General features: G+C 61.0%; 54 protein-coding genes (2 of these 54 only partly in view). 22 read left to right on the top strand and 32 right to left on the bottom strand.

The features are described from left to right. A protein-coding gene (locus DevBK_RS08655) for an RlmE family RNA methyltransferase (protein WP_061907186.1) crosses the window boundary here: on the top strand, positions 1-677 show its 3' portion. The gene continues 61 nt to the left of window position 1, outside the view; only the last 677 of its 738 coding nucleotides appear in the window; the start codon falls outside the window, past its left edge; it ends in the stop codon at positions 675-677. 140 nt (positions 678-817) lie between these two features. Here the strand turns inward: DevBK_RS08655 and DevBK_RS08650 are convergent, their stop codons facing one another. Further along, positions 818-2,203: an MFS transporter gene (locus DevBK_RS08650; RefSeq protein WP_061907185.1), complete on the bottom strand. Its 1,386-nt coding sequence runs from the start codon at positions 2,201-2,203 to the stop codon at positions 818-820. Between the two features lie 28 nt (positions 2,204-2,231). Then, positions 2,232-3,620, bottom strand: a complete 1,389-nt coding sequence (locus DevBK_RS08645; RefSeq protein ID WP_082511515.1) for an MFS transporter — start codon at positions 3,618-3,620, stop codon at positions 2,232-2,234. Between the two features lie 347 nt (positions 3,621-3,967). On the opposite strand from DevBK_RS08645, the gene guaB reads away from it, so the two are divergent. Beyond that, a complete protein-coding gene (gene guaB, locus DevBK_RS08640) occupies positions 3,968-5,470 on the top strand; it encodes an IMP dehydrogenase (RefSeq protein ID WP_317185135.1) in 1,503 nt (500 codons plus the stop codon). A 17-nt stretch (positions 5,471-5,487) separates the two neighbouring features. On the opposite strand, the gene DevBK_RS08635 is transcribed toward guaB, so the two are convergent. Beyond that, on the bottom strand, positions 5,488-5,826 hold the full coding sequence (locus DevBK_RS08635; RefSeq protein ID WP_061907183.1) for a DUF3140 domain-containing protein: 339 nt from the start codon (positions 5,824-5,826) through the stop codon (positions 5,488-5,490). Positions 5,827-5,939: 113 nt separating this feature from the next. Here DevBK_RS08635 and DevBK_RS08630 point away from each other — a divergent pair, with 113 nt between their 5' ends. The 3 genes from DevBK_RS08630 to DevBK_RS08620 all read left to right on the top strand — a co-directional run bounded on the left by DevBK_RS08630 (position 5,940) and on the right by DevBK_RS08620 (position 8,210). Then, positions 5,940-6,374: an MAPEG family protein gene (locus tag DevBK_RS08630; RefSeq protein ID WP_317185134.1), complete on the top strand. Its 435-nt coding sequence runs from the start codon at positions 5,940-5,942 to the stop codon at positions 6,372-6,374. Positions 6,375-6,377: 3 nt separating this feature from the next. After that, positions 6,378-7,664 (top strand): RsmB/NOP family class I SAM-dependent RNA methyltransferase, encoded by a 1,287-nt coding sequence (locus tag DevBK_RS08625; RefSeq protein WP_317185133.1) that lies wholly within the window; start codon positions 6,378-6,380, stop codon positions 7,662-7,664. Positions 7,665-7,727: 63 nt separating this feature from the next. Next, entirely contained in the window at positions 7,728-8,210 is a 483-nt protein-coding gene (locus tag DevBK_RS08620; RefSeq protein WP_317185132.1) for a TspO/MBR family protein, read from the top strand. Here DevBK_RS08620 and DevBK_RS08615 read toward each other — a convergent pair. Next, a complete protein-coding gene (locus tag DevBK_RS08615; protein WP_317185131.1) occupies positions 8,203-9,426 on the bottom strand; it encodes an acyltransferase in 1,224 nt (407 codons plus the stop codon). The two genes, DevBK_RS08620 and DevBK_RS08615, sit on opposite strands and share 8 nt — an antisense overlap. A 126-nt stretch (positions 9,427-9,552) precedes the next feature. On the opposite strand from DevBK_RS08615, the gene guaA reads away from it, so the two are divergent. After that, the gene (gene guaA, locus DevBK_RS08610) at positions 9,553-11,124 is read left to right on the top strand and encodes a glutamine-hydrolyzing GMP synthase (protein WP_317185130.1); all 1,572 of its coding nucleotides are present in this window, start codon (positions 9,553-9,555) and stop codon (positions 11,122-11,124) included. Between the two features lie 39 nt (positions 11,125-11,163). Here guaA and DevBK_RS08605 read toward each other — a convergent pair whose 3' ends face one another. The 3 genes from DevBK_RS08605 to DevBK_RS08595 all read right to left on the bottom strand — a co-directional run bounded on the left by DevBK_RS08605 (position 11,164) and on the right by DevBK_RS08595 (position 13,238). After that, positions 11,164-11,355: a hypothetical protein gene (locus tag DevBK_RS08605; RefSeq protein ID WP_061907177.1), complete on the bottom strand. Its 192-nt coding sequence runs from the start codon at positions 11,353-11,355 to the stop codon at positions 11,164-11,166. Between the two features lie 82 nt (positions 11,356-11,437). Then, positions 11,438-12,010 (bottom strand): helix-turn-helix domain-containing protein, encoded by a 573-nt coding sequence (locus DevBK_RS08600; protein ID WP_317185129.1) that lies wholly within the window; start codon positions 12,008-12,010, stop codon positions 11,438-11,440. A 274-nt stretch (positions 12,011-12,284) separates the two neighbouring features. Beyond that, positions 12,285-13,238 (bottom strand): helix-turn-helix transcriptional regulator, encoded by a 954-nt coding sequence (locus DevBK_RS08595; RefSeq protein ID WP_317185128.1) that lies wholly within the window; start codon positions 13,236-13,238, stop codon positions 12,285-12,287. Between the two features lie 378 nt (positions 13,239-13,616). Between DevBK_RS08595 and DevBK_RS08590 the strand changes: the two genes are divergently transcribed. Next, a complete protein-coding gene (locus tag DevBK_RS08590) occupies positions 13,617-14,315 on the top strand; it encodes a hypothetical protein (RefSeq protein WP_317185127.1) in 699 nt (232 codons plus the stop codon). Here DevBK_RS08590 and DevBK_RS08585 read toward each other — a convergent pair. Further along, a complete protein-coding gene (locus DevBK_RS08585) occupies positions 14,305-15,567 on the bottom strand; it encodes an MFS transporter (RefSeq protein ID WP_317185126.1) in 1,263 nt (420 codons plus the stop codon). The genes DevBK_RS08590 and DevBK_RS08585 overlap by 11 nt on opposite strands. Positions 15,568-15,729: 162 nt before the next feature. On the opposite strand from DevBK_RS08585, the gene DevBK_RS08580 reads away from it, so the two are divergent. From DevBK_RS08580 to DevBK_RS08570, 3 genes are all read left to right on the top strand, one after another. Continuing rightward, entirely contained in the window at positions 15,730-16,620 is an 891-nt protein-coding gene (locus DevBK_RS08580) for a tetratricopeptide repeat protein (protein WP_317185125.1), read from the top strand. A gap of 23 nt (positions 16,621-16,643) precedes the next feature. After that, complete coding sequence (gene der / locus DevBK_RS08575; protein WP_061907172.1) at positions 16,644-18,089, top strand: ribosome biogenesis GTPase Der; 1,446 nt, start codon at positions 16,644-16,646, stop codon at positions 18,087-18,089. Between the two features lie 172 nt (positions 18,090-18,261). After that, complete coding sequence (locus tag DevBK_RS08570; protein ID WP_082461226.1) at positions 18,262-19,554, top strand: hemolysin family protein; 1,293 nt, start codon at positions 18,262-18,264, stop codon at positions 19,552-19,554. A 55-nt stretch (positions 19,555-19,609) separates the two neighbouring features. Here the strand turns inward: DevBK_RS08570 and DevBK_RS08565 are convergent, their stop codons facing one another. The 3 genes from DevBK_RS08565 to DevBK_RS08555 form a co-directional block, all read right to left on the bottom strand. After that, the gene (locus tag DevBK_RS08565) at positions 19,610-20,344 is read right to left on the bottom strand and encodes an SDR family NAD(P)-dependent oxidoreductase (protein ID WP_317185124.1); all 735 of its coding nucleotides are present in this window, start codon (positions 20,342-20,344) and stop codon (positions 19,610-19,612) included. Next, complete coding sequence (gene purF / locus DevBK_RS08560) at positions 20,344-21,834, bottom strand: amidophosphoribosyltransferase (RefSeq protein WP_317185123.1); 1,491 nt, start codon at positions 21,832-21,834, stop codon at positions 20,344-20,346. Before purF ends, DevBK_RS08565 begins: the two co-directional genes overlap by 1 nt. Positions 21,835-21,981: 147 nt before the next feature. After that, on the bottom strand, positions 21,982-22,614 hold the full coding sequence (locus DevBK_RS08555; protein WP_061907169.1) for a CvpA family protein: 633 nt from the start codon (positions 22,612-22,614) through the stop codon (positions 21,982-21,984). A 637-nt stretch (positions 22,615-23,251) separates the two neighbouring features. Between DevBK_RS08555 and DevBK_RS08550 the strand changes: the two genes are divergently transcribed. Together DevBK_RS08550 and DevBK_RS08545 are read left to right on the top strand one after the other, a co-directional pair. Then, complete coding sequence (locus DevBK_RS08550) at positions 23,252-25,288, top strand: methyl-accepting chemotaxis protein (protein WP_317185122.1); 2,037 nt, start codon at positions 23,252-23,254, stop codon at positions 25,286-25,288. 98 nt (positions 25,289-25,386) lie between these two features. Next, a complete protein-coding gene (locus DevBK_RS08545) occupies positions 25,387-26,265 on the top strand; it encodes a CheR family methyltransferase (RefSeq protein ID WP_317185121.1) in 879 nt (292 codons plus the stop codon). A gap of 10 nt (positions 26,266-26,275) precedes the next feature. Here DevBK_RS08545 and DevBK_RS08540 read toward each other — a convergent pair whose 3' ends face one another. The 11 genes from DevBK_RS08540 to DevBK_RS08490 form a co-directional block, all read right to left on the bottom strand. Then, positions 26,276-26,995 carry a helix-turn-helix transcriptional regulator gene (locus DevBK_RS08540; protein ID WP_317185120.1) on the bottom strand — a complete coding sequence of 240 codons (720 nt, stop codon included), beginning with the start codon at positions 26,993-26,995 and terminating at the stop codon, positions 26,276-26,278. Positions 26,996-27,323: 328 nt separating this feature from the next. Next, positions 27,324-28,724, bottom strand: coding sequence for a DNA repair protein RadA (gene radA, locus DevBK_RS08535; RefSeq protein WP_317185119.1), 1,401 nt, complete (start codon positions 28,722-28,724; stop codon positions 27,324-27,326). Between the two features lie 2 nt (positions 28,725-28,726). Next, positions 28,727-29,257, bottom strand: coding sequence for a DUF1697 domain-containing protein (locus tag DevBK_RS08530; protein WP_317185118.1), 531 nt, complete (start codon positions 29,255-29,257; stop codon positions 28,727-28,729). Between the two features lie 94 nt (positions 29,258-29,351). Then, on the bottom strand, positions 29,352-30,479 hold the full coding sequence (alr, locus tag DevBK_RS08525) for an alanine racemase (RefSeq protein WP_062630980.1): 1,128 nt from the start codon (positions 30,477-30,479) through the stop codon (positions 29,352-29,354). Between the two features lie 2 nt (positions 30,480-30,481). Continuing rightward, positions 30,482-31,966, bottom strand: coding sequence for a replicative DNA helicase (locus DevBK_RS08520; protein ID WP_061907161.1), 1,485 nt, complete (start codon positions 31,964-31,966; stop codon positions 30,482-30,484). A 144-nt stretch (positions 31,967-32,110) separates the two neighbouring features. Then, positions 32,111-32,746: a hypothetical protein gene (locus DevBK_RS08515; protein WP_317185117.1), complete on the bottom strand. Its 636-nt coding sequence runs from the start codon at positions 32,744-32,746 to the stop codon at positions 32,111-32,113. Between the two features lie 102 nt (positions 32,747-32,848). Then, positions 32,849-34,003, bottom strand: a complete 1,155-nt coding sequence (locus tag DevBK_RS08510; protein WP_317185116.1) for a hypothetical protein — start codon at positions 34,001-34,003, stop codon at positions 32,849-32,851. A 137-nt stretch (positions 34,004-34,140) separates the two neighbouring features. Further along, positions 34,141-34,707, bottom strand: a complete 567-nt coding sequence (gene rplI, locus DevBK_RS08505) for a 50S ribosomal protein L9 (RefSeq protein ID WP_061907158.1) — start codon at positions 34,705-34,707, stop codon at positions 34,141-34,143. Between the two features lie 216 nt (positions 34,708-34,923). After that, positions 34,924-35,178 (bottom strand): 30S ribosomal protein S18, encoded by a 255-nt coding sequence (rpsR, locus tag DevBK_RS08500; RefSeq protein ID WP_035083777.1) that lies wholly within the window; start codon positions 35,176-35,178, stop codon positions 34,924-34,926. 18 nt (positions 35,179-35,196) lie between these two features. Beyond that, positions 35,197-35,595 (bottom strand): 30S ribosomal protein S6, encoded by a 399-nt coding sequence (gene rpsF, locus DevBK_RS08495; RefSeq protein WP_061907157.1) that lies wholly within the window; start codon positions 35,593-35,595, stop codon positions 35,197-35,199. A 254-nt stretch (positions 35,596-35,849) separates the two neighbouring features. After that, a complete protein-coding gene (locus DevBK_RS08490) occupies positions 35,850-37,298 on the bottom strand; it encodes a GGDEF domain-containing protein (RefSeq protein ID WP_317185115.1) in 1,449 nt (482 codons plus the stop codon). Between the two features lie 228 nt (positions 37,299-37,526). Here DevBK_RS08490 and fabD point away from each other — a divergent pair, with 228 nt between their 5' ends. From fabD to DevBK_RS08450, 8 genes are all read left to right on the top strand, one after another. Next, positions 37,527-38,477: an ACP S-malonyltransferase gene (gene fabD, locus DevBK_RS08485; RefSeq protein ID WP_317185114.1), complete on the top strand. Its 951-nt coding sequence runs from the start codon at positions 37,527-37,529 to the stop codon at positions 38,475-38,477. A 30-nt stretch (positions 38,478-38,507) separates the two neighbouring features. Then, positions 38,508-39,245, top strand: a complete 738-nt coding sequence (fabG, locus tag DevBK_RS08480; RefSeq protein WP_061907154.1) for a 3-oxoacyl-[acyl-carrier-protein] reductase — start codon at positions 38,508-38,510, stop codon at positions 39,243-39,245. A 227-nt stretch (positions 39,246-39,472) separates the two neighbouring features. Beyond that, a complete protein-coding gene (locus DevBK_RS08475) occupies positions 39,473-39,709 on the top strand; it encodes an acyl carrier protein (protein WP_035083768.1) in 237 nt (78 codons plus the stop codon). A gap of 27 nt (positions 39,710-39,736) precedes the next feature. Further along, positions 39,737-40,999, top strand: a complete 1,263-nt coding sequence (gene fabF, locus DevBK_RS08470) for a beta-ketoacyl-ACP synthase II (RefSeq protein ID WP_061907287.1) — start codon at positions 39,737-39,739, stop codon at positions 40,997-40,999. 146 nt (positions 41,000-41,145) lie between these two features. Further along, positions 41,146-42,264: an endolytic transglycosylase MltG gene (mltG, locus tag DevBK_RS08465; RefSeq protein ID WP_061907153.1), complete on the top strand. Its 1,119-nt coding sequence runs from the start codon at positions 41,146-41,148 to the stop codon at positions 42,262-42,264. Beyond that, entirely contained in the window at positions 42,261-43,145 is an 885-nt protein-coding gene (locus DevBK_RS08460) for a YicC/YloC family endoribonuclease (RefSeq protein ID WP_244487021.1), read from the top strand. The genes mltG and DevBK_RS08460 overlap by 4 nt, the downstream gene beginning before the upstream one ends. A 10-nt stretch (positions 43,146-43,155) precedes the next feature. Then, positions 43,156-43,794, top strand: coding sequence for a guanylate kinase (gene gmk, locus DevBK_RS08455; RefSeq protein WP_061907152.1), 639 nt, complete (start codon positions 43,156-43,158; stop codon positions 43,792-43,794). 2 nt (positions 43,795-43,796) lie between these two features. After that, positions 43,797-45,029 carry an MFS transporter gene (locus DevBK_RS08450; protein WP_061907151.1) on the top strand — a complete coding sequence of 411 codons (1,233 nt, stop codon included), beginning with the start codon at positions 43,797-43,799 and terminating at the stop codon, positions 45,027-45,029. 66 nt (positions 45,030-45,095) lie between these two features. Here DevBK_RS08450 and DevBK_RS08445 read toward each other — a convergent pair whose 3' ends face one another. The 7 genes from DevBK_RS08445 to DevBK_RS08415 all read right to left on the bottom strand — a co-directional run bounded on the left by DevBK_RS08445 (position 45,096) and on the right by DevBK_RS08415 (position 53,165). Continuing rightward, positions 45,096-45,734 carry an outer membrane protein gene (locus DevBK_RS08445; RefSeq protein WP_061907150.1) on the bottom strand — a complete coding sequence of 213 codons (639 nt, stop codon included), beginning with the start codon at positions 45,732-45,734 and terminating at the stop codon, positions 45,096-45,098. 85 nt (positions 45,735-45,819) lie between these two features. After that, complete coding sequence (gene rsmA, locus DevBK_RS08440; protein ID WP_061907149.1) at positions 45,820-46,665, bottom strand: 16S rRNA (adenine(1518)-N(6)/adenine(1519)-N(6))-dimethyltransferase RsmA; 846 nt, start codon at positions 46,663-46,665, stop codon at positions 45,820-45,822. After that, the gene (gene pdxA, locus DevBK_RS08435; RefSeq protein WP_061907285.1) at positions 46,662-47,660 is read right to left on the bottom strand and encodes a 4-hydroxythreonine-4-phosphate dehydrogenase PdxA; all 999 of its coding nucleotides are present in this window, start codon (positions 47,658-47,660) and stop codon (positions 46,662-46,664) included. The genes rsmA and pdxA overlap by 4 nt, the downstream gene beginning before the upstream one ends. A gap of 89 nt (positions 47,661-47,749) precedes the next feature. Further along, entirely contained in the window at positions 47,750-48,646 is an 897-nt protein-coding gene (locus DevBK_RS08430; protein WP_162243203.1) for a SurA N-terminal domain-containing protein, read from the bottom strand. 96 nt (positions 48,647-48,742) lie between these two features. Continuing rightward, the gene (locus DevBK_RS08425; protein ID WP_317185113.1) at positions 48,743-51,001 is read right to left on the bottom strand and encodes an LPS-assembly protein LptD; all 2,259 of its coding nucleotides are present in this window, start codon (positions 50,999-51,001) and stop codon (positions 48,743-48,745) included. 29 nt (positions 51,002-51,030) lie between these two features. Further along, positions 51,031-52,098: an LptF/LptG family permease gene (locus tag DevBK_RS08420; RefSeq protein WP_061907146.1), complete on the bottom strand. Its 1,068-nt coding sequence runs from the start codon at positions 52,096-52,098 to the stop codon at positions 51,031-51,033. Beyond that, the gene (locus DevBK_RS08415; protein WP_061907145.1) at positions 52,095-53,165 is read right to left on the bottom strand and encodes an LptF/LptG family permease; all 1,071 of its coding nucleotides are present in this window, start codon (positions 53,163-53,165) and stop codon (positions 52,095-52,097) included. Before DevBK_RS08415 ends, DevBK_RS08420 begins: the two co-directional genes overlap by 4 nt. 237 nt (positions 53,166-53,402) lie before the next feature. Here DevBK_RS08415 and DevBK_RS08410 point away from each other — a divergent pair, with 237 nt between their 5' ends. Then, positions 53,403-53,852: a DNA polymerase III subunit chi gene (locus DevBK_RS08410; protein WP_061907144.1), complete on the top strand. Its 450-nt coding sequence runs from the start codon at positions 53,403-53,405 to the stop codon at positions 53,850-53,852. Then, complete coding sequence (locus DevBK_RS08405; protein ID WP_061907143.1) at positions 53,849-54,466, top strand: YitT family protein; 618 nt, start codon at positions 53,849-53,851, stop codon at positions 54,464-54,466. The genes DevBK_RS08410 and DevBK_RS08405 overlap by 4 nt, the downstream gene beginning before the upstream one ends. Before the next feature lie 134 nt (positions 54,467-54,600). On the opposite strand, the gene DevBK_RS08400 is transcribed toward DevBK_RS08405, so the two are convergent. The 3 genes from DevBK_RS08400 to DevBK_RS08390 all read right to left on the bottom strand — a co-directional run. Further along, positions 54,601-55,452 (bottom strand): DUF4344 domain-containing metallopeptidase, encoded by an 852-nt coding sequence (locus tag DevBK_RS08400; protein WP_317185112.1) that lies wholly within the window; start codon positions 55,450-55,452, stop codon positions 54,601-54,603. 80 nt (positions 55,453-55,532) lie between these two features. Then, positions 55,533-55,961, bottom strand: a complete 429-nt coding sequence (locus DevBK_RS08395; protein WP_061907141.1) for a cupin domain-containing protein — start codon at positions 55,959-55,961, stop codon at positions 55,533-55,535. Beyond that, a protein-coding gene (locus DevBK_RS08390; protein ID WP_062630996.1) for an ABC-F family ATP-binding cassette domain-containing protein crosses the window boundary here: on the bottom strand, positions 55,958-57,671 show its 3' portion. It continues 158 nt past the right edge of the window; 1,714 of the gene's 1,872 nt are visible here — the last part of the coding sequence; the start codon falls outside the window, past its right edge — the gene reads right to left on this strand; it ends in the stop codon at positions 55,958-55,960. The genes DevBK_RS08395 and DevBK_RS08390 overlap by 4 nt, the downstream gene beginning before the upstream one ends.

The raw sequence follows: 57,671 nt of genomic DNA, 5'->3' as shown, positions 1-57,671 counted from the left end.
TCAAGACGGCCAAGGGACGCACGACCTCGTCCACGAAATGGCTGCAGCGCCAGCTCAATGACCCCTATGTCGCCCGTGCCCGTTCCGAAGGTTTACGCTCGCGCGCGGCCTTCAAGATCAAGGAAATTGACGAAAAGCAGAAGCTCTTCAAGAAGGGGATGCGCGTCGTCGATCTTGGCGCGGCGCCCGGCGGCTGGTCGCAGGTTGCGGCCAAGGCCGTGGGTTCGACGGCCGAAAATCCCTTGGTCATTGGCATCGATTATCTCGAAATGGACCCGATCCCTGGCGTCGTCCTTCTCCAGAAGGATTTCACCGAGGACGACGCGCCCGAAATGCTGTTTGCTGCTCTCGGCGGTCACAAGGCGGACGCGGTCATCAGTGACATGGCCTGGCCGACGACGGGTCATCGCCCGACGGATCACCTGCGCATCGTCCATCTGATCGAGATCGCTGCCGATTTCGCTATTCAGGTGCTCAATCCCGGCGGTTCTTTCGTTGCCAAGGTCTTCCAGGGCGGCACCGAGCATGAATTGCTGCACATGCTCAAGCGCCACTTCAAGACCACCATGCACGTCAAGCCGCCATCGAGCCGCAGCGAGTCGGCTGAAGCCTATCTTGTCGCCAAGGGTTTTAAGGGCTCGGCGCCGGCCGAAGGCGAAATCACTCCAGTGGAGTGATTTCAGGCGACGAGGCCATGAGGGCTATGCCCGAATGGCGGGGTGAGACCGAAGGCGAATGAGGCGTCTTTGTCATCAGCCCCCATCCTGATGCGCTTTGCTGCACACCTCAGCACAAAGTCTTTAGAGTCACACTCGCGTCAATGTGGGCGTGGATTCTTGAGCAATTGATGCCCGGCATTCTTGGGCAGCGACAGGAACAGCACTGTCGCCAACAGCCCCACGGTCCCGACCACATAGAACGCAATGTGGAAGTCGATCAGCGCCAGTTCGCCGCCGCCGCGCATGCGGTGCACGAGTTCCAAGGTTCCCCCGCCCACAGCCACCCCCATGGCAAACATCAGCTGACCCCAGACCTGGCTGATCACATTGGCCTGGCCGGCGTCCTTGTCTTCGATATCGGCGAAGGTGAAGGCGTTGGAGCCGGTCCAGAAGGTTGATTGCCAAAAGCCGATAAAGGTCAGCAGCGCGAGGATCAGCGGGATGGGCGTTTCAGGCGTATAGAGCCCCATCGCATAAATGCCAGCCGCTGAAATCGCCGTGGACCAAACGAGCGGATATTTGAACCCCCAATGGGCAAACATCCAATTGGCGGCAAATTTGGCGACCAGCGCGCCGATCGCGCCGACAAAGGTCACCATGCCGCTTTCAAAGGGCGAGAAGCCAAACGTCAATTGCAACATCAGTGGAAAGAGAAACGGCGTCGCGCCCTGCCCGAGGCGGAAGAAAGTGCCGGCCACGATGGCGATGCGGAAGGTTCGCACCCGCAAGAGCCGGAGATCGAGCAGCGGAAATTCCGTCCGCAGCGCGTGACGCGTATAGAAGACCCCGAGCACCATGCCGGCAATGGCCGAGATGACGCCGTAAATCGGAGGCAGGGCAGGCAGGCTGACGACGGAGCAGCCGAAGGCGAAGAGCGCAAAGGCGAGACCTGCCAGCACGAAGCCCGGTCCATCGATATTGCGGGGCTTGTTGCGATGTTCGTTGGGCAGCGCGAAGCCGACCAACACGATGCCCAAAATTCCGATCGGCACATTGATGATGAAAATCCAGTGCCACGAGAAATAGGTCGTCAGAAATCCGCCAAAGGGCGGCCCGACGATCGGGCCGATCAGCGCCGGAATGGTCAGCCAGGCCATGGCGTCGACCAATTGATGCCGCGGCGTGGCGCGCACCAGAACCAGTCGCGCCACGGGTCCCATCATCGCCCCGCCCATCCCTTGGATGAAGCGAGCGCCAACGAACTGCGCCAGGGAGCCGGAAAAAGCGCAGCAGATCGAGCCGATCATGAAGACCAGCATGGCGATGCGAAACACGCGGCGTGCGCCAAAGCGGTCGGCCATCCAGCTCGAAATGGGGATGAAGATGGCGAGCGCGACGAGATAGGCCGTTAGCGCGAGTTTCAACGAAATCGGATCGGTGCCGATATCGGCGGCGATGGCGGCGAGCGAGGTCGCGATGACGGTCGAGTCCATGTTTTCCATGAACAGGGCCGTGGCGAGGATCAGGGGTGTACTACGGTTCACGAAAGATCAGGCGCCGGCTGAGCCGCCGCTACTCCTTGATATAGCGGCGGTGGCCCGAAACATCGGCGCCGGCGTTCTTGGGTAGGGTGAGATAGACGACGCTGGCCAGGGCGCTGAGGGCGCCGACTGTGAAGAAGGCGATCTGGAAATTGAGTACCGATAGATGCCCGCCGGTGAAGCGGCTCGACACTTCGAGAATTCCGCCGGCCACGGCGACGCCGAAAGCGACCGAAAGCTGCTGGCACACCGCGACGATCGCGGTCGCCTGACTGGCTTCCTCGTCCGAAACGTCGGCATAGCCGAGCGCATTGGACCCGGTGAAAAAGACCGATCGCAAGACACCGCCACCGACCAAGACGGCCATCATGATCGGCACGGGCGTCGTGGCCGTGAACATGCCCTGCGCAGCGATCAGCAGTCCGCCAAAGATCGCGGCAAGGCCCAGGACGCGCGGAAAGCCGAACCGGGCGTAAAGCCACTCGGTAAGAAATTTGCTCACGATCGCACCGATGGCGGACACGAAGGTAATGGCGCCCGACTGAAACGGGGTGAGCCCAAAACCAAGCTGCAGCATCAGCGGCAAAAGAAACGGAATGGCGCCAACCCCGACGCGGAAGAACGAGCCTCCCGTAATCGAGGATCGAAAATAGCGGTGGCGAAGAAGCTTTGGGTCGAGCAGCGGATAGGGCGCCCGCTTGGCGTGGAGAAAATAGAAGATCCCCGCCGTGACGCCCACCGCGATCGTGAGATAGCCGTAGATGATCGGCAGCGCGGGAAGGCTGATCACCGAGAGGCCAAACACGGTGCCCGAAAACGCCACTGAGGCAATGAAGAAACCGATGAGATCGACCGGCCGCGGCGTTCGCTCATCCGGCACCTGGAGAAAAATTCCAGCAAGGATGATCCCAGCGATCCCGATCGGAATATTGATCCAGAAAATCCAGTGCCAAGAGAGATAGGTCGTCAGAAATCCGCCGATCAGCGGCCCAGTCACCGGCGCGATCAGCGCAGGCACGGTCAGCCAGGCCATGGCGGAAACCAGTTCGTTCCGCGGCGTCGATCGCACCAGCAGCAATCGCCCGACCGGCGTCATCATGGACGAGCCGATCCCCTGGAAGAACCGCGAGATCACGAAACTCTCGAGCGAAAACGCAAAAGAGCAGGCGAGCGAGCCGAGCATGAAGATGAAGATCGCGAGCCGGAAAATGTTCTTGGCGCCGAACCGGTCCGCCATCCATCCGCTCAAAGGAATAAAGATCGCCAACGCCACGAAATACGCCGTCAGCGCCAGTTTCAGCGCAATTGGATCGCTGCCGATATCGGCAGCGATAGCGGGCAGGGACGTGGCGATGACGGTCGAGTCCATCTGTTCCATGAACAGGGCGACCGCCAGAATGAGCGGTGTAACGCGGATCAAGGGACCAATCCCTATGAATCGGAAAATGCCGCGAATGCGACCTGGAGACTATGAGCCGATGAAACGGACGGCGCCAGTTAATAGTGGCAGTCCAAGGCAGGATTTTCGTGTCGCCAGAGAGGCTTTTGGGAAAGCGTCGGCGCTTTCAATGCCCCAAACCTTTTCCTGATAGCACTTGGGACCCTGTTGAGCTAGGTGCCCAAACGCATTCCTCCCGTCTCGCGCGGCCCTATGCAAGCCGGGGCCTCGATGCTATTGACCCTCGCCAACCTGAACCCGCAGCTTTGCTCCGCCGGTTCATATTCCATCATCTCTGAATGAGTTCAGAAGGCAGGAAGGGTCTGGCCTTGGCGAAGATTATTACCACCATCACCGGCGATTATGCGCTGACATTCGACGACGTGCTGCTCCAGCCCGCGCGCTCCGATATCCTGCCGACCGAAACCGATATTGCGACCTATGTCACCAAGGACATAGCGCTCAACCTACCGATCATTTCCTCGGCCATGGATACGGTCACAGAAGCCAATATGGCCATCGCCATGGCGCAGGCCGGCGGGCTCGGCGTCATCCATAAGAACCTGACGGCGACCGAACAGGCCGAGCAGGTCCGCATGGTCAAGAGCTTTGAAAGCGGCATGGTGGTCAATCCCATCACCATCGGCCCCAATGCGACCCTCGCCGATGCGCTGGCCCTCATGCAGAAAAGCCGCATTTCCGGCATTCCCGTTGTCGAAAATGGCGGCTCCGGCGGCCGTGCCATCGGCAAGCTCGTCGGTATCCTCACCAACCGCGACGTGCGCTTCGCCTCGAGCCCGGCCCAGCCGATCTCCGAACTGATGACGCACCAGAACCTCATCACGGTTCGCGAGGGTGTTTCAAAGGAAGAAGCCAAGGTTCTCCTCCATCGTCACCGCATCGAAAAGCTCTTGGTCGTCGACGAAGACTATCGCTGCATTGGCCTCATCACCGTCAAGGACATCGAAAAGGCCCAGCTTCACCCGAACGCCGTCAAAGACGCACAGGGGCGCCTGCGCGTCGCTGCTGCCTCAACCGTGGGTGACAATGGCTTTGAGCGCTCCCTCGCGCTGATCGATGCCGGCGTTGATCTCCTCGTCATCGACACCGCGCACGGCCACTCGGTGCGCGTCGCCGAAGCCGTCGAACGTGTCAAGCGCGAGAGCAATTCGACCCGCATCGTCGCTGGCAATGTCGCCACTTCCGAAGCCACCAAGGCGCTGATCGATGCCGGCGCAGACGCGGTCAAGGTCGGTATCGGCCCGGGCTCGATCTGCACCACCCGCGTCGTCGCCGGCGTCGGCGTGCCTCAGCTCGCCGCCGTCATGGGCTGCGCCGAGGAGGGCCACAAGCAGGGCATTCCGGTCATCGCCGATGGCGGCATCAAGTTCTCGGGCGATATGGCGAAGGCCCTTGCCGGTGGCGCCTCCTGCGTCATGGTCGGCTCGCTGCTCGCCGGCACCGATGAAGCGCCGGGCGAAGTGTTCCTTTACCAGGGCCGCTCCTACAAATCCTATCGCGGCATGGGCTCGGTCGGCGCCATGGGTGCAGGTTCTGCCGATCGCTATTTCCAGCAGGATGTGCGCGATCAAATGAAGCTCGTGCCCGAGGGCATCGAAGGCCAGGTACCCTATAAGGGCCCAGTCGGCGCCGTGCTCCATCAGCTCGCCGGTGGCCTCCGCGCCTCGATGGGCTATACCGGCGCGCACACGCTCAAGGACTTCCGCGAGAACGCCACCTTCGTCAAAATCTCCGGTGCCGCGCTCAGCGAAAGTCACGTCCACGACGTGACCATCACCCGCGAAGCCCCGAACTATCGTAGCGGTCGCTGACCGTTTCGGCCCGCTGGTCAGTCGGTCAGCGGGTCATGCCCCCAATTCATCAGCGAATAGCGCCAAGGGGTTTCCTTGATGTCGCCCTTGGGCTTCTGCGCCAGATGCCGATGCACATAGCCGACCACCTTCTTCATATGCGCATAGTCCGCGTCGGTCAGGTCGGCCTTTTTCTTGTGCTTGATCTCGACAATCCGCCGTCCTGAATGGTGCCCTACGGACTCCTTGTCGCCGTCCTTCGGCCAACCGACTTCCTTGCTCTCCTCAGTCTCAAGCCACTTGTCGATTTTGGCCGGCGTCATGTTCACCGCCTCGGAAAACTGCTTGTAGATATCCTCGTGATCGTCCTGGGCCATGGCCTTGCTCCTCGTTTGCCAAGGCAACGGCGGTCACCCCCATCTGCGTTCCCCGCCAAACCATTTTGCGTTCCGCCCCGTTACTGCCTCAGCGCAATCGACCGGACCCTGCCATGCCCCTTACCGAAAAACTCCTCGTCCTCGCCATGGCCGCCCAGGTTCTCCTTGCGGTCGCCATCCTCGTCATGATGGGTCGCGAGCGCGTGCCACGCGTGATAAGCGGCGAAATCCCGATGGCCGACATTGCCGTCGAGCGTTCGGCCTATCCGCTGCGCGCCAGGCTGCTGTCGAACAATTTCGACAATCAGTTCCAGCTCCCCATTCTCTTCTTCGTCGCCGCGCTTCTCGCGCTACAGATCGGCTTCGTTGGCTGGGTTGAAGTGCTCTTTGCCTGGGCTTTCGTCGTCCTGCGCTATGTTCATGCCGCCATCCACATCACCAGCAATCATGTGCTCCATCGCTTCATGGTCTATTCGGCCGGTCTTGCGGTGCTGGTGCTCTTCTGGCTATGGCTCGTGGGTAAAATTCTTCTCGTCCCGAGTATCTGACCTATGCGCCTTCCCGGCCGTATCGCCGCCGCCATCGACGTCCTTTCCGATGTCGAAGCCCGCAAGCGCCCCGTCTCGGAGGCGCTGAAGGCCTGGGGCCTCAACAATCGCTTTGCCGGCGCCGGCGATCGTGCGGCCATCGGCAATCTCGTCTATGACGCTTTGCGGCGCCGCGCCTCGTATGCTTTCGCGATGGGCAGCCACGAGCCGCGCGCTCTGGTGCTTGCCGCCGTCCTCCGCCATTGGGGCGAAACGCCCGATACCCTCGCCGCCATGTTCGCCGATGACAGCCACGCCCCCGCGGCGCTGACCCCGCTCGAACAGGCCGGCGCACATGCCGAGGTCGAAGCCGCGCCTGATATCGTTCAGGCCGATTTCCCCGAATGGCTTGCCTCCTCTCTCAAGCGCGCTTTCGGCACCGACCTTGCCGCCGAGGGCCAAGCGATGGCCGGCCGTCCGTCGCTCGACCTTCGCGTCAATGCCCTCAAGGCGACGCCGGAAAAGGTCGCCAAGTCGCTCGCTCGTTTTTCGCCCCAGCAAACCCAATACGCCCTTCTTGGCCTCACCATGCCGGCTGGCCCCGGCGATGCGCGCACACCCAATGTCACGACCGACGAGGGCTACCAAAAAGGCTGGTTCGAAGTGCAGGATCAGGGCAGCCAGATGGTTTCGGCCCTTGCCGGCGCCCAGCCCGGCGATCAGGTGCTCGATCTCTGTGCCGGGGCCGGGGGCAAGACCCTCGGACTCGCTTCGGCCATGGGCAATAAGGGCCAGATCTTTGCCTATGACAGCGATCGCAATCGCCTCGCGCCCATTTATGATCGGCTCAAGCGCAACGGTGTCCGCAATGCTCAGGTCCGTGCTCCAGAGCAAGGCGCTCTCGATGACCTCGCCGGCAAGATGGACCGCGTCGTTGTCGATGCTCCGTGTACCGGCACGGGCACCTGGCGTCGCCGCCCGGACACGAAATGGAAGCTGACGCCCGCACTTCTCGCCCAGCGCCAGGCTGACCAAGCCGCGATCCTTGAAGAGGCTACGCGCTACCTCAAGCCCGGCGGCACGCTCGTCTACATCACCTGCTCGATCCTCCCCGAAGAGAACGACGATCAGGTCGCAGCGCTTCTCTCCGCGCATCCAGAACTCAAATCGGTCGACATTGCTGCCGCATGGCGCAGCGTCTTCATCACCGATATCCCGTCTGGTCTTGCGACCCCCGCTGGCGGCGTCCTTCTCACTCCGCACCGAACCGGGACGGATGGCTTTTATTGCCACCTGCTACGCAAGGCGTGAAGTGAACCACGGCGAACTTCCCTACGTTCTAGGATCAGTTATCCACGAACAAGGGGCAGGCTCATGTCAGCCACCACCACCCACCACCAGACGCCGCGGTCATGGCTTGTCCTCGGCGCCTTTATTCTCGTCGTTGTCGGCGTCGGCGCGCTGATCGGCACCCAGTCCATTCCCGGCACCTGGTACGAATCCCTCACCAAACCGCCCTTCAATCCACCCAATTGGATCTTTGGGCCGGTGTGGTTCACCCTCTATGTGCTGATCGCCATTTCCGGTTGGCGCATGTTCATGGACAACCCGACCGGCACGCCGATGAAGCTTTGGTACGCCCAGATGGTGCTCAACTGGGCTTGGTCGCCGGTCTGGTTCATCGGCCAGATGATCTGGCCGGCCTTCGCCATCATCGTGCTGCTTTGGCTCACGATCGTTGGCTTCATCCTGATCATCTGGAAGCGCGATCGTCTCGCGGCCTCGCTGTTCCTGCCCTATCTGGCTTGGGTGAGCTTCGCGAGCCTTCTCAATCTCTCGATCGGCATTCTCAACTAGCCGTCTTGATCCCGGCCGGCGCCTCATCGCGCCTGCCGGGTTGCTCCAGCTTCCGCGCCCAACGCACCGCTGGCTGCTCCAGCAGATAAAAGCTCAGCGTTGCCACGACAAAGGTCACGGCAATCACGATCCCGCTCGTCTGCAGCCATGTAGCCCAGCCGGTGTCCCCCGACGTGTCGAACGCGCCCGGCACCAGCTTTTCGATCAGCCACATGATCAGGAAATGCCAGACATAGATGCCGAAGGAAATCTTGGCGATGAAGCGCAGAGGTGCAATGTCGAGCCACCGCCCGAGATAGACCGAAGAGGGCAGGGCGATCAGGGCTACACCCACCGCGATCGGCATGATCGGAAAGGCATAGGGGATACCAAGCCAGCCGAACCCTTCCGATAGTCCACCGATATTGACCGCGAGAATGACCGCCGTCGCCAATACGGCGAGGCCACCAATCACATCCATGGCGATGCCCTTATGGCGCTGCACCAGCACCTGCACGCCCGCAGCGAGGCCACCAAACGCGAAAATAGCAAAAAAACCGATCGGATTAAATCGCGGCATCCAGGCCTTGGCGCCACCGACAAGGCCGTGATTCCAGCCGCGTTCCACCTCGTCGATCGGCGCCCATTGCACCGCCATCCAATGAACGAGCAGTACGACGGCGATGACGCCAATCCAAAGCAGCCGCGCCGGCCAATCCCGCGCCTTTGCAGCAAACAAAGCCGCCATTCCAAGCGGCAGCAACAGATAGGCCGTCACTTCGAATCCGATTGACCAAAGCGGCCCATTATTGTCGACTGGAAAGAGCGTCACCCAATGCCAATCGCTGACCAGCAAGAGACCAGCGACAAACCGAATGATCCGTTCGCCATCCAAAACCTTGCCGCCCAGCATCAGGTCGAGGCAAAGGCTGACAATGAGCGCTAGCCAGAACCCAGGCACGATCCGCGCCAGCCGCCGCAGCGCATAGGTGCGCATTGACGGCATCGGTTTGCCTGCATCGAGCGCCAGCCAAAATGGCCGCGCCAGCAGAAAGCCGCTAAGGACAAAGAACACCGACACACCAAAGCTGCCATAGACCAGAAACCGCAGCACCGGCTGGATCGCGTCGGGCACGGAGTTCATGTCCATGCGGAACGCGAGGTGATGCAGCAGCACGCCCATGCATGCCGTTGCCCGCAAAAAGTCGGCGCCCAGCAGGCGGTTGTCTTGGTTCATGTGTGTTTACCCACGCGATTCCTCGTCCCAACGCACCAAATGGCAGATCGTGCCTTTGTGATGCAACATTCCGGCCTTGCAGTGGCAGCGCTTGCGAAAACCGCGCACTGCGGCTAAAGCCTCGCCATGCAGCTCCCAGATCCCGCTTCCGCTCAAGATTCCATCCTGATCGTCGACTTCGGCTCTCAGGTGACCCAGCTCATCGCACGCCGTATTCGCGAAACTGGCGTCTATTGCGAAATCCATCCATTTCAGGCCGCAGCCGCAGCCGTCGCAGCGCTGAAACCCAAGGGTATCGTGCTCTCAGGCGGCCCCGCTTCGACGCTGGATGAAAACGCTCCGACCATCGATCCGGCGATTTTCGATGCGAATGTGCCGATCTTCGGCATCTGCTATGGCCAGCAGGCGCTCTGCATGGCTCTGGGCGGCAAGGTTGAAGCCGGTCACCATCGCGAATTCGGCCGCGCTCAGGTCACCATCGAAAAGCCGAGCGAACTCTATGCCGGCGTCTGGGATCTCGGCACAGACCACCAGGTCTGGATGAGCCACGGCGATCGCGTCACGCAGATTCCCGAAGGCTTTGAGGTCGTCGGCACCTCGCCCAACGCGCCCTTCGCCATGATCGCCAACGAAGCGCGCCGCATCTGGGCCGTGCAGTTCCACCCTGAAGTGGTTCATACCCCCGATGGCGGCAAGCTTTACGCCAATTTCGTCCACAAGATCTGCGGCATCCAGTCGACCTGGACCATGTCCGCCTATCGCCAGAAAATGGTCGAAAAGATCCGCGCCCAGGTCGGCACCGGCAAGGTCATCTGCGGCCTCTCCGGCGGCGTTGATTCCTCCGTTGCAGCCGTGTTGATCCATGAAGCCATCGGCGATCAGCTCACCTGCATCTATGTCGATCACGGCCTGATGCGGTTGAACGAGACGGAACAGGTCCTCACAATGTTCCGCGACCAGTACAATATCCCGCTGGTCCACGTGGATGCCTCAAAGGTCTTCCTCGAAGAACTCGACGGCCAGTCCGACCCGGAAACCAAGCGCAAGATCATCGGCCGCCTCTTCATCGAGGTATTCGAAGCCGAAGCCAAGAAGCTCGGCGGCGCGCAATTCCTCGCCCAGGGCACGCTTTATCCCGACGTTATCGAGAGCGTCTCTTTCACCGGCGGTCCCTCGGTCACCATCAAGAGCCACCACAACGTCGGCGGTCTCCCCGAGCGCATGAACATGCAGCTCGTCGAGCCCCTGCGCGAGCTGTTCAAGGACGAAGTCCGCGTTCTCGGCCGCGAACTCGGCATTCCGGATAACTTCATCGGCCGCCATCCATTCCCCGGTCCGGGCCTTGCCATCCGTTGCCCCGGCGGTATCACGCCCGAAAAGCTTGATATCCTCCGCCAGGCCGACGCCATCTATCTCGACGAAATTCGCAAGTCCGGCCAATACGACAAGATCTGGCAGGCCTTTGCCGTGCTGCTTCCGGTCCAGACCGTCGGGGTCATGGGCGATGGCCGCACCTACGAATTCGTCTGCGCCCTCCGCGCGGTGACCTCGGTCGATGGCATGACCGCAGATTTCTACCAGTTCGACATGAACTTCCTCGGAAAGACTGCCACCCGCATCATCAACGAAGTCCGCGGCATCAACCGTGTCGTATATGACGTCACGAGCAAGCCGCCCGGCACGATCGAGTGGGAATGACGTCGGCTAAACGCCGTTCACATTCAATAAAAGGGGCCGCTATCGGCCCCTTTTTTCTATTGCTGGTCGATGCCGGTCATCTTCCCGCATCATCGCGTCGCTCCACCAACTCATCACGAAGAAGCCAAGGTCGAGCACTGGCACGTGGCGCGCCAGTTCGAGCGTGCGCATTTGCGATCGCGGTTTCACCTTCAGCGTTCCGCGCGGCAGCTTGATATAAAACCAGGCCATGTCATCCCCCCGGATTGTGCCTTGTTATGGAACTGACGGCGCCACGCGAACGTGACACCGTCTTTTCGTTGCGTGCAAAAGCTCAGGTCAGGGCATCTGGCGACCGTTGACCCTCGGCGATCAGGCTTGCCCAATAGGCGTGCAGCTTGTTTCGCAGAGTACGCAGCGAAATGCCCAGCATGCGCGCCGTCATGGTGCGATTGCCCTGGCAGTGCCGAAGCGTCGAGAGGATCAAGACGCGCTCGACATCTTCAATCGAGCGCCCCACGCTCTTTTCGACATGGGCGAGCCCGCCCTGCGGCGTCCCTTCCATCCGTGTCAGATGCGCGACGAGAAAATCCATCAGCCGGTCGATATCCGAGGTCGTGATCGTGTCGCTCGATCCCGTGCCGTCTTCATTGCGGAAGACGAACGCACCTGTCTGCGCATCGACCGAAATTACTGCCTGATCGCCAAGCCTTATGACCGGCGTCTCACCATCCTGATATTGGATCGGCACCCCATTCTGGGTATAGGCTGGATCGGAAAAGACCATCCACAGCTCGGCATAGAGGCCGCGAAGCCGCTCTTTCTGTAGGGAAATCTGCGACTTCGGCGGCTGCACCCGCCGCCCGAACGCAGGTTGGTCGATATCCGTTTCCTTTTTTGGCGGCATGCCCTGTCTTCCGAAGAAGCGCGGCCGCTTGCCATATGACCCGAAAAGTTCGCTATCTTGCCGAACCCGCCTCTCCGCGGCGGTCCGTTGTTCGGCGGTCTCGGTGCCCTGTCCCTGGCCCAATGCAACCTCCAATGACGCTGTCCACCACCGTGCATTCCCATAAGCACGGTGGTGTTGGCTGTCATAATCAGGCGATCGATGCGGTAAGTCTTCTCATTGCGTGCAGGCGGCGGGCAATGTCCCGACCATTATTGGGTACACCCAGTTAGGGTCAGCCAATGTGCTCGCTATGACGCAGGTCACTGGGCGACATGCCGTAAGCTTTGCTGAACACCCGATAAAAGGTCGCGACACTTTCAAAGCCGCAGCCGAAGGCGATGTCGATCACCGGCGCCGTTGGCCTCTCAAGAAGCCACTGCCGCGCCGCGCGAATGCGCATGACGGAAAGCGTTTTGGCAAAGCTCGTTTCCGCCTCTTCGAAGACCGTGAACAATTGCCGCCGTGAAATGCCGATGCTTCCTGCGACCTTATCTGGCGTCAGGCCAGGCTCGCTCTTGTTGGCATCCATCATGTCGAGCGCCGCATGATAAAGGCCATGCCGCATCGCCCTGCGAATTTCCGGAATGCCGATGGGCAGCAAGCCCCTGACCGCCAGCGCAAGTCGACCGAGATCGGTCCCCGCGGCATCCTCCATGTTTGGCGCTAAGGCGCTCCCATGAACGGCCTTGAATAGGGCGTGCATGGGCCGAACGGCCGTGGACGAGGTGTCCACTCGCGCCGATTGCATGTCGTCGATGGCGGCGCCCATGGCCAATCCCGCCGTCAGCGGAATGCGGGTCATCCTGTAGTGAAAAGCCTTGTCGCCAGTCGGCGTTGCGACAAATGGCGCATCGCTGAACCCAATGATCATGTCGCCCTTGTTGATCTTTTCGACGCCCCCGGCGGTCTCGAGATGCCCGGGTCCCTCGATCTGGTGACCGATACAGATGCTGTTCCCCGCAACACGGGCAATATCGCTTTCGGTGCGCTTGACCACATAGGCCGAGGCGCGAATGGATGTCACCGTGGCACTGCCTACGGTTCTGGAGCGAAAGCGACCCTGAAAGGCGCGCCTCCGCTCGATCGGCAATTCGAGCGTCACGCCCAGCACATGTTTGGCGCGCAATTCGCGCCAGTGCTCAAAGCGATCCTGGGGGGCAATACTATCCGTGGCAAACCCTATCATTTGAAACCTGCTTGCTGTCCACACATGCAGCCGGATGACTGGTGCGCGAATGCTGCCGGAGATTTCTGGATTGAGATAGTCAGCTAAGCTGACTTTGTTTGGGGGTAATACTGTACGGCAAGAACTAAATAGTATTATTACGTCGGCGCCGGAGCGGCCATAAATTCGAGCGCTCGCGGTGCTTTACCGTTTCTTTCATTGCAAAGTCGGAGGAGGGTGAATGCGTTGGCGCTGACTTCTTCTGACATAATTGGCCACCCGGAAGTTTTGCTGCTTATTCAGCGCCAGTCAGGTGCCCTGATTAGTGCTTTTCATCTTAATCCGCGCATTAGTTCAATCTTTGCAACGCAGCAAAGATGGCTGCTCGCGCATGCCGCAATGGCTCTGGCCTTCAGGCAGGGCGGCGCAACGTCACCTCGGCTGACGCTTTCCCGGTTTCTCGATGAAGTGGAGCGATATGGCATCGCCAGTCGCAACACTGCCGACGCCTTCATCAAGGAAATGATGCACTATCACTATGCGATGGCCATCGAAAATCCCGATGACCGGCGCGAAAAGCCGCTTATCGTTTCGCCTGCACCCCTAGACATGCTGCATCGCTGGCTTTCGACACACCTCACCACGCTGGATGCCATCGATAACGGTCTGCGGTTGGAAAGCCTCAAAACTGTTCCCATGGCCTTCGCCGCGATTGAGATCGAGGTGGCGTCCAGTTTCATGACCGCCATAGGCATGCGGGAGCCGGAGGGCGCCGTCTCGCTTTTCACCTGGTTCAACAATGGCGGGATCGTCATGGATTGGTTGATTACCTGCATCACGGGTCAATCCACGGACCAGCGGACCTATATCACGTCCATCACCTCGATTTCCGAGATCGCTGATTGGATTCACATCTCGCGCACCCATCTTACCCGCAAGTTGCGTGAAGCCGAGACTATGGGAAGCATGGGCTGGAGCGGCAAGCGGGGCGGGTCGCCCATGTGGGTTTCAGCCGGATTTGTCGACGAGGTCATCAGCTACCAGGCCGCCAAACTCGCCATCATCGACTCCGCCTGCGAGCGAGCCTTCAACCGCTAAAGACGTGCCCGTCCCGACGCATTAGCGTGGCGCTCAACGATAGCGCCCCGATCAATCCAGTCGACACCGACAAAGCCAGAAACATCTGCCCCGTCGATAGTCCGGTCATCGGATAGACGAAAATGGTGACGCCGCCGAGGCACATGGCAAAGCCGCTCAGTGTGTGGCTGATGCCCACAAATCGTGCCCGTTCTTCTGCTTGCGTCAGGCGCTGGATTGCCGCCGTCAGCGGCACAAGGAAAAATCCGGCTCCTGCAGATGTCAGCGTCAAATCGATCGACGCCCGCGCAATGCCCCATAAGTCCCAGCCATGCGGCAACAGTGCCAGGTCGAGCATCGGCAAAATAATCACCGCCAGCATCCCGGCGATCAGAACAGTCGGATTGAACCGACGGATCAATTGGCTTGCCGTCAGCGCCCCAACGGCGACACCGACGGTCGTAACGAGGAAGAGTAGCGAGGCCGTTTGATCCGGCCCGCCTGTCTCCGACACGTAAATCGGCAAGAGTGCTGTCAGCGCTGTTCCCTGAAACCAAAACCAGCACGACCCGATCAGCGGCCAAGTGAGATACGTCGATGCGCGCAATTTCCTGAAGCTGTCGACGAAGTCTCCTGCAAATGCCGCAGTGGCGAGCGACAGGGCAGAGGCCTTGGGTCCGACCTCATCAATTCTTTGACTGGCAAACCAACCTAGTGCGGCCAGCGCCGGTGCACAGAAAAGCAGCAGCCAAATTCCAGCACCATCGAGAGCCAGAAAACTACCGAGCGTCAGGCCTAAAATGACGGCCACTGTGCCCGTCGCGCTCATCCACCCATTCGCGTTAAGCAGCCGGTTTTCACCGGCCAATTCGGGCAATATGGCAAACTTGGCCGGACCCAGAAGGGCCGCCTGGATCCCGGCAAACAGTAAGACAACGAGAATCAGCAGGGTGTTCCCGGTCGCAAACCCAGTCGCCCCAGCAGAAACGATCAGCACATCCAAACCCATCATCGCCCGCACCAGAGCGGTCTTGGAGTATCGGTCGGCCAACCGTCCGGCCGGTAGCGACAGCAGTACATAGGGCAAAACGATCACAACCGTGCTGATGGCAATCAGCGCCTCATTGCCGAGGCCAAATGCGGTCAGCCCGCGAAAAGTCAGCAGCGCCAGCATCGCGGAGCGGAGTAGGCTGTGGTTGAAGGTGCTCAGTGCCGGCGCAAAGACCAATGCCGGCAAGCTGAAATCCGCCTTTTGGGCTTGTGCCAAAGCCATGAACGCCGTCCCCTTCGACCCGCCGCAACCCTATATCCTCCTAATTGCACATGAGAAGTGGCCTTCATCCGCGGATTTCCGCCTGTCAAACGCCCATCCAATTTGCATTCCGGGGGTAGCGTGCTAAACACGCGCGAAATTGCGTGAGACCCAGAGACCGCCATGGCCGAGGACAATATTTTCCGTGAAGTTGACGAGGAGCTCCGCTCCGATCGCATGCGCGCGCTTTGGCGTCGCATTGCGCCTTTCGTCATCGGCGCGGCCGTGGCCATTGTGGCCATCGTGGCGGTCAACGAAGGTTGGGCATGGTACAGCAACAGCAAGTCCGCCCAGTCGTCCCAGGAGCTTTACGCCGCGCTCGATAGCGCCAACAAGGATGACCTGCCTGCGGCCCAGGCCGAGCTCGATACGCTCGCTGCCAATGGCAGCGGTGGCTATCCGGTGCTTGCCGAATTCGCCAAAGCCTCGCTTCTCGCCAAGAGCGGCGATAGTGCTGGCGCGGTGGCCGCTTACGATACACTCGCAAATGATCAGTCCAATGTGCGCCTGCGCGAACTGGCATTGCTTCAGGCAGCCAGCATCCTCGTCGACACTGGCACACTCGCCGATGTTGAAACCCGCGTCGGCTCAATCGCAACTGACGACAATCCGATGCGCCGCGTTGCGCGCGAGCTGATCGGGCTCGCCCAGTTCAAGGCCGGCGACAACGAAGCGGCCAAGGCCAGCTTTGAAGCCGTGCTGAACGACCCGCTGGCCCAGGACGGCATCCGCAACCGCGTTGCCTACTATCTCGCAGCCATGACCTCCAATGGCGCGATTGCTCCAGAGGCGCCTGCCGATGTGAGCACCGCAGCCGATGCGGTCGATTCGATCATCCAGGGCGACGAAATCACGGCACCAGCCGCCGATGCTGCTCCAGCCGAAGCAACCTCGCCTTCGGAAACTACGACCCCTGCCGCACCCGCGGCAACGACCACACCCGCTGCCGAAACGCCGGCCGCCGAGCCCACGGCACCTGCTGCCGGCACGACAACGCCGCCTGCAACGCAGTAATCTGAACCAATCGAGGAGCGGCCATGACGGTCACCGTAGCCATTGTCGGCCGCCCCAATGTCGGCAAGTCGACCCTTTTCAATCGTCTTGTCGGCCGCAAGATCGCGCTGGTCGATGACACGCCCGGCGTGACCCGCGACCGTCGCGAAGCCGAAGGGCATATCGCTGACCTGACCTTCAAGGTCCTCGATACGGCAGGCTATGAGGACGTCAAGGACGGCTCGCTCGAAGACCGCATGCGCCAGCAGACCGAGCTTGCCATCCGCGACGCCGATGTCATCCTGTTCATGATCGACGCGCGCGCCGGCGTTGTGCCGCTCGACGAGCGCTTTGCCCAGGTTCTGCGCAAGGCCGGCAAAGACGTGCACCTCGTCGGTAATAAGGCCGAAAGCAAATCTGCCGAACATGGCCTGGTCGAAGCTTTCAAGCTCGGCTTCGGCGAACCGATCGCCCTGTCGGCCGAGCATGGCCTGGGGCTCTCCGAACTCTATTCCATCGTTTCGGCCGCCATCGACACCGCTGCAGAAAAGAAGGCCGCTGAGGCTGCGAGTGAGTTCGACGGCGATCTCGACGAACTGCCCGAAGTCGATGTCGATATCACGCCCGATATGCTGGAAGGCGAAGGCGAAGAAGCGACCCTCCGCTGGAATCCGCGCCGCTATCTCAACGTCGCCATTGTCGGCCGCCCCAATGCCGGCAAGTCGACGCTCGTCAATCGGATGGTTGGCGAAGATCGTGTGCTCGTCGGCCCCGAGGCTGGCATCACGCGCGATTCCATTCTTGTGCCTTGGGAGTGGGAAGGCCGCGTCATCAACCTCGTTGATACCGCCGGTATTCGCCGCCGTGCCCGCGTCACCGAAAAGCTCGAAAAGTTGGCGGTGGGCGATAGCCTTCGCTCCATCCAATATGCCGAAGTCGTCGTCCTGCTGCTCGACGCGACCATTCCGTTCGAAAAGCAGGATCTGGCGCTCGCCGATCTCGTCGAGCGCGAAGGCCGTTCCATGGTCATTGCCCTCAACAAGTGGGACCTGATCGAGGACAAGAACGCCAAGCTCGCGGAGCTCCGCGCGGAATGCGAACGTCTGCTGCCGCAGCTTCGCGGTATTCCGCTTGTGACGCTCTCCGGCCTCACCGGGCGCAACATCGATAAGCTGATGCAGGCGGTCTTCGATGTCGAGCGCACCTGGAATGCGCACGTTTCGACCGCCAAGCTCAATCGCTGGCTCATCGCAATGACTGAAAGCCATCCACCTCCGGCCGTCTCGGGTCGCCGGCTCAAGATGCGCTACATGACGCAGGCGAAAACGAGGCCGCCGAGCTTCATCGTCTTCGCGTCGCGCCCCGATGTCGTGCCGATGTCCTACCAGCGCTACCTGATCAACGGTCTGCGCCAGTCCTTCGACATGCCCGGAACCCCGATCCGCCTCTGGCTCCGTGGCGGTAAAAACCCATACGCCAATAAGGACTGAGGCGCCGGTTTACCGCGCCTCTTGCTTTGCGTGGCTCACTCCCACGCACGCTGGGGAGACATTCCTCCCAGCAAATGCGTCCATTGGCCTATTCACATTGCCGGGGCTTGCCCTATAGTGGGCGCGTCGTAGCACCCCGCCATTGGTCGCGGCGTGTCAACATTGCACTTTGTTGCTTACAGAAATCCTCATCGTCGTCGTTCTGATTCTCGTGAACGGCGCCTTGGCCATGTCAGAACTGGCCGTCGTCTCTTCCCGTCCCGCGCGTCTAAAAGTCCTTGCCGATCAAGGGAACAAAGGTGCAGCCACCGCCATCAGGCTTGCCGAAGATCCGGGCAAATTCCTTTCATCCGTGCAGATCGGAATTACCCTCGTTGGTATTTTGTCGGGTGCCTTTTCGGGCGCCACGCTGGGCTCGCGCCTCAGCGTCTGGCTGGCCGAGATCGGCTTGCCGGCCAATATCGCCGATGTGGGCGGCGTCGGTCTCGTCGTTGTCCTGATCACCTATGGTTCGCTGATTCTCGGCGAATTGGTGCCCAAGCAGATCGCCCTGCGTAACCCGGAAAATGTGGCTTCCTACGTGGCCCAGCCTATGGCGATCGTCGCTCTAGTCGGTTCGCCCATCGTCTGGCTGCTCGATGTTTCGGGCAAGCTGGTTCTGCGTCTTCTCGGCCAGAGTGGTCAGAACGAAGAGCAGGTCACCGAGGAAGAAGTCCGAACGATCCTCGCTGAAGCCACCAGTGCGGGCGTCTTTGAAACCGAAGAGCACTCGATGCTCTCGGGCGTCATGCGGCTTGCCGATCGCTCGGCACGCGGCCTGATGACCCCGCGTCTGGACGTCGTTTCGATCGATGTCGAGGACAGCTTTGAGGAAAACCTCAAGATCATCCTCAACACCTCGCATTCCCAGGTGCTGGTTCAGGAAGGCAATGCCGACTCCATCCTCGGCGTTCTGGCGCTTGCCGATCTACTTCCCGCTCTCGCTACTGGTCAGCAGCCGGACCTGCGCAAGCTCGTTAAATCGCTGCCAGTGATTATGGAGCATGCCGACGCTCTCGACGTGGTCGAGGCGATCCGCCAGGCGCCGGTGAAAATGGTTCTGGTTGTCGACGAATACGGCCACTTCGAAGGCATCGTCACCTTTGGCGATGTGCTCGAAGTGATCACCGGCGTCTACAACGAAGAGCCAGGCGACGATCCCGCCATTTTGCAGCGTCAGGATGGCTCGTGGTTGGTCGCTGGCTGGATGCCGGTCGACGACTTCTCGGAGCGGTTCAAGATCACCGTCCCAAAGGATGCGCGCTACGAAACCGTGGCCGGCTATATCCTTGCCTGCCTCAACCATCTTCCCGCGACGGGCGAGACATTCGATCGCGATGGCTGGCATTTTGAGGTCATCGACCTCGATGGTCGCCGCATCGATAAGGTTCTGATCTCAAAATTGGCAGATGTCGAAGCTGCCTAAAAACAAAGGCCCCGGAGCGATCCGGGGCCTTTTTGTTTTACTGGACCTATCGGCCTCAAATGTCCTCGAACATATCCGTCGCGACATTGAACACGCGTCCATTCTCCGTGACGCGATCGCTCAAGAGGTCGATCAGCTTTGGCGCGATGTCTGCAGGCTGCGGCAGCGTTTCGGGATCTTCTCCCGGCATCGCCTTGGCCCGCATCGCTGTGCGCACCGCGCCGGGATAGAAAATGTTGGTCTTGACCTCGGTATTGCTCAACTCGCCGGCATAGGATTTGACCATGGCGTCGAGTGCCGCCTTGCTCGCGGCATAGAGGCCCCAGAAGGGGCGGGCAGACCGCGCCGCGCTCGACGAGACGAATACCGCACGGCCAGCGGTCGCCTGGCGCAACAGCAGATCGAGCGAGCGCAACAGGCGGAAGTTCGAGGTGACGTTCAGCGCCATCACCTTTTCGAATTCGTCGGGCTTCAGATGCGCAACCGGGCTCAGTGTCCCAAGCATGCCAGCATTGCCAATGAGCCCATCGAGATGCCCCCAGCGCTCGAATATTGCCGCGCCGAGGCGGTCGATCGCGTCGCCATCTCGCAGGTCGAATGGCACCAAGGTCGAGGAGCCGCCGACTTCCTGGATGGCATCGTCGAGTTCTTCGAGCCCGCCTACGGTGCGGGCAACGGCGATCACATGCGCGCCGCGCTTCGCAGCTTCGAGCGCTGCCGCGTAGCCGATGCCACGCGAAGCGCCGGTGACCAGCACGACCTTGCCGGTCAGTTCGGTATTTTCAGTCATTAACCCGCTTCCTTGAGCAGTGAGACCTGCTTGGGACTGTTCGATGAATGACCGTGCAGATCGGTCAGGATAGTGGGGTAATCGCCCGTGAAATAATGATCGGTAAATTGCGGCGCCTGCGCATTGCGCTTTTCCCCGCCCACGGCTTCATAGAGGCCGTCGATGGTGAGAAAAGCCAGCGAATCCGCGCCGATGTACCGGCACATGGCGTCGATGTCATGATACTGGTTGGCCAGCAGCTTTTCCGGGTCCGGCGTATCGATCCCGTAATAGTCGGAGTGGAAAATCATCGGGCTCGCGACGCGGATATGCACTTCCGTCGCGCCGGCATCACGGATCATCTGCACGATCTTGATCGAGGTCGTGCCGCGCACGATGGAATCGTCGATCAGCACCACGCGCTTGCCGGCAATCTCGGCACGATTGGCCGAGTGCTTCAGGCGCACGCCAAAGGCGCGGATCTGCTGCGTCGGCTCGATGAAGGTGCGGCCCACATAGTGGTTGCGGATAATCCCGAGCTCGAACGGAATGCCGCTCTGCTGCGCAAAGCCGATTGCCGCCGGCGTGCCGCCATCGGGCACCGGCACCACCACATCGGCCTCGACAGGCGCTTCCTTAGCAAGGTTCATGCCCGCGCGCTTGCGCGCCGTATAGACGCTGCGGCCCGAAACAACCGAGTCAGGACGGGCAAAGTACACATATTCAAAGAGGCAGGGACGCTCGGGTGTATTGCGTGCTGGCTTCCGCTCTTCGATGCTGATCGAACCGTCTGGTTGGATCTCGCAGATGATCACTTCACCATTTTCAACGTCGCGGATATATTTCGCGCCGATGATGTCGAGGGCGCAGGTTTCCGAGCAGAAGATCGGCTTGCCGTCGAGTTCGCCCATCACCAGCGGACGGATACCCACCGGGTCGCGCGCCGCGATCAACTTGGTGCGCGTCAGCGCCACCATGGCATAGCCGCCTTCCATCTGCCGGATGGCGTCGATGAAGCGGTCGGTGGTCGAAGAGTGCCGCGAGCGGGCGATCAGGTGCAACACGACTTCGGTGTCCGAGGTCGATTGGCAGATGGCACCGGTCGCAATGATCTGCTTGCGCAGCGTCAGGCCATTGGTGAAATTGCCGTTATGCGCAATCGCAATGCCGCCGACTTCAAGTTCGGCAAACAGCGGCTGTACATTGCGCAGCGCCACTTCGCCGGTCGTCGAATAGCGCGTATGGCCGATGGACATCGTGCCAGGCAGTTTGGCGAGCACGGCCGGGTCGGTGTAGTGGTCGCCCACCAGACCCATGCGCTTTTCCTGGTAGAACTGGCGCCCGTCGAAGCTGACGATCCCCGCCGCTTCCTGGCCGCGGTGCTGCAGGGCGTGAAGCCCCAGCGCCGTCAGCGTCGAAGCATCGCTATGCCCCAAAATGCCAAACACGCCGCACTCTTCATGCAGCGTGTCGCTTTCAAGATCGAAATCGTCGTCGCTCGGGTGGGTCACCGAACTTCTCCATGAACTTTAGGCTCACTCTCCGCTGGCCTGCGGACAGTGACGGTTTCTGGTTCACGCCAATAGCGCATTTGCCTGCCCACACCAATGACAGATTTGGGGGTTGGGCCTGATGCGGACGAGAACGCCCGCTTCAGATCAAGTCTGGGTTTCGCCGGCAACCGGAGCGTCGGTCGGGTCTACGGTGCCGTCGATGGTAGGATCGACAGGAACGGTTTCCTGCGGCGTGGTCTGAGCCTCGGGATCGGCGGTCAAATCGGCACCGCCACCCTTGATGACGTCATTAACCTGCTGTTCGAGACCTTCAGGCAGCATCGAGATCAGCGTCGTGCCCATATTCTGGAGCTGCGGCAGCGACTGCGAATTGCGCGCCCATTCCGGCAGGTTGGTGCCGAGGAGCCACGTACCGAAGATGGTGATGACGATGGCAATCAGAATGCCGCGCAGCACGCCGAACACGAAGCCCAGCGTCCGGTCGATTGGCCCAATGCGGCTATCGACCACGAAATCGGCGATGCGCATGGTAAGCAGGTGCAGCACGATGAGTGAGACGATGAAGCTCACCACGACGGTCGCAATATTGGCCACGATCTCTTCAGCGATATACTGCTGCGCGATATCGGGATGGTAGAGATACATATAGATGGCAATGGCGGCAGAGCCGGCCCACGTTGCCAGCGAAAGCACTTCGCGCGTCAGGCCTCGGGCGGTCGCCAGGATCGCCGAGATCAAAACCAAGACACCCACACCAACGTCGAACGCTGTCAGCATATGTTTTGCCTGTCTCCAGTTGCCGCCTTGGCCTGTTGCGGGACCATTAGCGGCTTTGTGCTCCCGTGCCAAGGCCAACAGGGGCGCAAGCACGTGATCTTTCAGAGTTTCTTAACATCTGTGCCGATGCGTCAGGTTCAAATCATCGCTCGTCAACACCGCGCGCACTGTCTGACCTAAAAAAGCGGCACGATTGCAGCGACCGTAAGTGCGGCATCCATCGGCCTGGAGACAAAGGCGGTGCTGGCCGCTTGGCGGCGGAATCGAGGATGTAGTGCTGCCAATTCACCCAATCACATAGGTCTTAGCAACTAGTTACCTGGTTGGTTTGCTCGCCGCCCCTTTTCTCGCATTTGTCATGGGCGGAATGCGCAAGGGCAGGGTGGTTTGAAGCGCCCCTCTGTCTGCTGCGCCTGCCGCGACTCGCCTCAAAAAGATCCCCAGTGACCCTGCAGTCCCCTCGTAGGTCACTGGGAATTTTGAGCGCGCCGATATCTGCGGTTCAAATCCGGTCGCGCCGCAAACGCATGTTTTTTAAATGCCGGCGGCAGGAGCCGCCTGCAGCAGCATCAGAAAAAGAGCCTGCACAATGAGATTGACGATAAAGGCAAAGCTGGCCGCGACTTTCACCGCGGTCATGTTGCTTTCCGCCGGCGGCATGTTCTACGCCATCCAGAACCTTGGCACCCTCAACGACAAGATCGACACCATCGTCACCGGGCCGGTCGAGCGTTCGCTCTCCGTGCGCAAGGTCCAGGCCGATCTCGCGACTGCGGCGTCCAACATGCGGCAGATGATCATCTCGAGCGACGATGCCGAGATTGCTGCGATGGCGCGCTCGGTCAGCGAGATGCTGGCGGGTGCAAGCGTCACGGTCGATCAGCTCAAGGGCACATTCTCCGTCGCGGCCAACAACGAAACCATCGAACAGATCTCCAATCTTCTTGGATCGTACCGTTCTGCGATTGCCGACGTTGCTGACGAAGCCAGCAAGAACAGCAATGCTCGGGCCTATCAGATGACAACCGGCGTCATCACCGAAGCCAACCGGAGCCTCGAGGAAAAGCTGAGCGCCCTGTCCGATGCGGCTCGCCGCCGTCTGATGGCGGGAGATCCCTCTGCGACGGACGCCTACATCGGCGTCACGCAGCTTGAGGCCTTGGTATCCAAGGCCTACCGTCAACACCGCAACCTGCTCTTGTCCGACGAGAACCCGACCGAGCAGGACAAATATCAGGCCGACTTTACCGAAACGACCGCAAAGGCCGGCGCCGAAGCCGATCGGCTAACTCGTGTACTATCCTCCGCCGAAGCAAGGGACGCCAACGCCATCGCCTCGGAAATGCAAGCGTTCTTCGCTAGCATGCAGACCGTCAATGACATTTCGCTCCAGCGCGGCACCTATCAAGCGACCGAAATTGCCTCAAAGCAGGCCGCTCCCCTGCGTGCGGAGATCACCAAACTCGTGGACGCCATCGTCGCCGCCAGCGTCGAAAACCTCGCCGAGCAAAATGCCGCGGCAACGACGCTCTACGAGCAAGGCCGCCTGTTGCTGCTCGCCATCCTCGCTGGCTCGTCAATTATTGCCGCTCTTGCCGCGACCCTCATCGTCACATCGATCTCGCGATCTTTGAATACCGTGGTCCAGCTTGCCAATGATGTTGCAGGCGGCGATCTCAATGCGTCTGCCGCTACCAAGGGCGATGATGAACTCAGCGACCTCGTAAAAGTGCTCAACGCCATGACCGGCAAGCTACGCGACGTCGTCTCGGAAGTGACGGCCGCAACCCGCAACGTAGCTTCCGGCAGCCAGGAAATGTCGGCCACGGCCGAGCAGTTGAGCCAGGGCGCGACCGAGCAGGCCTCATCGACCGAGGAAGCCTCGGCATCGATGGAAGAAATGACGGCGACCATCAAGCAGTCCGCCGACAACGCCACCCAGACCGAACGCATCGCCCGCCAGTCCGCCGCCGATGCCCTTCTGTCAGGTCAGGCGGTCAACAACGCGGTTTCCGCCATGCAGACGATCGCTGAGAAGATCATGGTCGTGCAGGAAATCGCCAGACAGACCGACCTTCTCGCGTTGAACGCCGCCGTCGAAGCCGCTCGTGCCGGCGAACATGGTCGCGGCTTTGCCGTAGTCGCCTCCGAAGTGCGCAAGCTCGCCGAACGATCACAATCCGCTGCGGCCGAAATCTCGACGCTCTCTGCAACCACCGTCAAAGCGGCCCGCTCCGCCGGCGACATGCTCGAAAAGCTCGTCCCCGATATCCAGCGCACCGCCGAACTGGTGGAAGAAATCTCTGCTGGCAGCCGCGAACAGAATGCCGGCGCCTCCCAGATCAACACCGCCATTCAGCAGCTCGACAAGGTCACGCAACAGAACACCTCGGCAGCCGAGGAAATGTCTTCAACTGCCGAAGAACTCGCGAGCCAGGCCGAGCAGCTCCAGGCAGCCATCAGCTACTTCCGTGTCGATAGTGACGCCGCCCCAGCGCTACGTGTCGCGGCCGAAACGCCGGTGAAGCGAGATATCCGCTCCGCCGTCATGGCCTCCGCACCGCACTTTTCGAAGCCTGGCAAGTCGAGGCCACTATCGGGCGGTTTTGACCTCGACCTTGATGACGGCAATGACAGTCTCGACGGCGATTTCATGCGCCGCGGTGCTGCCTAGCCTATACGACGGCGCCTCGATCCGGGGCGCCGTCGCCCACATGCAAAGCTAGTCCGTGGTTCGCGTCTGGGGGAGGCGAACCGCCCCGGAGATCTCAAGTGCAGTTCGCTCAACCAACGAGTTTCAGCCCGCAAGCGACCGTCGACCAGCTTTCACACCGGGACTTCACCCGCATAGTCGATCTCATTGGCGCCGAAATCGGCGTGCGGCTGCATTCCACCAAACAATCCATGGTCGAAGCGCGTCTGCGCCGGAGGCTGCGCGATTTGCAAATGACGAGCTTTGCCGAATATAGCGATCTTCTCTTTCGCCGCGCAGGGCTCGAAACGGAACTGCCGCATCTCGTCAACGTCCTGACCACCAACAAGACCGACTTCTTCCGCGAGCCGCAACACTTCGACCTGCTCCGCTCGACGATCGTCAAAGACCTTCTGGCCTCGCGTCGAATGGAGCGGCTACCCACCATCAAGGTCTGGAGCGCGGCCTGTTCGACTGGCGCTGAAGCCTACACGACCGCCATGGTGCTTGCCAACATGGCCGAAAAGACTGGCGCTTTCCGCTATTCGATCCTTGGCACCGATGTCTCGACCGAAGTGCTCCAGCAAGCCCGCATCGGCATCTACCCGACCCAGCAGATCGCGCCTGTCCCGCAAGATATGCAGCTCAAATATCTGCTCTGGTCGCGCCGCGAGTCCCTGCCATCGGAGGTTCGCATCGTCCCCGAACTGCGACGCCGCACCAATTTCAATTATCTCAACCTGATGGACCAGCACTACCCGGTCGACCGGGACGTCGACATCGTCTTCCTGCGCAATGTTCTCATCTATTTCAGCAAGGAGGACCAGGCCAAGGTCATCGACAAGCTCGTGTCCCACTTGCGCCCCGGCGGCTATCTGCTCCTCGGACATTCAGAGCCGATGGCGGGTAAATGCGAAGCCGTGCGCCAGGTCGCGACGGCCACTTTCCAAAAGATCTAGAGGCGCCCGTTCAGCCGCCGCGAGCGCCCGCATTGGTAAGAAGCGCTACGGCCTGCAGTTTCGTCGCAACGCCAAGAATCTTGTAAATCCGCGCCAGATGATAGGACACCGCCGACGTGCTGAGCTCGAGAATAGCTGCGATATCGCTATTCGACTTCCCCGCCGCCGCCCATTTCAGGATCTCGTGCTGCGTCCCGGAGAGATTGAGCGTCGCTGCCGCCGGTCCGGGATCAGCCGCTGCCTCCGCATGGGCCAGACTATCCAGCCGCAACAGGGTTATGGTCGCGAGAATAATGACCTGCCCCACCAAGTCCTCGACCAGCGGATGTCCCGACTCCGCGCCAACCACCAGCTTGTATGGCCGTCCGTTAAAATCCGTCAGCGAGGCAAACGCACCCGTCTTGATGCCATGGGCAAGCAGCACCGAGATGAAGCTATCCTCCCGGTGACCAGCAAGGGTCATATCGTTCCAGGTAAAGCTCATGCCGGCGGGCGGAAGCTGCGCGGCAAACCCGCTATCCACCCTCGTCTTCTCGTGAAATTTCAGGCGCACCGTTTCCGGCCAATTGCTGACGAGAACCTCGTAGCCGACCTCTGCCATGTTCATGGCGATGGAAAGATTGGACCAACTAAAGCCCAGCTCCGCCATCGAAAGCTGGAAATTGGCGAGGAGCGCCGCCTCGTCCGCGCTCTGCCGGATGCGATCGACAAGCGGGATCATCATGAACATTGGTAGGCCTAGCTTTGGGCCCGAAGCTACTCGGGCACATAGAATTTGGGGCCTCCGCTTATGGTCTGGAGTCAGACCGTGCGCAACAATAACCTAGGTTTGTCTGAACTAATAAACAGGGATAATTGGCGGTTCGAAATTCCCAGATTTCCAAAGCGCTATAGATGCCTCCCCGCCACCCAAAGTCGTTCAAAAATCTGTGATCTTGAGTTCTATAGTCAACTCGCTCCGACCTTCGCTGCAAAGTCATACGACTTCTTCGGTGTTTAAGGCGGGCATCTTGCGCAGCTGAGCACTTCACCGAGTACTAGACAGCGCTGTTCTCCGCTCACCAGCCCTCTGGCTCAGCCACCGGCTTCTTCCCGTTCGCCGCAATCCGGCTGACCATTTCCGATAGCTGGGTAAATTCGTTGACCGCAAAATCTCCGGCGCGATCGACGGTGTTCATTCGTCCGGTCATCACCGACTGGAAGCCCAGCTTCTGTGCTTCGCGTAGTCTCAGCCCCGCATGCACCACTGGCCGCACGCCGCCGGCGAGCGAAATTTCCCCAAAATAGACGGCCTCCTTGGGCAAGGGCGATCCAGTCAGCGAGGAAATCAGCGCGGCCGCCACGGCCAGATCCGCGGCCGGCTCATTGATTTTCAGCCCGCCCGCGACATTGAGATAAATATCGTTCGCCCCGATGCGAACACCGCAGCGCGTTTCGAGCACCGCCAACACCATCGAAAGCCGGGAAGAATCCCAACCGACCACGGCGCGTCGCGGCGTGCCAAGCGGGGAGGGGGCAACCAGGGCCTGAATTTCGATGAGGATCGGGCGCGTGCCCTCCATGCCGGCGAACACCGCCGAGCCCGCCGCGTCCTGATCGCGCTGGTCGAGGAACAGCGCCGATGGATTGGCCACCTGCTCGAGCCCGCGCTCGGTCATGGCGAAAACGCCGATCTCGTCCGTCGCGCCATAACGGTTTTTTACGCCGCGCAAAATACGGAACGTGTGGCTCGAATCCCCTTCGAAATAGAGCACGGCATCGACCATATGCTCAACGACACGTGGCCCAGCGATCTGCCCGTCCTTGGTCACGTGACCCACCAAAACGACGGCCGCGCCAGTCTTCTTCGCCAGCCGCGTCAACGCCTGGGCGGAAGTCCGCACCTGCGTTACCGTCCCCGGCGCGCTTTCGACGCGATCGGTCCAGAGCGTCTGGATGGAATCGATGATAACGAGATCCGGTGGCGGTCCGTTTTCGAGCGTCGCCAGAATGATCTCGACATTGGTCTCGGCCGCGAGCAGCACGCTGGCCTCGCCCAATCCCAGCCGCTGCGCGCGCAAACGCACCTGCGCAATCGCCTCTTCGCCCGAAACATAGATGACGCGCTTGCCGCGATTGGCCAAGGCCGCCGCCGATTGCAGCAGCAGCGTCGATTTCCCGATGCCCGGGTCGCCGCCCACCAAGAGGGCCGAGCCTTTGACAAAGCCCCCGCCGGTCACCCGGTCGAGCTCAGCGATGCCGGTAACGACCCGCGCCGCGCCTTCGGTTTCGCCGGCGAGGGGCAGCAGGTTCGTTGGCCGGCCGCCCGATTTCGCTGCCTTCGGCCCCGCGCCAATCCCGCTGTCGATCATCTCCTCGACAATGGTGTTCCACTCGCCGCAGGCATCGCACCGCCCCTGCCAACGGGTCGAGACCGCGCCACAGGCTTGGCAGACGAAATTGGATTTGAGTTTGGCCAAGGCTAGACTTTCTCTCGTAGACGGCACCGCTCCGCGATGCGTCGGACGCTGTTCCAGTTGCGCACGGTATTGGTCCCGCAACGCTTGTCGATGAGCCGCATCAGCCGCGCCGATTGCGCTACATTAGGCCCAAAATCGATGATGAGATGCCGCTGGACCATTTGGATTTTCTCCGGCCCGTCATGGCCTTCGAGCCAGCCGAAATCCGGCTCGTCTGCGGCAAAGAAATAGACCCCAGTTTGGTCCGCCCGCTCCGCCGCAGCCTCGATAGGATTGGCCGCCATCAAGGCATCGAGCAGCTCCGGCCGCCGCACGACCGGCACCACGTTTTCGCTAAGCCCGAACCCGCGCAGTACAGCCGTCATCTTCTCGACAGCTGCCACGTCGGAGCCGTCGAATTCAGCCAGCATATTCCCAGTATTGACCAGCGTTTCCGGCGCAAGAAACCCGGCAGCCTCCGACGCCGCGCGCCATTGGGTCATCGACATGAGCTTATGCGTTACCGGCCCGATGGCTCGCAGAAGAATCGCCAAAGTCCTTGTCTGTCCAGCCATCTCGCCCGCCGCTCGCTGCCGCGACACTAACAAGCGATATCAAGCATGACAAGAACAAATAGAGAACTATATGCTATTCCTGCAGATAACCATTGCCGACATAGTTACGCGAATAGCGCCCCTTGAGGGAGGTCAGCATTTCATAGCCGATCGTGCCGGCAACATCTGCCTGATCGTCTACACTGATGTTGGGCCCGAATATTTCGACGCCCTCGCCGGGCTTGGGAATATCGGGCCCAAGCTCGGTGATATCGACAATGGTTAGGTCCATCGAAATCTTGCCAAGGATCGGGCAGAGTTTGCCGCGTACGAACACCTTGCCGCCCGGCCGCGTATTGTTTGACGAGAGACTGCGCTGAAATCCATCGGCATAGCCATGGCCGATCACTGCCAGCCGGCTATCGCGCGAAAGGGAATAGGCGGCGCCATAGCCGACGGTCTCGCCTGTCCGCGCTTCGCGTACCTGCAGGATCGGCGCATGTAGCGTGACCACATTGGCCATCGGGTTTTTGCGCCCAATGACGGCGCGGCCGCCATAGAGCGCAATCCCGGGTCGGACCATCTGGAAATGATAATCTCGCCCCGTCATCAGCCCTGCCGAATTGGCGAGCGAGGCGGGGATCCCCGGAAACTGGTTGAGCACCGAACTGAACAGCGCCAATTGCGTGCGGTTTTTCTCGTGGTTGGGCACATCGGCACAGGCGAGGTGGCTCATGACCATCTGCGGCGCATAGCCAAGCCGCGAAATGCGTTCACGCACCGCGACCGACTCGTTGAGCCGGAAACCCAGCCGGTTCATGCCGGTGTCGAAGTGGAAAGCGCTCGGATAGCCCTCGTTCCGCTCGACGCATTTGGCGAGCCACTCTTCGAGCATCTCCATAGAGGAGATGACCGGCATCAGGTTCTGCCGGATATAAAAGTTCGCCGCGCCGGGATAGAGGCCATCCAGCACGAAAATATGCGCTTCAGGGAGGGATGTGCGCACCGCAGCGCCTTCGTCCGGCGTCGCGACAAAGAAGAACCGCGCCCCGGCCGCATAAAGCGCCGTCGCGGCCATTTCGATCCCGGTACCATAGGCATCGGCCTTCACCACGGCAGCCGTCAGCGCCCCCTGGCTCACTTTGTCGAGTGCGCGCCAGTTCCGGGCCAGTGCCCCCAGGTCGACAGTCAATTGGCCTCCAAGGCCAGACGTCAGCTTCATACCTATTCCATGCGTTCGGGCAGGTAGTCTGCCCTTGCGAGATTTCCAAAGCGGGTGAACTGGGCTTCAAAGCTCAGCTGCACAGTGCCGGTGGGGCCGTGGCGCTGCTTGGCAATGATGACTTCCGCCTTGCCGTGCACCTGCTCCATTTCCCCTTGCCAGGTGATGTGCTCTGGCGTGCCCTCTTTGGGTTCCTTGTTCTTCAGATAGTACTCTTCGCGGTAAACGAACATCACCACGTCGGCGTCCTGCTCGATAGAACCCGATTCGCGCAAATCTGCTAGCTGAGGATGTTTATCGTCGCGCGCTTCGACCTGACGGGAAAGCTGGGAGAGCGCGATGACGGGCACTTCCAGTTCCTTGGCCAGCGCCTTCAGCGTCGTCGTGATTTCGGTCAGTTCCTGCACGCGGTTCTGGCTCGATGCCTTCGATGAGCCCGAAAGCAGCTGGAGATAGTCGACGATCAGGAGGTCGAGCCCCTTCTGCCGCTTCAGTCGTCGCGCGCGCGCCGCAAGCTGCGCCACCGAAATGCCGCCCGTGTCGTCGATATAGAGCGGCACCTTGCTCATCATATTGGACACATCGACCAGCTTGGAAAATTGGCTGTCGTGGATGCGGCCGCGGCGAATGTCCGACGATGAAATCTCTGCCTGTTCGGCGAGAATACGCGTCGCGAGCTGTTCCGAACTCATTTCGAGGCTGAAGAAGCCGACGACGCCGCCATCGACGGTCTTGTTGTGGCCCTCGGGCGTTACTTCACCGCGCCAGGCCTTCGCGACATTATAGGCGATATTGGTCACGAGCGAGGTCTTGCCCATGGCGGGGCGGCCAGCGATGATGATCAAGTCCGAGCGCTGCAAACCACCCATCTGCCGGTCGAGATCGTGCAGTGCCGTTGCGACGCCCGAAAGTCCGCCATCGCGCTGAAAGGCTTCGCCTGCCATGCGGATAGAGGCGCTGAGCGCGGCGCCAAAAGCCTGGAAGCCGCCATCGTAGCGGCCCTTTTCCGCAAGCTGAAATAGCTCGCCCTCGACCTTTTCGATCTGCTTGGTCGGCGTCATTTCGACTTCCGACTCATAGGCGACCGAAACCATTTCCTCGCCAACGAGGATCAGGTTGCGGCGGATCGCGAGGTCGTAGATCGCTTGGCCATAGTCGCCCGCATTGATGACCGTGGTCGCTTCCGCCGCCAGACGCGCCAGATATTGCGACATCGTCATTTCGGGCAGAAGTTGATCGGGCAGGTGGGTCTTGATCGTCGTCGGATCAGCCGACTTGCCGGCGCGGATTACCTTGCTGGTGATGTCATAGATATCGCGGTGAACCGGCTCGTAAAAATGCTCCGGCTCGAGAAAATCCGAGACGCGATAAAAGGCTTCGTTGTTGATGAGGATAGCGCCCAACAGCGCCTGCTCGGCCTCCACATTGTGGGGCGCTAAGCGAAACGACTTGTCTTCGGCCGGGTGCAGCCGCGCGATCTCAGCCATTGGTGTCCTCGGGTGTGTTAACCTTTCTAACCACGCGAGCGCAGCTAGAGTCCCACATCACCTACGAGGCTAAGGCTTAATAAACTCCGCAGGCTGTGAAGACTGTGAACAACGGGGATTGTAGATCTCCGGTGTTGCACACGATCATGGCTGAGTCGGGGCAGGCGCGTCTTCCGCTTCCGGGGCTGTCTCATGCTTCTTCACCTTGCCGGTGGTGAGGCCCCATGGCTTCAGCGCGGCATCGGATCCGGCCCAGTGGATACGGTCGATCCGCCAATCGCCATTATAAAGCAGCTCCGCATCCATAAGGATCGTCGCCGGCTGCCCGCCTTCGACGGTGATCAGCGCCGTCCTTTCACCCGTAGGCGCAACCAGTGCCGGCTCGGCATTTGCAAGGCTAAATGGCATCTCGCCATTGGCATCGGCGTGAAACACGAGATTGTCGAAGATCAACGCGGTGTCGTCGCCGACCTCGGCCAGCTCATCGTCCGAAAGCGTCGCATCGGACAGCAGTGAGCCCTCGACCAAGCCGGTCTCGCCGACGGTGAAATAGCGGCCGGCCGTATAGGCATAATAGCTATCGACAAAGGTGCGCTTGGCTTCGGGCGACAGCATGTAATAAGCGGTCACGAAGTCCTTGGCGTTGAACGCGTCGATAAAGGCCTTGGCCGTGCTCTGCGGCGTGTCCATCGGCAAGCGGTCGACGAAGGTCCGGCCCTCTTGCGCCATGGCCGGCACGCACAAGATGAGCGCTGTCAGCGCGGCTGCAGCAAATCGCATGGTTCTGTCCCCCAGAAGTCATGGCATTATAGGGCCAAGTGCTTGCGCGCCAAAGCTAAAACGCGCGCAACCGGCGATACCACCAATTTTGGTGGCCGCCGCTTAGATCGGCACACCCCATGGTCGCAGCTTGTCCAGCGATCCCACCCACGAAAGGCGATCCACACGCCATTGATCGTTGGGCAATTGCACCAGATGAAGCGTGATGCTGTCCGGATTGCCTGATGTCTTCACCGTTGCGATCGTCTCGGCAACCATGCCCGTGTCAGGCTCACTTGGCTCGGTGACGTGACCAACGCCTTCGATTTCAGCACCATCGAAACTGAATGGCATGACGCCCTGCCGCTCCGCTGCGGTCAACAATCGGTGCATAACCACTGCCGGATCGCGCATCGTGTCGAATGCCAAGGCGTCCGCCCGCTGGACTTGGCGAAATAGCCCCGTTCCCGGCAAATCGGCCTCGTCGAGCCCGGGCAGGAACTGCATCATCATGATGGGTCGCATCGGATCGAGCAATGCGCGCTTCGCGGCGGGGCTCATGAGCAAATGCGCCTGGTAGTAATCGCCTGCAGCGAAAGCATTGACGAACGCTTCCGCCACGTCTTCAGGCGTTTCGGTCGGCAGGGTGTCGAGGATGGTCCGTGGACCCTCGGCCCGGGTCGCGCCTTCGACGGGGGCACTCTCGCCGGCGTCCCATGGCTTGCCTTCTGCCGAACCCTCCCAGGTGATCTCGTCCACCCGCCAATCGCCCCATTGGGTCTTTTGAAGCGACAGTTTGAGCGGGCTCGGCCCCTTGCTCACGGCGACTTCGGCCATTCCGTCGGCGTCGCCTTCGGTAATCGACATCACCTCGGCATCTTCAAAGGTGAATGGCGCATGGCCCGAGACCAGTGCCCCTTGCATGAGATCGTCGAATATCTGCGCGCCTTCGGTCAGGTCCTCCTGCAGCACCGCCGGCAGTGTACGGTCGCCGATCACCGAGCCTTCCATTTTGAACGGGTCTGTTCCCGGCAAGAGTTTGCCGAACTGCAGCGACGCCAGCGTCTGATAGGTGCTGTCCTTGGCTTCGGGCGAAAGGTAATAATAGGCCGAGAAGAAATCCTGCGCTTCCATCGCATCGACAAAGCTCTCGACCGCTTCGGTCGCCGTTGCCTGGTTGAGACTATCGATGAAGCTGACGGTTTTGGTTTTCTGCGCGAGGGCAGGGGACGCGGCCACGAGAAGGGCGGTCAAAGTCAGGCAGGCGGTCAAGCGCATCTGGTCTTTCTCCGATCTGGTCGGATTTGACTAGAGCCGTGGCCTGTGACCGAAACGTGACGCATCAGGCCTTTACTACGCCAAAGCAAAAGGCCGGGCGTGAGCCCGGCCTTTCGAAAAGTGCAGCGTTGAAAAAACTACTCTTCGAAACGGTCGTCCGAAGCAGCGTCCTTCTGGCCAGCGGCGAAGTCGCTGTTTTCGTCGTCTTCGAAGGTGTGGACGGTAACGTCTTCACCCGAGGACTGGCGCTCGGCTTCGTCAGCCGAACGAGCAACGTTCACAGTGATCGTCACAGCAACTTCAGCGTGGAGGTTGAGCGGCACGGTGTGCACGCCGACCGACTTGATCGGGTCGGCAAGGTCGACCTGGTTGCGCTGGACGATGAAACCATCGTTGGCCAGGGCTTCCACGACGTCGCGAGCAGCAACCGAACCATAGAGCTGGCCGGTTTCGCCAGCCTGACGGATGATCACCACGGTGCGGCCATTGAGGCCTTCGGCGATACCGGCAGCAGCGTTGCGGCGCTCTTCGTTGCGCTGTTCGATGTGCGCGCGGTCGTTTTCGAAACGCTTGCGGTTGGCTTCGGTGGCGCGCAGAGCCTTGCCCTGGGGCAGGAGGAAGTTACGGGCAAAGCCGTCCTTCACAGTGACTTCGTCGCCGATGGTGCCGGTGCGACCGATACGCTCGAGGAGAATGACTTTCATTCTTTTATTCCTTTGGCTGTCCCGTCTTGAAGACGGTTAGGAGTTGCAGACCATCCGCAACCCCAGCGGGTATTTTGGTTTGGCACTGGTATGCCAAAAGGAAGCCGTTGGGCGGGATGAGATAGTGGTGATCCGCGAGAACCGGAGCGGAGCGTACCTAAGTACGTGAGCACCGGAAGCGCAGCGGACCGCCGCTAGATCGCCTGCCCAGCGAGCTTACTTGACGGCATACGGCATGATGCCGATGAAGCGGGCACGCTTGATCGCGCGAGCCAGTTCACGCTGCTTCTTGGCAGAAACGGCGGTGATGCGGCTTGGGACGATCTTGCCGCGCTCGGAAACGTAGCGCGAGAGCAGGCGGACGTCCTTGTAGTCGATCTTTGGCGCGCCTTCACCCGAGAACGGGCAGGTCTTGCGGCGGCGCTGGAACGGACGACGGGCCTGGGAAGTGGTGAGGTCTTTAATAGCCATGGCTATGCGTTCCTTATCTTAGAAGCGGCGCGGACGACGGTCGCCCGACGGGCCACCACGATCGCCACGGCCACCACCATCACGATCGTCGCGATCGCGCTTCTGCATCATCGCGGACGGGCCTTCTTCTAGCTCGTCGACGCGCACGGTCATGAAGCGGAGAACGTCTTCATTGATGCGCATCTGGCGTTCCATTTCGGCAACGGCAGGAGCCGAAGCGTCGATGTTGAGCAGCGTGTAGTGAGCCTTGCGGTTCTTGCGGATGCGGTAGGAGAGACCCTTGAGGCCCCAATATTCGTTCTTGGTAACCTTGCCGCCACCCTGGGACAGGATCTCGGTCAGCGCAGCGGTCAGTTCTTCAACCTGCTGCTGGGAAACGTCCTGGCGCGCCAGGAAGATGTGTTCGTAAAGGGCCATGAAGTGCGCCTTCCTTTCAGTTGTCATACAGTCCGTTGGCGCGGAGCCCCTTCGAAGCCGGGAAAGGCGTCAAAGCAGTCTTGCAAAGAGCGGGAACACGGGAGGCCGGACGTCTTACGGTCCTATTTTCCCGACGCAAAGCCTAGATAGCCTTGCAAAGGAAAAACCCTCCGTTCAGCCCCCGGCCAAACGAATTGCTGGGTGCCCTATAAAAGCAACGCGCCCTCAATGCAAGCAAATTGCCCCTTCGCGCCTCAGGCGGCGTTTTCGTCCGACCCATCATTGCGATAGGCGACGACCCGATTGCGCCCGGCGCTCTTGGCCTCATAAAGCGCTTCGTCGGCAAGGCTCAACATGCGTGAGAAATTGGCCGGCGTCTTGAATTCGACGAGCCCGATACTGACGCTGGTGCTGAAGTCCGACCCGTCATGTCTGAACGGTTCGGCGGCAATCGAAGCGCGCATGCGCTCGGCAACCCGGTTGCCTTCCTCAAGGCCGGCACCCGGCAAGAGAATCGCAAATTCCTCGCCACCAAGCCGCCCGAGAATGTCCCCTCGGCGGATATTGGCCGTCAAAAGCTCCGATACGGTCAGCACCACCTGGTCGCCGGTGTCCTGTCCGCGGCCATGGCTGATGGATCGGAACCGGTCGATCTCGATGGCAATGGCAATGCTGTTGGTTTCTGGCTTGAGTTGACCCAGGGAATAGTCGGCACTCTCGTAAAACTGTTTTCGCGTCAGCAGTCCGGTCAGTGCGTCATGGTCGGCGCGTTGCTTGTCTTCCTGCGCTGACCGTCGCCAGAAGGCGTTGAGCGCCACGACGGCGAGGGCGCTGAGGGTAATGGATGCAACGCCGAGCCGGAAGGATGCCAGGTCGAGCTGCGTCTCGACATGGAGATGCTCGGCATAGAGCGACACAATGCCGGTCTGAACGGACACGAGGGTCCAAACGGCGCCGATAGCCGCGAGGATAAAGCCAACCAACGACCGGACGCGCGTCACGCACCAGATCAGGCCCGGCAGATAAAACGCCGGCGCTCCCGGTCCGCCGATGACGGCCATGCCGGCAAAAGCGGCAACCAGGCAGACCAGCGAAACGCTATGGAGCACAAACCTGCGGCGACCAGGTCCTGCTTTTTGCTTGAGCGGTCCGCGGATCATCCGCTGCGCCGCCACCAGCGGCAGGAAGATCGTCAGGTTCAGGAATTCCGTAACACTGCGCAGGAAAAAGCCTTCGAGCAGGGCAATGTCAAAGCCCGAAGGCGCGATCAGATCGCCCACGAGCCCGTGGGTCAGGGAGACGGCCAACAAGATCCCGAACATGGTCACGAGCCCGGCCGGGTCCGTAATCGGCGTCAACCGCGCGGAATAGCGATGAATGAGCAGTAGCCCCACGAAAATGCCGCTCGCATTTTCGATCATGAACAGCACGGCCTGCCCAAGGGGGCGCCCCATCAGCATGGCGGCCAGCACATAAGCCAGCGCCGAGAGGATCCAGGTCACCGGCGTATTGGCGCGGCGATTGGCGGCCAATATACCCAGCAATATCGCGTTCGCCGGCCAAATTCCGATATCGGGCGCCACGGCCTGAAGTTGCAGCCCTGCGACGCACCATAAAAGCGTGCTGCCCGCGACCATCAAACCGAGAATGATCTGCTTGGGGGATAGGCGCTTGGTCGATCCCACTGCGGTAGAACTGTCCACGGCGCCTCCAGATTCTCGCATTCCACCAAAGCTGCGCGGAATTCCTAGCAGCCATAAATTTGAAAAAAGGCGACAGAACGAATACGTGCAGATCCTGATCCGCTAAATGGCACAGAGATCACGCTTGGTCGCAATTCTCCCGCAAAAGTCCTTAAGAGAGATTGCTTGACTCAGCTAAATACACTCGGCAAACGCCACGCACTGTTCCGCAACCCCGGAGACAAAGACATGTCCAGCATCGCTTTCACCTTCCCCGGCCAGGGCAGCCAGGCTGTCGGTATGGGCAAGGAATTGGCCGAGACCTTTCCCGAAGCCCGCGCCGTCTTTGACGAGGTGGACGCCGCTCTGGGTGAAAAGCTGTCTCAGACCATGTTCGAAGGTCCCGAGGATGTTTTGCGTCTGACCGAAAACGCTCAGCCCGCACTGATGGCGTCGAGCATTGCTGTCCTCCGCGTCCTCGAAGCGCGCGGCCTCAGCTTGGCCAAGACCGCAAAATTCGTCGCTGGCCATTCGCTCGGCGAATATTCTGCCCTCTGTGCCGCCGGCACATTCTCGCTCTCCGATACAGCCCGACTGCTGCGCACACGCGGCCAGGCCATGCAGAAGGCCGTTCCCGTCGGTCACGGCGCCATGGCTGCGCTTCTCGGGCTTGATCTCGACACCGCCCGCGCCGTTGCCGAAGAAGCCGCGCAGGGCGAAGTCTGCCAGGTCGCCAATGACAATGCGCCCGGCCAGGTCGTCGTCTCCGGCGCCGTCTCCGCCGTCGAGCGCGCCTTGGAGATTGCCAAGGGCAAAGGCGCCAAGCGCGCTCTGCTGCTGCCCGTCAGCGCTCCCTTCCATTGCTCGCTCATGCAGCCGGCGGCAGATGCCATGGCCGCTGCGCTCGCCGAAGTCGAGATGAAGGCGCCGGTGGTGCCGCTCGTTGCCAATGTGCTCGCAGCGCCCATTTCCGACCCCGCCGAAATCCGTCAACGCCTCGTTGAGCAGGTCACCGGCGTCGTCCGCTGGACCGAAACCGTCACCTGGCTTGCTGGCGAGGGTGGTGTCACCCAGCTTGTCGAACTCGGCACCGGCAAGGTTCTCTCTGGCCTTGCCAAGCGCATCGCGCCCGATGTTGCGACCCAGTCGATCTCCGGGGCCGCCGATATCGACGCCTTCCTGACTGCCGTCACCGTTTGAACCCGAGACCGCTGGACCTGAGGAATAAAAATGTTCGATTTGACCGGTAAGCGCGCTCTTGTCACTGGCGCCAGTGGCGGCATTGGCCGCGAGATCGCCAAGGCGCTGGCAGCAGCAGGCGCCACTGTGGCCCTCTCGGGCACCCGTGTGGGCGCCCTTGAAGATACTGCCAAGGAAATCGGCAAGGAATGCCCGATACTGCCCTGCAATCTCTCCAAGCTCGACGACGTCGATAAGCTCGTCCCCGCCGCGGAAGCGGCCATGGGTGGCCTCGATATCCTCGTCAACAATGCCGGCATGACGCGCGACAATCTCTTCATGCGCATGAAGGATGAAGAGTGGGACGAGGTGATCGCAGTCAATCTCACCGCCGCCTTCCACCTCAATCGCGCGGTCCTACGCGGAATGATGAAGCAGCGCTGGGGCCGCATCATCGGCGTTTCCTCCGTCGTCGGCGTCATGGGCAATCCGGGGCAGGGGAACTACGCTGCCTCAAAAGCTGGCCTCATCGGCATGAACAAGGCGCTCGCCCACGAAGTCGCAAGCCGCAATATCACGGTCAATTCCATCGCTCCCGGCTTCATCTCATCGGCCATGACCGATGAGCTCAACGACAAGCAGCGCGAGACGATTTTGTCGACCATTCCGGCCAATCGCCTGGGCAGCGCTCAGGAAGTTGCCGCCTGCGCCGTATTTCTTGCTAGCGACGCTGCCGGCTACATCACGGGTCACACGCTGAACGTCAACGGCGGCATGGCGATGATCTAAATCCTGGTTTCAAGGGGCCAAAACCCTTGGAAACCAAGGTTCACGCGGCTGGCAAAGCGAAATGAAACGTGTTACTCGCCGCCGCGTTAACTCTTGCCGGTTCCCTTGCGAGCGCCTGAAAGGCCGCTTACACTGAGCCCCGGCAAGTCAAAACCGAGCTTGCTGAATTGGCCTAGCGCCAATAAGAAGCGAAACGAAACGTCGATTTCTAAAAAGGGAAGTCAAATATGAGCGATGTCGCTGATCGGGTCCGCAAGATCGTTGTGGAACACCTCAATGTGGACGCCGAGAAGGTCGTTGAAAAGGCCAGCTTCATCGACGATCTGGGCGCTGACTCGCTCGATCAGGTCGAGCTGGTAATGGCTTTCGAGGAAGAATTCTCGGTCGAGATCCCGGATGACGCTGCTGAGTCGATCCAGACCTTCGGCGACGCTGTCTCCTTCCTGACCAAGGCCACCAGCTAAGCTGGCCGGGCAGGGTTAGACATGGAACTGCGTCGAGTCGTCGTCACCGGAATGGGGCTTGTCACGCCCCTTGGTTGCGGAGTTGAGGCCACCTGGGCCAATATTATCGCAGGCAAGAGTGGAGCCAAGCGTATCGACGACTTCCAGGTCGATGATATCGCCTGCCAAATCGCCCATCGGCTGCCCCTAGGGGATTATGCCGAGGGCAAATACAATCCCGACGAGTGGATGGAAACCAAGGAACAGCGCAAGGTCGACGATTTCATCGTCTACGCCATGGCCGCTGCCACCCAGGCCATCCAGGATGCGGGTGTGGAACCCAAGACCCAGGAAGAGCAGGAGCGCTCCGGCGTCCTGATCGGCTCGGGTATCGGCGGCATCGGTGGCATCTATGATGCCTCCGTCACGCTGCACGAAAAGGGCCCGCGCCGCATCAGTCCCTTCTTCATTCCCGGCCGTCTGATCAACCTGGCCTCGGGCCATGTGTCGATCCGCTTCGGCCTCAAGGGTCCGAACCATTCCGTCGTTACCGCCTGCTCGACCGGTGCGCATGCCATCGGCGATGCGGCCCGCCTGATCGCGTTCGGCGATGCCGACGTGATGGTGGCCGGTGGCGCGGAAAGCTGCGTCAATCGTTTGTCGCTCGCCGGCTTCGCTGCAGCCCGCGCGCTCTCGACCGGCTTTAACGACAATCCAACCGCTGCGTCGCGCCCCTATGATCGGGATCGTGATGGCTTCGTCATGGGCGAAGGCGCCGGCATCGTCGTGCTCGAAGACTATGAGCGCGCCAAGGCTCGCGGCGCCAAGATCTATGGCGAAATCATCGGCTATGGCCTTTCGGGCGATGCCTACCACATCACGGCGCCTGCGCCGGATGGAAATGGTGGTTTCCGCGCCATGAGCGCTGCCGTCAAGCGCGCCGGTATCTCGGCCTCCGAGATCGACTATATCAACGCCCACGGTACCTCGACGCCGCTCGGCGACGAAATCGAACTCGGCGCCGTCACCCGCGTTCTCGGGGACGCTGCCGAAGGCCGCGTCATGAGCTCGACCAAGTCGGCCATCGGGCACCTCCTGGGTGCCGCAGGCTCGGTCGAAGCCATCTTCTGCCTGCTCGCCATGCGCGACGGCATCGCGCCGCCGACGCTCAATCTCGATAATCCTTCCGTCGAAACGCCGATCAACCTTGTTCCCAAGGTGGCGCTCAAGAAGGAAATCAACGTGGCGCTCTCCAACAGCTTCGGCTTTGGCGGCACCAATGCCACGCTGGTGATGCGCAAGGTCGCCTGATTTTTTTTGTATGCAAGAGGGGCACGTCGCCAGACCAGGCAACGTGCCCCTTGTTTTTATTCAAATCCATTGCAAACAATGCCGCCGCTTCGCCACGGTGTGGCGACACGATGATTTGCCCACTGGCCGAAAGGTGATTCCCGACGATGAACGAACGACGTAAACGCCGCCGCCGCTCGTCCAATGGTCTTGTCGATGTGCTCAACGCGCTCCTGACCTTGCTTGTCATCGGGCTCGTCGTCGTTGGTGGCGGTTTCCTCTTCGTTGCCTCGCAATATTATGGCGATGGTCCTCTGCCTGAAGATCGCGTTTTCCGCGTCGAAACCGGCAATGCGCTCTCGACCACGGCCAGCCGTCTCGAAGAGCAGGGGTTTATTTCCAATTCGCTGATCTTCAGCCAGTTCGGCAGCCGCGTCGCCGATAAGACGACGGTCAAGGCCGGCGATTTCACCATTCCCGCGCGCGCCAGCATGTCCGATATTCTGAACGAGCTGACGACTGGCACGCCGATCCGCTACGCCGTCACCATTCCCGAAGGCTGGACCTCCTGGCAGGTCGTGCAGCGCGTCAATGCCGATGATCGCCTCACCGGCACCATTGATACCCTGCCGCCCGAAGGCTCGATCCTCCCTGGCAGCTACGATTACCTTCCCGGCGACACGCGCCAGTCCGTCGTTGATCGCATGCAGGCGGCCATGACCAAGGCGCTCAACGAAGTCTGGGAAGCGCGCGAGCCGGATCTGCCGCTCGAGTCGCCCGCGCAGATGCTGATTCTTGCGTCCATAGTCGAACGCGAAACCGGCGTCGCCGAAGAGCGCCCGCAGGTCGCCGCCGTCTTCGTCAATCGCCTGCGTGAAGGCATGCGCCTGCAGTCCGATCCGACCATCATCTATGGTATCACGCTGGGCCAATCGACGCTCGATCGCGGTTTGCGCCGCTCGGAAATCGACAAGGCAACGCCTTATAATACCTATCAGATCGATGGTCTCCCACCGACGCCGATCGCCAATCCCGGCATCGAGGCCCTTGAGGCTGTCGCTCACCCCGACGACCACAACTATCTCTACTTCGTCGCCAAAGGCGCTTCGCCGCGCGATGGTCACGTCTTTGCCGAAACCTATGCAGAGCATCAGCAAAACGTCGCCCGTTATCGCGAAATCGAGGCTGCGGCCGATCGTGACGCGGAAGCCGCCCGCAAGGCTTTGGAGGCCGAAGAAGCCGAACAAGCCCCGGAAACGCCTGCTGCTGAGGGCGCAAGTCAGTGACATCGCGCCTTGCGAGCATGACCGGCTATGCCCGGTCCGAGGCTGCATTCGGCTCGACGCGGCTCCGCGTCGAACTCAAATCCGTCAATGGACGCGGTCTCGATATCCGCTCGCGCCTCGCGCCCGGTCTCGACGCCTTCGATATTCCGCTACGCCAGCTTCTCAACCAAGCCCTGTCCCGCGGCTCGGTCAATCTCGCCATAAGCTTTGATCGCCAGGGCACGTCGGGCGCCGTATCCGTCAATCAGGCTGCGCTCGAAACCGTTCTCGCTGCCATAGACAGTCTCGCCCAGCGCATCGATGCCCAGCGTCCAACGCTCGATGGCATCCTGTCGCTGCCCGGCGTACTCGCCGTCGAAGAGAGCAGGGGGCTCGACGAAGAAGGGCTCGAGCCCGTCCTCATGGCGGCTGTCCGTGAAGCGATTGCCGGTCTCGTCAAATCCCGCCTCGACGAAGGCGCGCGCATCGCCCAAATCCTCGTTTCTCAGGTCGATGCCATCGCCGCCCTGGTCGATCAGGCCGATGCCCACCCCGCCCGCTCGCGTGACGTCATCGCTGCTCGCCTCAGCCAGCAGGTCCAGTCGCTCCGCCAGGAAGCGGACATTTCGCCCGAGCGTCTCGCTCAGGAAGCCCTCGTCCTCGCCACCAAGGCCGATATCCAGGAAGAGATCGATCGTCTCCGCGCTCACATCGCTGGCGCCCGCGCGCTGCTTGCGGCCGCTGGCGCAGTCGGCCGCCGCCTCGATTTCCTCGCGCAGGAATTCAACCGCGAGGCCAATACCCTTTGCTCGAAATCGAACGCCGTGGAACTGACTGCCATCGGCCTTGACCTCAAGGCGGCGATCGATCAACTACGCGAGCAAGTCCAAAACATCGAATAGAGTGCCTGTCATGGATTTTCAGCGCCGCGGCGTCATGCTTGTCCTCGCCTCGCCTTCAGGCGCCGGAAAGTCATCGATCTCCCGCGCCCTCTTCGGCGCCGATCCCAATATCAAGCTCTCGGTCTCGGTCACGACCCGTGCCCGCCGCACGGACGAAATCGACGGAAAGCACTACCACTTCATCGATGTGCCGACCTTCGAGCAGATGCGCCGCGATGATGGCCTCCTCGAATCCGCCGAAGTCCACGGCAATTTCTACGGCACTCCGCGCGCCCGCGTCGAAGAACAGCTCTCCGCCGGCAACGATATCCTCTTCGATATCGACTATCAGGGCACGCTGCAGCTCTATGAAAAGTGCCGCGCCGATATGGTGACGGTCTTCATCCTGCCGCCCTCGATCAAAGAGCTGCGCGCCCGCCTCGAACGCCGCGCGCAGGACAGCGTCGGCACCATCGACAAGCGCCTCAAGAACGCGCGCCGTGAGATGGATCATTACAACGAGTACGACTACGTCCTCGTCAATGAAGACCTCGAACTTTCCGTCGCCCGCGTCCGCGCCATCCTCGCGTCGGCCCGTCTCGATCGCAAGCGTCAGAGCGATCTCGATAGTTTCGTGCGCGATCTGCAAAACCAGATCGGCCCGGCCTGATCATGCCGCCCGTGCCCGGCATTCGTCGCGGCACGCCCGAATTCCTCCGCGCCAATATCGCCTTCTTCCTCTCGGCCTTCTCCGTTTTCGCCTCGCTCTATTCGGTGCAGCCTCTGCTGCCCATGTTCGCCCACTATTGGGTCCGTGATGCCGGCACTGCCTCGCTCGCGCTCTCGGTCACCACGGCCACCATGGCCGTGGCGCTCATCCCCGCAAGCTTCCTCTCGGATCGCCTCGGCCGCCGTCGCCTCATGGTCGGCGCCCTGACCGTCACAGCACTTCTCGGACTGCTACTGCCCCTCGCGCAGACCTGGTGGCAGCTCATCGCCCTCCGGACCGCCATGGGCCTCTCCCTCGCCGGTATCCCCGCCGTCGCCATGGTCTATCTCTCTGAGGAAATGGACGCCGACGGCCTCGGCTTCTCCATGGGCCTTTATATCGGCGGCACCGCGATCGGCGGCATGGCCGGCCGCGTCATCTCCGGCATCCTGTCCGATCTTCTCGGCTGGCGCCTCGGCACCGGCATTCTCGCTGCCCTCATCATGGCCGCCGTTCTCGCCGTGATCATCCTGTTGCCCCAGCCCCGCCGCTCCGTCCGTGACCCCATCCGCTTGCCTGAACTCTGGCGCCGTTGCCGCATGAGCTTTGCCGATGCGGCACTCCCCTGGCTCTTTGCCAGCTCTTTCCTCCTCATGGGCGCCTTCGTCACGCTCTACAACTATGCCGGCTTCCGTCTGGCCCTGCCGCCCTTCCTCCTCAGCCATTCGGCCATCGCCGCCATCTTCCTCGTCTACCTGTTGGGCAGCCTCAGCTCCACCTGGGCCGGCGGCCTCTCCCAGCGCCTCGGCCGTCGCAAAGTGTTCTGGGCGCTCGTCACCATGATGGGCTCTGGCATGGCGCTCACGGCCTTCGACAGCACCGTCATCACCATCCTGGGTCTCGCCATCGCCACCATGGGCTTCTTTGCCGCCCATGGCGTCGCCAGCGCCTGGGTCACCCGCCGCGCCCGCACCGGCAAGGCTCAAGCCTCCGCCCTCTATCTCGTCGCTTATTATCTCGGTGCCTCATCGCTTGGCACGCTCGGCGGCTACGCCTGGACCGCCTGGAACTGGCCCGGAGTTCTCCTCGTCTGCGGCACGGCAACCGTCTTGGCTTTGCTCGTCGCCATCCGGCTCGCCTTCATCCCGCCGCTCCTAGAACCAGAACAACCGGCGCAAGCGCCTTTGGCGCAGTAAGCCCCAAAAGCGAAACGCCCACCCAAGCGAAGGGCAGGCGTTTTGTACTGTCGGAGCGAAAAACGCTCAGAAGTGCCAGTTCACGCCAGCAGTCACCTGATGGGTCGCAAATTTCCAATCGGTGAGGCCATAGGTGCGCGCCGCATAGTCGGAATAGCGATAGGAAAGATCGATCCCGATAGTGTCGGTCGCCTTGACCTCGACGCCCGCACCGACAGTCCAGCCGTAATGTGCGTTCGATGCGACAACGTCGCCCGTGTTTGCCGTCAGCTTGCCACCGGCAATCGCCAGACCGCCCGTCACGTAAGGCATGAAGGCGCCCGCATCATAGCCAACCTTACCGCGGACGCTGCCAAACCAGTTCACGTCGACCGCACTGGGTGGGGCGAAGAAGTCCGGATCGGTAGCATTCGACCAGGCGAGATCACCGACGACGCCGATCACGACGCCATTCTCGAGCGTGAAATTGGTACCGGCATTGACGCCCAAAAGCGCGCCATTGAGATCGAACGTGGTCGGCGAGGTGACAGTGCCGCGTTCATATCCGCCGAAAACACCGACAAATGGGCCGTCCCAGTTCCCGACCTGAAGACCGTAATTTACATCCGGTATCGGCATTTCGGTGACGAAATCGGCTGCGAGGGCGAACGACGAACTGCCAGCAGCGAACAGGGCTGCTGCAAAAGCTGCGATGTGACGATTCATTCAGACTACCCTCAAATATGGTGAGGGAAATCTGAACGAACATGGTTAATGCCGTCTTACGCGGTGGTCTAACGTGATTAGAAGCCTAGCTTCTCAGCCCCGGCAAAGCTCGCGCCATGGCCAAAAATGCACTGATCGGCAAATCCTCAGCCCGCTCATCGCCTTTGAGCTCAGCGGCCGCCAGCAGACCCTCGACCGGCACGCCCAGCGACTTCAGCGATTGCCGCACCATCTTTCGCCGCTGCCCGAACGCCGCCTTGGTCACCTGCTCGACGTGGCGAACCGGCAAGCCTTCCTCAACGGGCTTTGGCACCAGATGCACCACAGCTGACGTCACATTCGGCGGCGGCACGAATGCTTGCTTCCCGACATTGAAAGCAATCCGCGCCTCGCTCCGCCACCCGGCGAGAACGCCGAGCCTGCCATAGGCATCTTCACTCGGCTTGGCGCAAATACGCTCGGCGACTTCACGCTGAAACATCAGCGTCAGGCTCTCGAAAAATGGTGGCCACGGCTCCATGGTCAGCCAGCCAGTAAGAAGCTGCGTGCCGATATTATAGGGCAGGTTGGCAATGATCCTCGTCGGCCCGTCGGCCAGCGTGCGATAGTCGATCTCCATCGCATCGCCCGCGATCACCGTCAGCTGGCCCGGATAAGCCTCTGAAATTTCCGCCAACGCCGGCAGCGCGCGGGCATCCCGCTCGATGGCGATCACCTCGCGCGCACCTTCCGCCAGCAGCGCCCGCGTTAGTCCGCCTGGCCCCGGTCCAACCTCGATCACGCGCACGCCGTCGAGCGAGCCACCCACGCGGGCAATGCGCGCCGTCAGGTTGAGGTCGAACAGAAAGTTCTGCCCTAATTCTTTCTTGGCGCGGAGGCCATGGGTGGCAATGACGTCGCGCAGCGGCGGAAGATTGTCGATCTGGCTCATCGGGTCCTGGTCGTCATGTGTTCCGCCATGGCTATGGCCGCCAAAAAGCTCGATGTCGAGGCCTTTCCGGTCCCGGCGAGGTCGAACGCCGTCCCATGGTCCGGTGATGTCCGCACGATCGGCAGGCCGAGCGTAACGTTGACCCCGGCATCGAACGCCACGGTCTTGATCGGGATCAGCGCCTGATCGTGATACATGGCGAGCACGGCATCATATTGCCGCCAATGCCTTGGAAAAAACAGCGTATCGCCGGGCAGGGGCCCCACGACCTCAAGCCCTTCCTCCCGCGCCGCTTCCAGCGCCGGAATGATCGTCTCGATCTCTTCGCGCCCGATCGCCCCGCCTTCGCCCGCATGCGGATTGAGCCCCGACACCGCAATCCGTGGCCGCGCAATCCCGAACCGCGCCCGCAGGTCACGATCCATCACGCGCAGCGTCTCAAGGATCAACTCGACCGAGATCAGCCCCGGCACATCCTTGATCGGCACGTGAATGGTCAGCGGCACCGTCCGCAAATCCTGATGCGCCAGCATCATCACCGGCAGCGGCTCGACGCCATTTTCCGCACAAAGCGCCGCCAAGAATTCGGTATGCCCCGGATGCCGGAACCCCGCCTCATAAAGCGCGCCTTTGTGAATTGGCGCCGTCACAATCCCGCTGCAGGCTGCCACTTTGACCGCCGCCACCGCCTGCTCGATCGCTGCAATCACCACAGGCGCCGCGGCGCCATGCGGCTTGCCCGGCTGGTCCGGCACATCGCCGAGGATATCCGTCACAGGGAGCGCAGTCGCAAACACATCCTCTGCGTCAACTGGCGTCGCAGCAACAACCTCGACCTCAAGCCCCAGCCGCCGCGCCCGCGCCCTGAGAAACTCCGTATGCCCGAAAACCACAAACGGCTTCAGTCCCAGCGCCTCCCGCTGCGCATAAAGCGTCAAGATGATATCGGGCCCGATCCCGGCGGGTTCACCCATGCTGATTGCCAGCGGTGCCATGCTTGCCCCCAAAGCAAAACGGAGGCGCATCGGTGACGATGCGGCTCCGCAAAGTGGTTGTCAGTGCGGCAAACGCCGCGCCTGAAAACTCAGTTATAGATGATCTTGGCTTCCTGGCGGAGGCGCGCGAGATAGGCGTCGGCTTCCTTCTGCATGGTTTCGCCGCCAACTTCGTTGCGCAGGTCGTCCTTGACGAAGGTCAGATCTTCCGCCTGGGTTTTTTCACAGATTGCCAGCATCGAAACACCGGTCTCGACCACGCGTGGCTTGGTGATCCCGCCGACATTCATGCCAGCCAGTTCCTTGGCCATGGCTTCGGGCATTTGCGTCGCATGGCGGCGGCCGATATCGACCACGGCTGCATCGGTATAGCCGAGCGAAAGCTGAACGGCGCTATCGCAGCCGGCAAAACTCGAACGGAACTTGTTCGCCTGCGCCGTGCGCCCGCTGGCGCCCTGACCGACAAAGATGATCTCTTTGAGGATATAGTCGAACTTCTGGTAGTCCGCGACCTGCGATGCCGCGCGTTGGTCGAGCTCCAGATCCGAAATCTGTACATTCGGCACCACGGCCTGCTGACCCACAGCGTTCCAGGCGATCGAAGCGCGCAGACGATCGCGCAGCGTTTCCTGGCTGACGCCACCCTGCGCCAGCACCTGGTTCAGCTTGTCCTGGCTCATCTTGAGATTGCGGGCAATCTGAAGAAAAGCCTCGTCGATCTGCGCATTCGACACGTCGATGCCGAGCTTTTTCGCTTCGCTCATCTGGATGGCTTCGGTAATGAGCTGATCGGTTGCGCCCTTGCGCCCGCCCTGATTGCCTTCCATGCGGAAAAGCCGAGAACGCTGGTCGACCTGCACGTCGGTAATCGTTATGCCATTGACGGTCACGACGGTCGCCGCAAAGCTGGGCATGACCGATGCCGCGGTCACCGCGAGGCCAAGAAACAGGGCGCCGGTGGCGCGTCGCAGAAATGCAAAGGTCATCGTCAGGTCCGCGTTTAAATTGAGCCGCATCAATGCGACCCTAAACTTGCCCTGTCAATTGACCAAAAATTGCGGCCAAAATCCGGGCGGAAGAGATCAGAACGACGGGACGGGCACCGCGCCGCTATAGCCAAGGTTTAGCCCGGCCGGCGCCTTGATGGCAAAGGTCGCAAGCACACTGGTCGAATTGGGCGATGTATGGGTCGGCCCGTTGCGCGCCGCATTGGCCCCAAAGGTCAGGTAACCGTCGTCATAGACGACACCGCCGCTCACCTGCAGCCAGCTATTGGCGCCGATATCCCAAGCGGCGCCGCTCCGGATGCTCCAGTAATCGGCCATCGGCACCGTCAGAGAGCCGACCACTTCGTGCTGGTCGCGCATCTGCCCAAGGCCCAGATTGGCTTCGATGAAACGATAGTCGAGCGTGGCGCCATAGCCTTCATTGCTATAGCTCGCGCCAAGGCTCGCCCGCGCCAGGGTCCAGGCGCTGGTATCGACCTGCGCCTTGCCGCCCACGACCAGCCCCGGCATGAAAGAGCCATAGGCGCCGAGCACGCCATAAGAGGCCGCCGTATCAAGCCCGCTGCCGACCGCCGTGTTTGCCTGATCAGGCGCGGTAAACGCGTTCACCCCAGCCAGATGGAACGACTGCCCACCGACGAGTTCGAGATAGCTGCCGCCATCGAAATTGGCCTGATATCGCCCGCCGACATTGAGCCGCAGCCCTGTTTCCTGCCGGTCATAGCCCGAGAAGCGATTGTAGCTAAAGAGGTTGGTATCGTCGAAAACGAAGCTCTGTGCATCGTCATTGGTGATGCCGACCCGCGTTGTGTCCGAGCCGCGATAGACCAATTGCGCGATTGGCTCGACGACATGCGTCACTTCCGCCTGCCGCGCAATCAGCGGATAGCGCACATCCATGGCCGCGATCGGCGTGGCGCTGAAAAGGCTCGTCTCACCCGGCAAGAGCGGGCTGCGCCCATCGTAATAGGAAAAATCGGTTCGTCCGCCGAAATAGGGTGTGAAGACCAGCCCGCCGGCGCCGATAAACTGCTTCTGCCAGCTCGCCTGCACCATGGCATGGGTCTTTGCGCCCTGATAGCCATATCGTGCGCCGGCCGCCGCGAGCGGCGAATCCGCCTGTCGCGTGACATTGCGCAAATGCCCTTCGACGGTGACGCGGCCCATGTCGTCGGCCAGGTCGATTGTCTTTTCAAACCGCGCCACCGGCAGGTTCTCGCCCTGCTGATCCTGGCTCGCCTGGGTCACATTGCCGAGCTGGTTGAACTGCTGCGCGCGGATATCGAAATAGGTGTCCCGGTTCACATGCGTCGCATAGACCTGGTTCACCGAAGACTTCGCCGCCGTCAGTGCATAGTCGCTGAGATAATTGGCATCGGTAAAGGCCGTATAGGACCAGCCCGCTTCCCATTCCTCGATCGGGGTAAAAACGCCCGACGTCTGCACGGCACCGCGCCACTCGATATTGCCGACTTCGCCGGCATAAGCGCCCGGATCACCCTGACGCAAACCCGTGGCCTTGATCTGGAACGAGCCATTGTCGAAGCGCTGCACCCATTCGGCGCCCAGCAACAGGCCCTGCCGCGAAAAGTAGCGCGGGCTGAGGATCACATCGGTCCACTTGCTGGAATAGGCCGTCACATCGACGCCGATCCCAAACCCTGTCTGGTCATCAAAACTGAAAACCGGCTTCGGTGCATTGTCGAGAACTGTGCCGCTCAGATCCGGCAGCCAGAGGTACGGCAGCCACAAGACCGGAACGCCGAGCAGTGCCAGACTTGGCTGCTCCAGCGTCACCGAATTGTCTTCGGCATTCTGGACGATCCGCGTCGCCTTGACCGACCAGCCGATCCGGCGGCCCTTGTCGTCGATACACTCCCCGCAGGGTGCATAAGCGGCATTGGTCAGGATCGTTTCGACGGCCGAATTATAGTCGGCGCTGTCAGCCGTAATGCGCGATCCGTCATAGGAGGTGATTGTCAGCGCATTCAAAAATTCCGCGCGCAGCCCGCCCGTTATGTCGAGATCGGTCGTCTCCATCACGTTTCCGGATGGATCGGTCACCGTCACTGCGCCCAGCATGATCACCTTGTTGGTGCCGCGGTCATAGGTAAGGGTGTCGCCGGTGACGATATAGCCGCTCGATTTCAGGATCACATTGCCCGAAGCGGTGACGGTGTTTTTGGCGATATCAAATGTCAGCGTCGCGGCCTCGACGCCCGTCGGTGCCGCCGGATCGACCGGAGCGTTGAAAAAGTCGGTCGGCACGAGATTCTGCGCCAGCGCGGGCAGGGTGAAAACGCAAAGCGACGCGCCCAGCAAAAGGGCACGCATCAAACCCGCGCTCTGTCCCCCGTTCTGCTTCACGTTCGTCCGTCTTCCTTGTGCAGCAGCACTGTTACACCAATCACGATGGCGACCAGAGCCGGGCCGACTGCTGCGAACGTGGGGTCGAGAACGCCTGTCGAACCAGCGCGGTCGGCCATCTCGGTAATCACGAACACAACAAATCCGAGCACGATGCCATAAAGGACCGCTGGACCTAGACTAGTGTCCCTTCGATAACCTGCGGTAAACGCAAAGGCAATGAACAGCGAACCGCAAAGCACAAGTGGCAGTGAAAGCAGCTTGAAGAGCCGCATTGTCGCCGCCGCCCGCACCAGCGGATCGGCCACACCGGTCTGCAAAAGCTCGGCCAGATCGAAAAAAGTCATGTCTTCCGTTGATGCCAGCTTGAGGCTTATTTCCTGCGGCGTGGAATCGGTCGGCACCTGATAATCATAGAGCACGCGCGGCTTCGCTTCCGGCGTTCTGGCCGTCGCCTGCGGCATGCGCCAATGCCCGCTCTCGAGAATCGCTGTCGGCGCTTCGAGCCGTGGAATGCCATCGCCCGAACGGAACAGTGTCACATCGGTCAGTTCCGTGCCGCCCGGCGACATCGATCGCGCCAAAAGCACATAGCGCTGCCCATCGCCTTCCTGTTCGATCCAGATTTCCCCCGGCGGCGTCAGCAGCGCGGCCTGTCCCGGCGGGGTCGGGTAGAGGCCACGATTGATCTGCGTGCTCGCCGTTTCTGCCCCAAGCGCAATGACAAAGCTGATCAGCACCATGGCAATCGTCGGCGCCCGCACCGCGCGCCAGATCGAAATGCCGCTCGCCTTGATTACGGTCAGCTCATGCCGCGCCTTGAGATCGGCGAGCCCGAGGATCGCGCCCATCAAGACCGTCACGGGCAGGGTCTTGATGGTCCAGCGCACAGCACTCATCGCCACCATGACGATGGCCATGAATGTTCCGGCCTGCTCGGAAACCACGGTGAACCGCCACGCATCGAGCGATTCGACGAGCGCGATCAGCCCATAGAAAATGAAAACCGTCGCGCCGATGCGGCTCCCGAGCCGCTTGAGCACCAGCCAGTCGATCCGCGTCATGCGCTCACCATGGGAATCGGTCGGCGCGGCCAGAGCCGGGCTGTCAGCACGGCGGCGGAGAGGAGAATAAGCAGTACCGATCCCGTACCGATGCCGAGCGGGCTATAGGTCCCAACCCCGCGCTCCGCAAAGCCGACCAGCAACACAATGGCCTCGAGCGGCATCGGAATACGCGCGCGCTTGCCGCTCGGAAATGCACCCAGCCCCAGCGTGAACAGCCCCAGCGCAATCACCCGCAGGGCTTCGGCCGAGCGATCCAGCAATCGCTGCACGACCTCGGGCTCGGCAAACCCATTCCCCATCGCCTGGTTCAAAAGATCAAAACTGTCGCGCTCACCGAGATTGTCACCGCCCGCGATCGGTTGGGCGAGACTATCGACGCTCACGTCATAGCGGCTGAACCGCACTTCGGAATAGCGCCCGTCATCCTCGAGATATTGCAGCACGCCATTACGCAGTTCGAGCACGTAGTTCTGCCCATCGCTCGAAACCCGCGCGCTCTCGGCGATATAGGTCCGGCGCGATTCCGGCGTCCGGCGATCGTCAGCAAAGAAATCGACGATTTCCCCGCCCGGCTGCCGCCCGCCAATAAGCAGGATCACGCCCGGCGTCACCTGCGTAAATCGTCCCGGCCGCAGCGTCGAACTCACCAGATCGGCCGCGACTTCCGCCGTCAAATCGGCAAATTTCCGGTTCGCCATCGGCTCGATAACATGGGCCAGTAGCAGTACCACCGCCACCGCACCGCCCATTACCAACACCGCCGCGCGCCAGATCCCGCTGGTACCGCGGGTTGCGTGGATAATGTGGAGTTCCCGGCTGAGCCCGATGGCATTGAGCGCCCGGATCATCCCGATCCCGACGCAGATATAGAAGAAGGCCAGCAGCAGCGGCGGCATCGTATAAAGCGCCTGCACGGCAAGCGTGCCAAAGCCCTGGCCCTTGATGGAAACCAGTTCGAACTGCCTGAGGCAATTGACCAGCCAGAGCAAGAGGCACACGATTCCCGTCAGAATCAGCGCGTCCGTCGCAAAGAGGCGGGCGAGATAGGTCGTCAGGCGTCTCATGCCGTCAGGCTGTCATCCTTCTACGTCGCAACCATGGCCGGCGACCCAAAGCATGTCTCCCGAAAGTGAGTACCGGTTTCGGGACAAAGACATGCGCTAAAACAAAGAGCTTTTCGCACCATGGTGCAAAGCTGGATTCGTCGCAATTGCTCTGCGCGCGCAAAGCCTTGTTCTTGCAAACCTGTTGCCCGCTTGCCGCTCCTAGCGCTTCGGCCATCGGCCAGCTAGGGTGAAAACATGGCCGAAGTCCTCTTCTATCATCTCGAAGTCCGCCCCCTCGAATCCGTGCTGCCGCAGCTTCTCGAAAAGACGCTCGAGCGCGGCTGGCGCGCCGTGGTCGAAACCGGCAGCCGCGACCGCGCCGAAGCGCTCGATGCCATGCTCTGGATCTATCGCGACGATTCTTTCCTGCCCCATGGCCTTGGCGGCGAAGAAACCGACGCCCATCAACCCATCCTTCTGACCGACGATCCCGCCGCCAATCCCAATGAGGCCGTAGTCCGCTTCTTCGTCGATCGCGCCGTGCCGCAATCCGCCGATGGCTACAAACGCATCGTCTATATGTTCTCTGGTCACGATCCCGACGCCGTCGCCGAAGCCCGCAACGCCTGGCGCACGCTCCGGAACGGCAACGAGGTCACCTATTGGCAACAGGAAGCCGACGGCCGCTGGGTGAAAAAGGCATGACGCCCGACCTCACGACCCCCAGCCGCCACACGCTGCCCGAAGACCTCTTCGCCATGCTCATCGGCACCATGCTGGTCTCGCTCGGCATCGCCTTTTATTCCGAAGTCCAACTGACCACCGGCAGCAGCGCCGGCCTCGCGCTGCTCCTCCAATACGTCACCGGAATCCCCTTCGGCGTGCTGTTCTTCTGCATCAACCTGCCGTTCTATGTCCTCGCGTTCCTGCGCATGGGCTGGCCCTTCGCCGTTAAGACGATCCTTTGCGTGGCGCTGGTGTCGCTGTTCACGAGCCAAATTCCGGGCTGGATCGGCATCGACCAGATCCATCCGCTCTTTGCCGCGCTCGTCGGCGGTGGCCTTATCGGCCTCGGCATCCTCTCGCTCTTCCGACATAAGGCGAGCGTGGGCGGCATCAATATTCTCGCCCTCTATCTGCAGGATAATTTCGGCATCCGCGCCGGCTATTTTCAACTCGGCGTCGACGCCTGCATCCTCCTCGCCGCCTTCTTCATCCTGCCTTTGGACAGCGTCCTCTATTCCGTCTTGGGCGCGCTGGTCCTCAACCTCATCATTGCCCTCAACCACAAGCCCGGTCGCTATGTGGGTTTTAGTTAGACTGAAGGACATCATCGCCACCGAATGTCACCCCGGCGAAGGCCGGGGCCCATCCTGAGATCCCAAGATGGATCCCCGCCTGCGCGGGGATGACGCGCGAGGTCAACTCAGTCGAAAGCGCGATACTACGCTCTTCAATCCCCGCTCTTGACCTTCCCGGCGCCCGATTTTGGCGGCCCGTCCGGCTCCGGCAGTTGCGCCGCATAAAGCTCCATGAAATCCTTCATCAGCTCATAGCAGAAGATAATTTCGATCGTGTCCGGGTCATAAAAGGCATTGGCCTCGCCACAGCGCTTGGCGTTGAATCGCACGGGCCGGCGGATATTGTAGCTCTTGCGCAGGTTAGCCGCGACCTTATCGAACACCCCGCTCGAGCGGAACGCGTCGGCCGCCAGCCGCAGCTTCCCCCCGGCATCATGATAGGTCACGTTGACCGTGGTACCCTCGTCATTCTCCGCTAGATGATCGGAGAGCACGCTTCTCAGGCTCCGGTCGACCAGGTCGAAATCCCAAAAGCAACTGTCCTGCCGGTCGCGGCCGATGGCATATTGATTGGCAATGGGCCGGAAGGAGGTATCGTCACTCCCCACCATCATGCAGACGATCTGATACGCGCGCTGCTTATCAAGGCTATGCGCCGCCGCAAAATCCTCTTCATATTTGCCGCTATTGTAAGCCGCCCCTGTCAGCAGCCATCCCTCGGCCGCGTCCTCCAGCGCTTTGTTGGCCTCAGGGGTGTGCTCGTTGAGCAGCGTCCAGGTCGCCATATTGTCGGCCGCGTCTTCCTCGCGCCCCAGCACCGGCAGGCTGAGCTGGTCGATCAGCAGATGCCCCACCTCATGATAGAGCACGAACAGGCTGTTATTGGCGGCAAAGCCAATCATATCGTTGCGCTGCTGCTTGGTAATCCCCGTCATATCCTGCGCCATGGCAGGCGGCGCCAGAAGGGACAGGACGAGGGAAACAGCAACCGCAAAACGCCGCATGAACTGCCTGCAGATCCAGTGAAATCAGCGCCAGCAGATGCCAATCGGGCAGGCCTGTCAACGCATTGGGTTGCCCCAGGTTAACGACCCGGATGCCAATCGGGCGGCGCCAGTTCAAACCCAGAAAACTCAAAGCCGGGCGCGACGGTGCAGCCCACCAGCGTCCAATCCCCCAGCGTTTTGGCCGCTTGCCACACATCGCGCGGCACCACGACCTGAGGCCTTTGCCCCGCTGCGAGGTCCGATCCCAACACATGCGGATCGGTCGTCACCCCGTCGGACAGCTGCAATTCAAGTGCCGCTCCGGCGTAATAATGCCACACCTCGACGGCGTCGACCTTGTGCCAATGCGAGCGATCACCCGCTTCGAGCAGATAATAGATCGCCGTCGATTGCGCCCGGCCGCTTTCACCACCCACATCGACAAAAGTCTCGGCATACCAGCCGCCTTCGGGGTGCCGCTCCATCTTGAGCGTAAAGATGACATCCTGCGCCGTCAGCTTGCTCATGCGCGCTCCGCGTCCTCCAGCTCGGCGCTCAGCGCCAGCCATTGCTCTTCGGTGGTTTCGAGATCAGCGCCAAACCGCGCCTTGTCCTTGCCCAGCGCAATGACGCGATCGGCCGCCCCGTTGTAAACTTTGGGATCGGCGAGTTGGCTCTCGATTTTGGCAATTTCCACCTTCAAACGGGAAATCTTGGTTTCCGCATCCTTAATCGAGGATTTGAGCGGCGCCAGTTCCGCGCGACGTGCCGCTGCCTCCTGTTTGGACAGCTTTCGCGCCCCCGTGCCGCCCGGGCCGGAGGATTTGCCTTCCTTGCCCGAGGTAATGCTGCGCTGGTAGCTGTCGAGGTCTTCGTCCAGCTCCTTGATCGTGCCGCCCTCGGCAATCCAGAGCGTATCGCAGGTCGCCTCGATCAGATGGCGGTCGTGGCTGATGATCAGCACCGCGCCCTCATAGTCGTTGAGCGCATGCACCAGCGCATCGCGGCTATCGATGTCGAGGTGGTTGGTCGGCTCGTCGAGGATCATCATCCCCGGCCCGCCAAAGGTGATGAGACCCATGAGGAGACGCGCGCGCTCACCACCCGAAAGGTTCTTGGCCTTTGTGTCCATGCGCGATTTGGTCAGCCCCATCTGGCTCAACCGGCTGCGGCGCTTGGCTTCCGTGTCGGTCGGCATCATGTCGACCACATGCTCGAAGGGCGTCCATTCGGGCCTGAGCTTATCCATCTGGTGCTGCGCAAAGTGGGCAATTTCGAGCTTCTTGCCCTTGCGCAATTGTCCAGCCATCGGCTCGATATCGCCGGCAAGGAGCTTGGCAAAAGTCGACTTACCGTTGCCGTTGACGCCGATCAGCGCGATCCGGTCATCGGGGTCGATGCGCATATTGATATTGCGCAAAATGGTCTTGTCGCCATAGCCGGCCGAAACGCCGTCAAGCGTCAGCATCGGCGTCGCCGCCTCGGCCTTGGGCTGCTGGAATTTGAACGGCGCCGAGAATTCGTCGAACAAAGCCGCCGGTGGCTTCAGTTTTTCGATCATCTTCATGCGCGATTGGGCCTGCTTAGCCTTGGTCGCCTTGGCCTTGAAGCGATCGACGAATTTCTGCAGATGCGCCACTTGGTCCAGCGCCTTGTCGCGGCTCTTGTTATGGAGCTCCATCTGCATCCGGCGCGTGCTCTCGAACGTGTCGTAATTGCCCTTGTAGAAGGTCAGTTTCCGATGCTCGAGATGCACGATCGAATTGACCGACTTGTTGAGAAGGTCACGATCGTGGCTGATCATGAAGACGGTGTAGGGATAGGTGGCCAGATACTTTTCGAGCCACAATGTGCCTTCGAGATCGAGATAGTTGGTCGGTTCGTCAAGCAGCAACAGGTCGGGCTGGCTGAACAATACCGCCGCCAGCGCCACGCGCATGCGCCAACCGCCCGACAGCTCCCGCGTCGGCCCGTTCTGCCGATCCTGCTCGAACCCGAGCCCCTTCAAAATCGACGATGCCCGCGCATCGGCCGAATAGGCATCGATATCGGCCAGCCGCGTATAGACTTCCGCGATCCGGTCCGGGTCCGTCGCGGTTTCCGCTTCCGCGAGCAGCGCCGTGCGCTCCTTGTCGGCCGCCAGCACCACGTCGAGCACGCTCTCGTCCCCGGCCGGCGCTTCCTGCGCCACCCCGCCGATCCGCGCCTTCTTGTTCAGTTCGATACTGCCGGCATCG

Source organism: Devosia sp. BK (assembly GCF_032907385.1).
GTDB lineage: Bacteria > Pseudomonadota > Alphaproteobacteria > Rhizobiales > Devosiaceae > Devosia.
The sequence above is the reverse complement of the archived record's forward strand: the minus strand, read 5'-3'. Positions and strand labels throughout refer to the sequence as shown.

Bases quoted from the DNA above. Each gene is read 5' to 3' on its own strand.
- DevBK_RS08615 (WP_317185131.1), bottom strand. From the start codon at position 9,426: ATGAACCAAGACAACCGCCTGCTGGGCGCCGACTTTTTGCGGGCAACG.
- DevBK_RS08515 (WP_317185117.1), bottom strand. From the start codon at position 32,746: ATGCGATTTGCTGCAGCCGCGCTGACAGCGCTCATCTTGTGCGTGCCG.
- DevBK_RS08580 (WP_317185125.1), top strand. From the start codon at position 15,730: ATGGCCGAGGACAATATTTTCCGTGAAGTTGACGAGGAGCTCCGCTCC.
- DevBK_RS08445 (WP_061907150.1), bottom strand. From the start codon at position 45,734: ATGAATCGTCACATCGCAGCTTTTGCAGCAGCCCTGTTCGCTGCTGGC.
- DevBK_RS08450 (WP_061907151.1), top strand. From the start codon at position 43,797: ATGCCGCCCGTGCCCGGCATTCGTCGCGGCACGCCCGAATTCCTCCGC.
- DevBK_RS08585 (WP_317185126.1), bottom strand. From the start codon at position 15,567: ATGGCTTTGGCACAAGCCCAAAAGGCGGATTTCAGCTTGCCGGCATTG.
- gmk (WP_061907152.1), top strand. From the start codon at position 43,156: ATGGATTTTCAGCGCCGCGGCGTCATGCTTGTCCTCGCCTCGCCTTCA.
- DevBK_RS08510 (WP_317185116.1), bottom strand. From the start codon at position 34,003: ATGCGCTTGACCGCCTGCCTGACTTTGACCGCCCTTCTCGTGGCCGCG.
- DevBK_RS08410 (WP_061907144.1), top strand. From the start codon at position 53,403: ATGGCCGAAGTCCTCTTCTATCATCTCGAAGTCCGCCCCCTCGAATCC.
- DevBK_RS08605 (WP_061907177.1), bottom strand. From the start codon at position 11,355: ATGGCCTGGTTTTATATCAAGCTGCCGCGCGGAACGCTGAAGGTGAAA.
- DevBK_RS08625 (WP_317185133.1), top strand. From the start codon at position 6,378: ATGCGCCTTCCCGGCCGTATCGCCGCCGCCATCGACGTCCTTTCCGAT.
- DevBK_RS08565 (WP_317185124.1), bottom strand. From the start codon at position 20,344: ATGACTGAAAATACCGAACTGACCGGCAAGGTCGTGCTGGTCACCGGC.
- fabD (WP_317185114.1), top strand. From the start codon at position 37,527: ATGTCCAGCATCGCTTTCACCTTCCCCGGCCAGGGCAGCCAGGCTGTC.
- DevBK_RS08590 (WP_317185127.1), top strand. From the start codon at position 13,617: ATGGCTCTGGCCTTCAGGCAGGGCGGCGCAACGTCACCTCGGCTGACG.
- DevBK_RS08430 (WP_162243203.1), bottom strand. From the start codon at position 48,646: ATGACCTTTGCATTTCTGCGACGCGCCACCGGCGCCCTGTTTCTTGGC.
- rsmA (WP_061907149.1), bottom strand. From the start codon at position 46,665: ATGAGCCAGATCGACAATCTTCCGCCGCTGCGCGACGTCATTGCCACC.
- rpsR (WP_035083777.1), bottom strand. From the start codon at position 35,178: ATGGCTATTAAAGACCTCACCACTTCCCAGGCCCGTCGTCCGTTCCAG.
- der (WP_061907172.1), top strand. From the start codon at position 16,644: ATGACGGTCACCGTAGCCATTGTCGGCCGCCCCAATGTCGGCAAGTCG.
- fabG (WP_061907154.1), top strand. From the start codon at position 38,508: ATGTTCGATTTGACCGGTAAGCGCGCTCTTGTCACTGGCGCCAGTGGC.
- DevBK_RS08400 (WP_317185112.1), bottom strand. From the start codon at position 55,452: ATGCGGCGTTTTGCGGTTGCTGTTTCCCTCGTCCTGTCCCTTCTGGCG.
- DevBK_RS08415 (WP_061907145.1), bottom strand. From the start codon at position 53,165: ATGAGACGCCTGACGACCTATCTCGCCCGCCTCTTTGCGACGGACGCG.
- DevBK_RS08620 (WP_317185132.1), top strand. From the start codon at position 7,728: ATGTCAGCCACCACCACCCACCACCAGACGCCGCGGTCATGGCTTGTC.
- DevBK_RS08405 (WP_061907143.1), top strand. From the start codon at position 53,849: ATGACGCCCGACCTCACGACCCCCAGCCGCCACACGCTGCCCGAAGAC.
- guaA (WP_317185130.1), top strand. From the start codon at position 9,553: ATGCAGCTCCCAGATCCCGCTTCCGCTCAAGATTCCATCCTGATCGTC.
- DevBK_RS08520 (WP_061907161.1), bottom strand. From the start codon at position 31,966: ATGGCTGAGATCGCGCGGCTGCACCCGGCCGAAGACAAGTCGTTTCGC.
- rpsF (WP_061907157.1), bottom strand. From the start codon at position 35,595: ATGGCCCTTTACGAACACATCTTCCTGGCGCGCCAGGACGTTTCCCAG.
- DevBK_RS08425 (WP_317185113.1), bottom strand. From the start codon at position 51,001: ATGCGTGCCCTTTTGCTGGGCGCGTCGCTTTGCGTTTTCACCCTGCCC.
- pdxA (WP_061907285.1), bottom strand. From the start codon at position 47,660: ATGGCACCGCTGGCAATCAGCATGGGTGAACCCGCCGGGATCGGGCCC.
- DevBK_RS08540 (WP_317185120.1), bottom strand. From the start codon at position 26,995: ATGTTCATGATGATCCCGCTTGTCGATCGCATCCGGCAGAGCGCGGAC.
- DevBK_RS08635 (WP_061907183.1), bottom strand. From the start codon at position 5,826: ATGGCCCAGGACGATCACGAGGATATCTACAAGCAGTTTTCCGAGGCG.
- DevBK_RS08555 (WP_061907169.1), bottom strand. From the start codon at position 22,614: ATGCTGACAGCGTTCGACGTTGGTGTGGGTGTCTTGGTTTTGATCTCG.
- rplI (WP_061907158.1), bottom strand. From the start codon at position 34,707: ATGAAAGTCATTCTCCTCGAGCGTATCGGTCGCACCGGCACCATCGGC.
- DevBK_RS08630 (WP_317185134.1), top strand. From the start codon at position 5,940: ATGCCCCTTACCGAAAAACTCCTCGTCCTCGCCATGGCCGCCCAGGTT.
- DevBK_RS08595 (WP_317185128.1), bottom strand. From the start codon at position 13,238: ATGATAGGGTTTGCCACGGATAGTATTGCCCCCCAGGATCGCTTTGAG.
- DevBK_RS08600 (WP_317185129.1), bottom strand. From the start codon at position 12,010: ATGCCGCCAAAAAAGGAAACGGATATCGACCAACCTGCGTTCGGGCGG.
- DevBK_RS08475 (WP_035083768.1), top strand. From the start codon at position 39,473: ATGAGCGATGTCGCTGATCGGGTCCGCAAGATCGTTGTGGAACACCTC.
- DevBK_RS08395 (WP_061907141.1), bottom strand. From the start codon at position 55,961: ATGAGCAAGCTGACGGCGCAGGATGTCATCTTTACGCTCAAGATGGAG.
- DevBK_RS08420 (WP_061907146.1), bottom strand. From the start codon at position 52,098: ATGACGCGGATCGACTGGCTGGTGCTCAAGCGGCTCGGGAGCCGCATC.
- mltG (WP_061907153.1), top strand. From the start codon at position 41,146: ATGAACGAACGACGTAAACGCCGCCGCCGCTCGTCCAATGGTCTTGTC.
- DevBK_RS08550 (WP_317185122.1), top strand. From the start codon at position 23,252: ATGTTGCTTTCCGCCGGCGGCATGTTCTACGCCATCCAGAACCTTGGC.
- alr (WP_062630980.1), bottom strand. From the start codon at position 30,479: ATGAAGCTGACGTCTGGCCTTGGAGGCCAATTGACTGTCGACCTGGGG.